Origin of the sequence: Paenibacillus sp. GD4, assembly GCF_030846225.1 — a bacterium.
Taxonomy (GTDB): Bacteria; Bacillota; Bacilli; order Paenibacillales; family NBRC-103111; genus Paenibacillus_G; species Paenibacillus_G silviterrae.
The window spans coordinates 4,855,111-4,911,839 of the sequence record NZ_JAVCYK010000001.1 but is presented as its reverse complement, the minus strand read 5'-3'; the positions used below and the strand labels follow the sequence as shown (position 1 = coordinate 4,911,839).

The following is a 56,729-nucleotide window of genomic DNA, read 5'->3' as shown; positions in this document are numbered from 1 at the left end:
AATTTGTACGAAGGTTCTTAATTGAGCTGAAAAATATGTCGTCAAGTAACGGGCAAAATTCTCATGAATTCGAGTTAGGCTTCGAATATGGTCCTTAGAGAATCGAACCGCCCTCTTAAAATCGTAAGCCCTGACCTTCTTTTGCGTTTCTTCTTTTTTGAGCTCCTCGGCATCCATCTCACCGGAAGACAATGCGGCAAGCAGAGCGTCAATCTCATTCTGCGAGAGAACATCAACCATTAGCGTCACCTCCTCTGTGCTATATCATGGAGAATGCCCGTTTCTATTGAAGCACTTTATCCGTAATATAAATTTGATTTAATTTCCCTTCCTGAAGTAAAGGATTCATTTTATTCATAAGGACAGAGGTCAGAGTATCAAAGCTTTTTCCGCCGCTTGCTTCTTCCGCAGTCATGTCAGCCAAGGTTTGAATAATAATGGCCTTCATTTTGAAATCCAGCTTTTCGAACTCTTCCTTTGCCTTCTTATTTTCAAGTTCAAAGGCGAAGCTTACTTTAATGAATTTAGCATTGCCGGCTAAATTCGTAGTAATATCCTTAATGATAACTGTATTTTCTTTAATTTGATCCGGTGTCAGTTTCTTGGCCTGCTTTACTTGACTTGCAGAGCTTTGAGCAGCATTCTCAGGGGAATCGTTACTTTTAATCATATAGTTCCACAGAACAAAGGCTGCCGTCAATATCAATGTAATAGCAATTAGAATCGCAACCAGCATAATGAAAATCTTATTCTTTAACAACTTACGACCCCTCCGAATTCAAGCTCTTAAAAGTACCCGCTACAAGTCCAATCGATTGACAATAGCTTTGAATCAGTTGTACTGCTTCTTCTGTGCTCTCAAGGACCATAATTTTTTTTCCGGTAATTAACGTCACCATCGTATCCGGTGTTTCTTCGATGGATTCGATAAGCAAAGCATTTATCACCAGCTTTTTGCCGTTCAATCGGGTTAAAGTAACCATCCCATACCTCCACTTAGCTTGAATGGAGGGGGAGGGCTCCTCCCCCTTTTAAAAATTCATACTATACTATTATTGCTTCAGATTAACAACCTCTTGCAGCACTTGGTCAGAAGTTGTAATAATGCGGGAATTCGCCTGGAAGCCGCGCTGTGCAACAATCATCTCTGTGAATTCTGCGGTTAAATCAACATTAGACATCTCCAACTGGCCTGAAATGATGGCTCCAGTTCCGAGCGTAGCATCATTGGCCTGACTATAATTGGAGGATACAGGCGCATTCGCCACATCGTTCGAGTTCGGTGTTTGACGATAGAGGTTGCCGCCGATTTTCTCAAGACCGGCTGGGTTCGCTACTTTGACAACGGAAATAAACGTTCCCGTATTGTTCGTTGCCCCTGTATCATCAACGGTAATGATTTCACCCGAAGTGGAAATCGAGAATGCCGTCACCGTACCAAAAGCCTTCAGATCGATAGGAGCCCCATCCGTGCTCATAACAAACATCCCGTCTGCAGTTACAAGCTGCTGGTTAGCGTCGACCGTAAAGTTACCCGCTCTTGTCAGAAAAGGCTCTGTAGCAGCCGGGTCACTTTTTACTGCGAAGAAGCCGTCCCCATCAATACGAAGATCTGTTACTACGTTCGTTGTCATGGCACTACCGGGCGTATGAATCGTATCGATTGCTGCAATGGATACACCAAGACCGATTTGCTTGGCGTTAACACCTCCTCGTACTGTATCCTCCGACGGAGAAGCACCTGCGACCGTTTGACTTAAAATATCCTTAAACATAACACGGCCTGCTTTAAAGCCTACAGTGTTTACGTTAGCGATATTATTACCGATAACATCCAATTTCGTTTGAAAGCCGCGCATACCGGATACGCCGGAATAAAGTGATCTTAGCATTCGATTCAATTCCTCCTAATTGGGATCTAGATGGCTGCTTCAATCGATCCGCAGCCGTAAGGGCCTCCGATTCGGTCCAGCCCCTTGCTTTACGTGATCACCATAGCACTGTCGATCTGCGTAAATACATTATCTTTCATGGAGTCGCCGTCCATAGCCGTGACAATCGTCCTATTCTTGATGTTGACAATAAAGGCTGTGTCCCCTAGGAGCATCAACGAATCCTTTGCACCCTTCTTGGCGGCCTTATCAATAGCATGATTGATTTTGGCCAGCTGCTCCGGCTTAAGCTCAATCCCCCGCTGGCGTATTCTCTCTTCCGCATGATGACTGACACGAACGAATTGATTTTGCAGGATCTGATCAAATGTGCTGGACCCCTTAGCGGGTGTTACAGGCTGACGCGTCCGTGCAGGTGGAACGGCATTGGGATAAAGCTGTCCAATGGATATTCGTTCCGTCATGGAGTTTCCTCCGGATTCGTAATTTTACTGATTCGATCGAGAGATATTTCCTGACCGTTAATTACAGCCAGCTGCTCCCCATTTCTTACCTTGATAGCCTCCACCAAGCCGGAGCTCGCAACCTCTTGACCTTTATCGTTCTTCAAAGACCAAGTAACGTTCTTCCCGATAAGACTGGAAGCAAAGCCTAATGATTGCCGCATAAATTTTAACTCATTAGCCATATTAGTCAACTGCTCGACGGAGGTAAACTGCGCCATCTGCGCGATAAATTCTTTATCTTGAAGCGGCTGCATTGGGTCTTGATTCTTCAGCTGTGTGATGAGAATTTTCAAGAATTCATCTTTACCCAATTTATTCTTGTCCCCGGACCCCGCCCGTTGAACATTTTCCTGTGAATAATAAGGCCATACATTCCGTGTACCGATATTTGTATCCGCCATTCCTTCACCTCCCGGTAAGCACCAGCATCGAAGCTGAAGTTTTACGCCGAGTAATCAATTACGCCGGTTCCCGTAAGAGCAGCTCTTGTCTTTTGAATATCCGCTCCGTCCGTCCCTTCGACTTCCAAAGAATCCAAATTCTTATTACCGGATTTCGACTGTTTGCCCGATTGTCCGGGCTGCTGCTGCCTTTGCTCTTGAAACATCCCAGATTGAAAGCTTTGGCTTTGAGATACCTCAATTTTTTCTACCTGTATGCCTTGATTCTGCAAGCTCGACCGAAGCTGTGCCATCTGATTCTCCAGCATTTCCTTACCGGCTGCATTATCAGCTATAAAATGAGCGGTCAGCTGTCCATGCTGCATCGAAAGCTTCACTTCTACATGACCGAGGTGCTGAGGGTACAAGGAAAGCTTAGCTTCCGTAAAGCCCTCTGATGAGGTCTGAATCGAGAAGGAGCTAACGACAAACCTTGTCATATCGTCCGTGAAAGTAGCCGCAGGCATTTGAACATAAGCCGGTTTGGCTGTAGCGCCGGCTGTCTGCTGATGCTTTAAGAATTCATGCATAGGGATTGGTTCTGCCATTTCCGTCTCTGCAGATACCGTCTCTAGCGGTTCAAAAAGCTGATCATGCTGCTCGGCAGGGATATCTACTGCAAATTTGGGTGTGACCGTTTTAGCAGCTAAATACTCCAGCTTTTGAATCGAGCTCGTTGCGACTTGAATCACGTTTTTGCTGTGCATTTCGTCCGAGTTCTCTTGCGACAAGCCAGCATCTTCATGCTGCTGCAAACCGAACACGACGGCAGGAAGCTCCTTCATCACTTGCTTCAAATCCCCGTTTGACAGTCCAGAAGCTGTATGTAGCAGCTGCTTAACGTCATTAAGTAATTGAATGGCTTCGGATTTTGTCAAACTTTTCGTTTCTGTTAAATGGTCAGTCGTGCCCTTACCTTGATCAAGAGGTACGAAAAGTAATGGGTTTACTGCCTCCATCGACTCGTCAGTTGTAAGCGATACATCGGAAATGCCATCCATCGCAGTCTCATCTTCAGGAAGCTCTGTCAGTGTGACCTGAGCCTGCTGAAATGTTAGAAAGTAGGATTGCACCTCAGCGAGCCATGCTTGCAGACCGGGATCTTTCAACAGCTCGTCCGTAAGATCGGAATCGGACTGATCTAGCAGCTTAATTAATCCGTCAAGCTGTGATTCCGTCATCTCCTTTGCCTGCTCCTCCGGCAATTGCTGCATATTCAATAATGGCATCAGCAATTGAAGCAACGCCGACACTCCGGCAGAAGAAGCCTGGTCCTGACCGGCAGAAGGATTGGCTGTTGTCATAACCGTGCTAAGGGCTGAAGAGAAATTTGCGCCGTTCGCCGCGACACCCGTAGCTTGAGCTGAAGAGTTCGCAGAGCCGGATGTAGCTTGAATTGTCATTTGTCCTTGAATCTCCATGTTTTGTTTTCACCTCCTTCCAATGACTTATTGAGCGAGCCTGGCTGAAATAATTGCCGCTGTATCCTTAGACTGCTCCGAAAGGGCCGTTAAGATTTTGGAGCGTCCGGCAACATCCATTGAGCTTAGAATGGATATTACCTTTTCAGGCGTCGTTTTTTGCATTTCTAGGAGAACGGTCGCTGCGCTTTTGGGTGTCATATTAGCAAAGGTCGCGCCCAAGTCATCCTTCGTCAGGTTATTCGACTGACTGCTTGCTGCTGGCGTCACATTCACTCTCTCTTGAAGAGCAGCGATTTGCTTATCACGCACAGTAGTTTGATCCTTGAGGAGGATTGAAGCCTCAGCGGCCTTCTTCGCATCCATCTTCTCGAGTATTTTCACCCGTTCGTCTGTCTTCATCATGCTAAGTACAAGCACCATCTCGCGAGTCGTCAGGTTTTCCATGATCGGCGCCGCTTTACTCGGAGTCATCTTGGCATACATCGCCGCCAACTGCTGAATTTGATTCGTATACTCGTCTTCCGATTGCGTCTTTACCTTCGCCTGCTCTTCCAGGCCGCTATTCTTTAATTGGAGATCCTTAATTAATTGATCACGCTGCTGCAGTAATGCCTCTGCTTTCTTCAGATCGGCATCCTTCGCCTGCAGTTGTGCGGTCAGCCCTGCGACTTTGTCCTCCGGTGCTGCCGGTGCAGTTGTGGTATCTGCTTTTCCCTCGGCGGTAGTGCTCTTGGTGCTGGCATCGGATGGTTTATCCTTAGGATCAGGAATAATGCTGCTTACTACCGGAAGCTTATTAGCTGTTCTAAGGACGTTGTTCATAATATCGTAGTCGAAAATCGTCAACAATACGCCGAGCAGCACCGCGGTAAATACAAAAGGGATGAGGAACCATATGAGAAACCGTTCCATGGCACCGTAAGATGTGGAATTTTCCGTATCGACGTTCGCCATACCCTCACCTCCTGCTTGTTCATGACTTAAGATAATCTTCGAAACCGATTGGTCGCCATCTCATCCATTTGCTCCTGCTCTTTCTTGAGCATGGTAGCGGTAAAACGGGTAAATGCTTGTTCCTTCGCCTTAGTCCATACCTTTTCTTCGAGCATTTTATCCGTCAGATGCTCCTGCTTAAGCTGAACCTGCGATTGTGCCTTCTGAACATCCTGATGCTTCGCATGAATGCATTGGTCCATATGCTCCAAATAGCCTTGCATCAGCTTGAGCTCCGATATGGTCGTTCGTGATTCGGATGCGCGCAGCAGTTCTTCCGACAGCTTGTCTTTGGCTTGCTGAAGCTCGCTCAATGAGCTTTGCTCCCGTCTAAGCCTTCCCATAGCTTCAGAAAGAACCCATTCCGCTTGTGTCTTTTCATTCGTTTTCAGGTCTACTATTTTCTGGAAGGTATAATGAAAACGCACGCTTCATCCTCATCCCCTGTAAAATTCTTGAATTAAACGCTGCTGCGCTTCTTCGTAAGTCAGCTTCTCATGCACGCGCTGCTTGGTGTACTCCCAAATCGATTGAATGTAATCAATCGACATATCAATATCAGGGTTCGATCCTTTTTGGTACGCCCCGATATTAATGAGATCTTCCGAATCTTTATAAACAGACATCAGTCGTTTAAGATTCTCGGCAGCAAGCTGCTGCTCCACCGGTACAATTTCCTTCATAACACGGCTGACGCTGGCCAAAACGTCGATTGCCGGAAAATGACCTTTGTTGGCTATATTCCGGTTCAGTACGATATGCCCGTCCAATATCCCCCGCACCGCATCTGCAATCGGTTCGTTCATATCGTCTCCATCCACCAGGACTGTGTAAAATGCGGTAATTGAACCTTTTGGTCCGTTACCCGAACGTTCCAATAGCTTAGGCAGTGTAGCGAACACGGAAGGCGTATAGCCTCTAGTAGCAGGCGGCTCGCCAACCGCTAAGCCGACTTCCCGCTGAGCCATGGCATATCGAGTGACCGAATCCATCATCAGCATGACGTTAAGTCCGCGATCACGAAAATATTCAGCAATACTGGTTGCAATTAGAGCTCCCTTGATTCTAATTAAGGCAGGCTGGTCGGATGTCGCTACGATAACAACGGAACGAGCTAACCCTTCGGGACCCAAGTCACGCTCAATGAAATCGAGAACCTCTCTCCCCCGCTCACCGATAAGGGCGATGACATTAACATCCGCTGAAGTATTTCTTGCAATCATGCCCATCAGCGTACTCTTACCGACACCGGATCCGGCAAAAATACCGACCCGCTGGCCTTTGCCTATGGTTAAAAGTCCGTCAATACATCGGACACCGACGCTAATCGGCTCCAACACGCGTGGCCTTTTCAACGGATTACTCGGCGAATTGTTCGTCGAATACTGGCTCATCCTAGATGGAAGAAAGGTCCCGTCCAAGGGTTGTCCGAGCCCGTCCAGAACTTTGCCTAGCAGCTCGTGACCTACTTGAACCGTGAGCGGTTTGCCTGTACCGACAACATCACAGCCCGGCCCTATTGAATCCAATTCACCAAGGGGCATGAGAATGACCTTGTTGTTCTTGAAGCCGACAACTTCCGCCTTCAGTGGTTGACTGGACTTGAATGGGTAGATGTAGCATACATCACCGATGCTGGCATCCGGCCCTTCGGATTCTACGGTCAATCCAATAACCTGTGTTACTTTGCCGTTAACTCGAATCGGGTCTACCTGCCGCAATTGCTCCAAAAATTTGGCTGCGCTCGGCACCTGATTCATGCTCATCCCTCGTTTCGATTAGCTAGCTGTCTGAGTGCCGACTTTATTTCCTTCAGCTGTGTATCGATTCTCGCATCAATACTGCCGAAGGACGAGCGAACGACACAACCGTGATCCGTTACCGACGGGTCAGGAATAATCTGGAGCTCCGCTTGGGAATCGATATGAAGCAGCAGCTCTTCTCTCGCATCCTGGATGTAAGTAAAGTGGGCCGCTGATACACACAAGGTAATGATTCCTTTTTCCCGGCGCCGGGCAAGTACGCCTTGGATCAGCTCGATAACCCAGCCGGATTCGATAGTCAGCTGATGGCCGATGATCTTCTCCGCAATGGCTGTGCTTAGATCAATTAAGAACGGTTCCGCTTCTTGAATGATCTGCTGCTTGAGTACATAGGACTGCTCTAATACTTGGGCCGCCTCTTGAAGCATGCCTTGATATTGCTCGCGAATTTGTTCTTCAGCTTGACGCAGCCCGTCTTCATAGCCTTGCTGAAACCCGTCTTGCCTTGCTTGAGCGAATAAGTCTTGATCCTGAGTTCTACGATCGCTCCACCATTGTTCAATTTCTGCTTGAGCCTGCTCCTTAACGGCAGCAGCCTCCTCCATTGCTAGTCGTACCTGTTCTTCAGCAAACGATTCGGCATCCTGCAAAATTTGATTTTTCAGTTCATTCGCTTCATTGATCTGCTGTTGGTATTCTTCCGACGTCCCGTCCTCAATAGATTCTTCCTCCGGCATGACAAAGGCAGGGCTCGGGGGCGCCTCGACGATCTTCGTGTCTTCTAATGAAACGTATTGAAAATACTTGATGACATTAGACAACGATATCATCTCCTCCGCCGCGGGCGATGATGATTTCACCGGATTCTTCCAAACGACGAATAGTAGCTACGATACGGGTTTGTGCTTCTTCTACATCTCTCAAGCGTACCGGGCCCATAAATTCCATTTCTTCCCGGAATGATTCAGCCATCCGCTTGGACATGTTCTTGAAGATCGCTTCGCGAACCTCTTCGCTCGCTACCTTCAGAGCAAGCTGCAGATCGGCATTCTCGATATCCCGAATAATCCGCTGAATCGAACGATTATCAATGTTAACAATGTCTTCGAAGACAAACATTCTCTTCTTGATCTCTTCCGCAAGCTCCGGATCCTGAATTTCAAGGGAATCCAGAATGGTGCGCTCTGTCCCGCGGTCAACACCGTTCAAAATTTGAACGATGGAGGTAATACCTCCGGCATTCGTATAATCTTGCGTCACCGTTGAGGACAGCTTTTGTTCAAGCACCCGTTCTACTTGACTGATCACCTCAGGCGATGTGCTGTCCATCAGGGCAATACGTTTCGCTACGTCAGCTTGCTTGTCCTGAGGCAGCGATGACAAAATGATGGAAGCTTGCTCGGGCTGAAGGTAAGCGAGCACTAAAGCGATTGTCTGCGAATTTTCATTCTGTATAAAGTTTAAAATTTGCGCCGGATCCGCTTTACGAGCAAAGTCAAAAGGGCGAACCTGAAGGGTGGCCGTCAGACGGTTAATAATATCAAGCGCCTTCTGCGAACCGAGGGCTTTCTCCAGAATGTCCTTTGCGTACGAAATGCCGCCTTGCGATATGAATTCCTGCGCCAAACAAATTTGATGGAATTCAGCCATGATGGCTTCCTTCTCAGAGTTATCCACCTTACGGACATTCGCTATCTCCAGCGTTAGCTGCTCAATCTCCTCATCCCGCAAGTGCTTGAAGATTTGTGCGGATACCTCCGGACCTAAGCTGATAAGCAGAATAGCGGCCTTCTGACGACCGGATAATCCGGATTGCAGCACTTTAGCCAAGCGAGCTCACCCCTATTCCTCTACTAACCAAGTACGCAGCAGATTGACGAATTCCTCCGGCTTTCGCTTGGCGAGCTGTTCCAGCTGTTTACGTACTTGATTTTCGTTATTCACATTATCGATATCAATGGTTGGGAACTCAACCTTCGGCGCTTCGGAAGCGGCCAGCATTTCTTCCTCGAGCTCCTCCGCGCGCTGTTTGCGGCGGCGAACCATCCAGAATGCGCCACCGGCAAGCAAGGCCAGTGCCAAACCGCCCAATGCCCCGTAAAGCAGCATCTGATTTGTGCTTGTCGCTTGATTTTCTGCTGTTCGAGCAAACGTATGCGGGAAAACGGTAACTTTTTTGGCAATGTCATCGTCTGTAGGTGCAGGACGGTTATCGGCCAATGCCGCACGAACCACGTTAACGAGGATTTGACGAACGGCTTCCGTCGTTTCCGGCGTAAGCGACGCAGGATCCGCAGGATTCGGTGGTTCAATACCTACATTAATGGTTAAATCTCTTACAACCCATGGTGTAAGCTCAATTTCGTTCTTGATGCGGTTCACTTCCAGGTTGACGGTCCGGCTCAGCTCTTCGGAATTCGATTTCCCGGTGTTGCTAGCGCCGGGATAGCCCGGTACATCCGTTTGACCGGTACCAGGAACGCCTCCAGTTTGACCGCCTCCATCGCTTGAATAGTTTTTGGAAATTTCCTGCAGCGATATTTCCAATCCTTTTTGATCGACTTGATTTGGAGCCGTAACAAGCTGCTCGGTCTTTCTTGTCTGATCAAAATTTATCGTAGAGAATACACTTACAATAACTTTGTCCCTGCCGAGAATGGTACCGAGCATTTGCTGTACGTTCCGCTGAACATCCAAGCGGAATTGATTGTTGATGTCAAAATGCTCTTTTGCGCGGTTGCCAGAAGTAATCGATGCGCCGCCTTTCGAATATTCGAGCGGGTCGCCATTCTGATCGGTAATCGTAATGTTCTCAATCGGCAAATCGGTTCTGCTGTGTGATACCAGTCGGTACATCGAATCAATTTTCGCTTGATCCAGCTGATAGCCCGGTTTCAGGTTGACGACGACCGAGGCCGAAGCTTTAGGCTGGTCACCGCTTCGGAGAAATAAGCTTTTCTCCGGCAGGCTGATTAATACCTTGGAGCTGTTTACTGCACTGTTGGCGTTGATCAGCTGTTGAAGCTCGCCTTGTACAGCATTTACGTATTTTACATCGAACTCGCGGTCCGTCGTTCCGAAAGTGCTGCTTTCGTTAAAAGCTCCGAATCCGACATTACCCGATTTATTCAAGCCCTGCGACTCGACTGCCAGCTTAACGCTAGCCACCTCGCTGCGAGGCACCCCGATGCTCTTGCCGTCTTCACTTAGCTGGTAAGGAATTTTGGCCCCGTCCAGATAGCCCTTAATTGCCGCTGCATCGCCTGGCTGTAAATTTGTATAAGCTAGTGCGTATTCCGTCTTCGAAAAATTATAGCTAATCACACCCACGGTTAGAAGCAATATGACAATTGTGGCTGCGAACGTAATTTTTTGCGCTTTGCTAAACTGACTCCAGTACTGTTTCACCCGGTTCCAATACTGGACAACATTCTCGTTCACTATTTCACCCCATCCGATCGACTGAAGCTAAGATTCATTCAAGTTAGACCTGCATTCTCATAATTTCCTGATAGGCTTCGATCATCTTGTTGCGTACCTGAACCGTTAGCTGCAGTCCAAGGGATGCTTTTTCTGAAGTGAGCACCACTTGGTGCACGTCGGAAATCTCGCCCCTTACAAATTTCTGATTAACGTCATCAACAGCCTGTTGCTGCTCATTCAAGTTCGTAATAGCCTCATTCAAAAAACGCCCGAATTGCTCCGAAACCTCTGCCGGACTTGCCGTCTTAGGCTGCACCGAGGCTACCGTCTTCAGCGGCTGCATGCTTACCTTGTCAATCATTTAAAACTTGCCCCTCTCAATCTTGTCTATTATCTTCCAATTTCCAGAGCCTTAGTAATCAGACTCTTGGAAGCATTCAACGCCGTAACGTTAGCTTCATAAGAACGGGTAGCTGAAATCATATCGACCATTTCCTTAAGCACATCCACATTCGGCAGCATTACAAAGCCATTCTCATCCGCATCGGGATGCGTCGGATTGTAGACCTGCTTAAAGGGAGAAGTATCTTCTATCACCCTGGTGACTCGAACACCTTCTCCTGCTCCGCCGTTCTGCGCATTCTGCAGTGCCTGAGCGAATGTCTGCTGCTTAGGCTCGAGAGTAACGAGCTTTCTTTGGTAAGGAACCCACTTCCCATTGACAAGCTGTGCTCTTGTCGAATCCGCATTGGCGATATTGGAAGATATGACATCCATACGAAACCGCTGCGCCGTTAATGCGGAAGAGCTGATATCAAATCCATTGGTCAATCTCATCTATTATCAACCCCTCCCATCGATTACGGTTCTCAGTTTCTTTAGTTCGCCGTTAACCTGCTGTACCATTACGTTATATCGAAGCTGGTTTTTGGCCATCAGCGACATCTCGTAATCAATGTCCACGTTGTTTAAATTGTTGTTGATAGCCGTACTATTGTCCTGAATCACCTGAGGCATCGGCCGAGCCGGCTTTCCAATCTCGAAGTGCCTCGGATCCGTTCGATATCCTTGAACGGAAGGTCCCTGAAGCTCCTGTTGAAGAAGTTCCTCGAACTTCACCTCTGACCTTTTAAAGTAAGGCGTGTCGATATTTGCGACATTATCTGCAATTACCTTCTGACGCAGAGTTGCAGCATCCAATGAACGTTCCAGCATATCAAATCCTGGCTTATTAAATACATACATGATGGATATCCTACTTTCGTATAGATATGTAAGATAGATATTCAACAAGCTATGCAGAATATCCTCCTTCGTTCGACATTTTCGCTGAAAAAAAATATAACAACGCTGGCATATTATGTAGTTACGTGGAACTATTCCTATATTGGAGAATGTCGACAAATAATACAATAAGAAAAAAGCCCTATATTTTTGAAATATAGGACTACTTCTTAAAAATTTTTGGTTAATTTTCATTATTTCACGCTTTGAATTCCTTGGAGCAGCTGATCGTTCAGAACGCGAATATAAGTTCCCTTCATACCGAGTGAACGGGTTTCTATGACTCCGGCGCTTTCCAGCTTCCGCAGCGCGTTCACTATCACGGAGCGGGTTATGCCAACACGATCTGCAATTTTACTGGCAACCAATAGACCTTCCATGCCATCCAATTGCTCGAAAATATGCTCAACCGCCTCCAGCTCGCTGAATGAAAGCGAACCCACAGCGACCTGCACCACCGCCTTGCCGCGGGCTTCGATTTCGATCTGCTCTGCCTTCTCCCTCAAAATTTCCATCGCTACGACAGTGGAGCCATACTCCGCCAGGACCAGATCGTCATCAATGAAATCGTTCCCTGATTTTGTTAAAATGAGTGTGCCAAGACGCTCGCCGCCCCCAATGATCGGCACAATCGTTATATGAAAGCCTTCTTCGGATCCATGCTCGCCAAACACATCAAACTCGCTTCCCGCCTCAAGATTAGAAGACGTTTCTTCCACCTTGAGGAGGAGCTGGTTATAGTCCGCCGGAAATCGATTTTCCTGAAGGTGCGGGTTTGGCTCAGGCTCGAAGGCCGATTCCCGGGAACGTGCGCTCCCGAGAATTTTCCCTTTGCGGCTCACTACATAAATATCCGCAGCAAGGATATCGCTTAGCACTGCGGCCATATCCATAAAGCTGACGGGATTGCCTGCTTCCTTCTGCAGCAGCTTGTTTAACCTTCTTGTCTTCATTAATAATGTCATGGCGGAAGCCCCCCGGTTTCGTAAACATGGAAAACGACCGGTTAAGAAAAGCCTTTATCGAAGCCCTTTCAAACAAGTTTCAGAGTGTCTGCGAGGATGCTTTTCTTGAAATCCCAGTAACATTCATCCGGTGCTACAAAATGTATTGACTCAAATCGCGATTTTGCACAATGTCCGACAGCTTCTCCCGAACATATTCCGGAGTAATGACGATTTGCTCCAGCGTGATCTCGGGCGCCTCAAAGGAGAGATCCTCGAGCAGCTTTTCCAGAATCGTGTGAAGGCGGCGTGCGCCGATATTATCCGTATTTTGATTGACCTCAGCGGCAATCTTGGCGATTTCCTCGATGGCTGCATCGGAGAATTCCACTTCAATGCCCTCGGTTTCCAGTAATGCGGTATATTGCTTGGTTAAAGCGTTCTGCGGCTCTTTGAGGATAAGTATAAAGTCCTGCTGGGATAAGCTGCTGAGCTCGACCCGAATCGGGAAGCGCCCTTGGAGCTCCGGTATTAAATCGGACGGCTTGGCAATGTGGAATGCGCCTGCGGCAACGAACAAGATATAGTCCGTTTTTACCGGACCGTATTTTGTCATGATGGTAGAGCCCTCAACGATAGGCAAAATGTCGCGCTGTACGCCTTCACGAGATACGTCCGGTCCGCCGCCTCTGCCGGAGCTGGCAATTTTGTCGATCTCATCGATGAAAATGATCCCGAGCTGCTCGGCACGCTTCACTGCCTCCTGAATTACCTCGTCCATATCCAGCAGCTTCTGAGCCTCTTCCTGCGTCAGCACCTTACGCGCTTCCTTGATCGGCAGCTTACGCTTTTTGGTTTTTTTCGGAAGCAGCGATCCGAACAGCTCCTGCATATTCATGCCGGCTTGTTCGTTTCCTTGACCGGCCAGCATATCAAGCATCGAAGGGGAGCTGTCCTCTACCTCAATTTCAATTACCTGATTCTCCAGCTCGCCTCGCTGCAGCTGTGCCTTCATTTCTTGCTTGCGGGCCGTAATATAAGAATCGGACGGCTGATCTGCCGGCTCCTGCTGCTGATTGCCTGCGTTGCCGAACAGCATCTCGAATGGGTTCTTTTGCCCGCGTTGCTTGGATGGGGTCGGCACAAGAATATCCACAATCCGCTCATTGGCCAGCTGCTCAGCGCGATCCTTTACCTTCTCCGCCTTCTCAGCCTTCACCATACGAATGGCGGTTTCCACCAAGTCTCGCACCATGGATTCCACATCCCGGCCAACGTAACCAACCTCGGTAAACTTGGTTGCCTCTACTTTAATGAAAGGAGCATTGACCAGCTTCGCTAATCTGCGCGCGATTTCCGTCTTGCCGACACCCGTAGGTCCGATCATTAATATATTTTTTGGAACGATCTCATCACGGATTGATTCGTCCAGCAGACTACGGCGGTATCGGTTACGCAGTGCAACCGCTACTGATTTCTTCGCTTTCTTCTGTCCGACAATGTACTTATCAAGCTCGGCAACGATTTCCCTAGGGGTGAGTGATACCTGCTTCAACACGCATAACCTCCCTTATTCGATCTCTTCGACAATGATGTTATGGTTCGTAAACACACAAATCTCGGCAGCCATGGTCAGTGCAGCATGAGCGATTTCCCTCGCAGACATTTGTGGAGCGTAGCGGTGTAAAGCACGTCCAGCGGCCAAAGCGAAGCTGCCACCGGATCCGATCGCCAATATCCCGTCATCCGGCTCGATAATTTCACCGTTTCCTGAGATTAACAGCAAATTGTGCTGATCCATCACGATCATCATAGCCTCAAGCCGACGCAGTACCCGGTCGGAGCGCCAATCCTTGGCCAGCTCCACTGCGGAACGCTGAAGATTGCCCTGATGCTCCTCCAGCTTGGACTCGAATTTCTCAAAAAGTGTGATGGCGTCAGCCACGGAGCCTGCGAAACCGGCAACCACTTTGCCGCGATATAAGCGTCGCACCTTTTTGGCTTGACTCTTCATCACCATACTGTTCCCAAAGGTTACTTGCCCGTCTCCGGCAATGGCCCCTTTGCCTTCATGCCGAATGGCGAATATGGTCGTAGCGTGAAAGGTTTGTTCCATAGCCTCTTCCTCCTCCATTCATGACGAAAACTAAGCCTGCTATCTGCTTAGTTCCCGAAGGTTTAAGCTCTTGGGTGAGCCCGGTTATAGACGGATTGCAGCTGATCTCTTGTCACATGAGTATAGATCTGGGTAGTCGATACATTCACATGGCCCAGAAGCTCCTGAACGATCCGAAGATCGGCCCCGGCTTCCAGCATATGGGTGGCGAATGTATGACGAAGCGTATGCGGACTGATCGAACGGGCGCCGGCCATCGTTTGGATATATTTATCAACAATTCTCCGGACGCTGCGGTCCGTCAATCTCGTTCCGGTATAATTTACGAACAAGGCTTGCTCCGACACATCCTTGCAAAGCTTGGAACGACCTTCCTCTATATACCGCTTCAAAGATCGTAAGGACATTTCCCCCAATGGCACATAACGCTCCTTAGTGCCCTTTCCCATGACTAGCGCAATCCCATTATGTATATCGACGGACCTCAAATTAAGACCTGTCAGTTCACTTACACGTATGCCCGATGCATACAACGTTTCAAATATGGCTTGATCCCTCATCCCGAGCGGATCGGTAATGTCCGGAGCCTTAAGCAGCTGCTCCACTTCTTCAAGATACATAAATTTGGGTAGTCGTTTGTCAAGCTTTGGGGTTTTGATATAAAGAAACGGACTTGTCTCTATGTAGCCTTCCCTGACAAGATATAAATAGAAGGAACGCAGAGCGGATATTTTTCTGGAGACACTTCGTTTTGCATAATCGTTTGCCATAAGCGAGGCCAAGTAGGAACGGACCGTTAAATAAGAAACAGCAGCAAAATCATCGATTTGTTGCTGACCCAAATAATCGGCGAACTGCTGGATATCATTAGCATAGTTTTGCAGAGTAAGCGACGAGCTGCTCTTCTCAACAGACATGTATCGAAGATAGCCATCGACCCAATGATCATTCTTCACCGGCTGTCCCCCTTCAAGGCTTTGCAATAGTTCGCTTAGGCTAACCATACAAAGCCTTTCTCATCGTACCATAGGGACGAATTTATTTACAAGTTAAATTGTATTGATTTTGAGAAAAATTCTGAATTTTCTCAATTGCGCGCATTGCGATTTTTTCATTCTTAAGCTTTTTGTTCTTGATCTTCTCGTCAAGCGGCGGAAACAACCCGAAATTGGCATTCATCGGTTGGAAATGCTTAAAGTCCGCGGTCGTAATATAATTCGCCATACTGCCCAAGGTTGTATCCGGAGGGAACAAGACCAGTTCCTCCCCTTTAGCAAACCGCGCAGCGTTCATACCGGCAATCAGACCGGAGGCTGCGGATTCGACATAGCCTTCTACACCCGTCATCTGCCCAGCGAAGAACAAATTGTCTCTTCCTTGAAACTGATAGGTCGGACGAAGGAGCTTGGGGGAATTAATGAAGGTATTGCGGTGCATAACGCCGAACCGTACGAATTCCGCATTCTCTAAGCCCGGAATCAAGGAAAATACGCGCTTCTGCTCTCCCCACTTCAGATGGGTTTGAAAGCCTACCAGATTGTACAGCGTGCCCGCTGCATTATCCTGTCGCAATTGAACTACAGCATACGGTAAGGTACCTGTGTGCGGATTGACAAGTCCTACAGGCTTCATCGGACCGAATAATGCCGTCTGCTTGCCTCGCTTCATCATGACCTCGATCGGCATACAGCCTTCGAAGTAGATCTCCTTCTCGAACTCCTTCATCGGAGCCGCTTCGGCCGAAATGATCGCTTCATAAAAGACATTAAATTCTTCTTCGGTCATCGGACAGTTCAGATAAGCTGCCTCGCCTTTGTCATAACGTGATGCGAGGTATACCTTGTCCATATCGATCGAGTCCTTCTCTACAATCGGCGCTGCAGCATCATAGAAGTAAAGATAATCCTCGCCCGTTAATTCCTGCAGATGCTTAGACAGCGCAGGTGAGGTGAGCGGCCCGGTAGCAACGACTGTAATTCCGTCAGGAAGCGATTCCAGCTCCTCGTTGCGCACCTCGATCAACGGATGATTTCTCAGAATGGATGTTACCTCTCCCGAAAAACCGTCCCGATCCACCGCCAAAGCACCACCAGCAGGCACCGCATGCTTATCCGCCGCTCGCATAATCAGCGAATTGAGCATCCGCATCTCTTCCTTTAACACGCCCACGGCATTCGTGAGTCCGTTTGCACGCAGCGAGTTGCTGCAGACCAGCTCAGCGAACTTGTCCGAAATATGGGCCGGCGTCTTCTTCTCAGGACGCATTTCATATAAAACGACCGGAACCCCTTGGCTGGCAATTTGCCAGGCGGCTTCGCTGCCAGCCAAACCGGCTCCGATGACTGTAACCTTTGGTGTATCTGTCAAGATGCGCACTCCCTATGCTTAAGTTTACTCCTCGATCGACTCCAGATCGTCGTCTTTGGCTTCTTCTTTATAATCACACTGGACGCATTGGATGAATGTGCCCGATTTATTCCGCTTCTCCACCGCCAGCGCTCCGCACTTCGGACACGGCTTCTCCGCCGGTTTATCCCAGGATACGAATTCACAGCCTGGATACTTGTCACAGCCATAGAAGATGCGTCCTTTTTTGCTTCGTCGCTCGATGATTTTCCCTTCCTTGCAGGTCGGGCAGGACACGCCGATATCTTTGACGATCGGCCTCGTATTTCGACAGTCCGGAAACCCGGAGCAGGCTAGAAACTTGCCGAAGCGACCCATCTTATATACAAAATGGCTTCCGCACTTCTCGCAAATTTCGTCCGATACCTCATCCTGGATTTCGATCTTCTCCATCTCTTCTTCCGCGACCTCAAGCCGTTTCTCGAACGATTGATAGAACGAATCAAGCACCTTAACCCAGTCTTGGCTGCCTTCCTCAATATGGTCGAGCTCCTCCTCCATCTGAGCCGTAAATTCTACGTCCAGAATTTCAGGGAAAAATTCGATCATTTGCTGGATGACCAGCTCGCCAAGCTCGGTAGGAACGAACTTCTTCTCCTCAATCGCTACATAGCCGCGCTTTTGGATCGTTTCGAGTGTGGGAGCATACGTACTCGGGCGCCCGATTCCCATCTCTTCCAGCGCTTTTACCAGACGTGCCTCGGTATATCTCGGAGGAGGCTGAGTAAAATGCTGCTTCGGATCAATCGTTTTCGTTTTTACCTTATCGCCTTGTTTTAGAGGAGGCAAAAACTTCTCGTCATCCGTCGTTTCATCGTCACTGCCTTCAACATAGACCTTCATAAAACCGTGGAACTTCACCTTCGAACCGACTGCACGGAAGGTCGTTGTCGCCGCGGCAATATCCACCGTCATCGTATCCAAAATAGCCGAAGCCATCTGACTTGCTAGAAATCGTTCCCATATCAGCTTGTACAGACGGAATTGATCTCGGCTTAAGTACTCCTTGATCTGGTCAGGCTCCCGCAGCACTGAGCTGGGACGAATGGCTTCATGCGCATCCTGTGCGTTGGCATTTTTCTTTACATATTGCCGCGGCGTCTCGGGATAAAAATTGCTGCCGAATTTGCCTACGATATAATCTTTGGCTTCTTCTTGAGCAACCGGCGAAATTCGTGTCGAATCCGTACGCATGTACGTGATTAAACCTACGGTTCCCTCACTGCCGAGATCAATCCCCTCGTACAGCTGCTGAGCGACGGACATCGTCTTGGCGGCCCGGAAATTGAGCTTTCGCGCCGCTTCCTGCTGCATGGAGCTTGTGATGAACGGCGGCGATGGATTACGCAGACGCTCCTTCTCTCTCACTTCATTCACGACGAAATCGGCCTTAGCAATGGCAGCCAGTATTTCATTGACCTCAGCTTGGTTCGAAAGCTCCTTCTTCTCCCCGCTGAGACTATGAAACTTGGCTTCAAATTCCGTTGTGCCGGCGATCAGCTTTGCCGTGATCGTCCAATATTCTTCTGGCACGAACGCGTTAATCTCATTCTCGCGATCGTAAATGAGCTTTACGGCGACCGATTGCACTCGGCCTGCGGACAATCCCTTCTTTACCTTTTTCCAAAGCAGCGGACTGATCTTGTAGCCTACCAGCCGATCAAGGATCCGGCGAGCCTGCTGAGCGTTTACCAAGTCGAGGTTAATCTTTCGCGGTGTTTTGAATGCATCCTTCACCGCTTGCTTCGTAATTTCGTTAAATACGACACGGCAAGGCTCCGTATCTGAAACATCCAAATAATGCGCCAAATGCCAAGCAATCGCTTCCCCTTCGCGATCAGGGTCAGCCGCCAGATAAATTTTTTTTACTTTTTTGCTGGCATCCTTCAGCTCTTTGAGAACAGAGCCCTTACCGCGGATAGTGATATACTTCGGCTCGAAGTTTTTCTTTATTTCGACCCCAATTTGACTTTTCGGCAAATCCCGGATATGCCCCATGGAGGCTTTGACGATATATTTGCTGCCCAAGTATTTGCTGATCGTTTTGGCTTTTGCGGGTGACTCCACAATGACTAACGAATCGGCCATAGTCGTCCTTCCCCCTTCAACAAGTATGAATATGTATAATCATCATCAAGGTATTGTGTAGACTGAACCTGGGAGCTCGACGATACGTTTTTTCAATTGTAAATTTAACAGAACTGAATGCAAAAGTCCAAAGGTAAATTGACTTTGCAGCAGCAGCTCGTCGATATGACAGGATCGAAAGGTGAGAATGTCGATTATTTTTTGCTCCTGGTTCGTCAACGGTTCCAGCTGTCGATTACGATTAATGTATGCCGATTCATCCAAGGATATCCGGTGTGCATATTCCTCCACAATGTCCTTCACACAGGTGACCAGCTTGGCACCCTGCTTCAAGAGAGCTAATGTGCCTTGACTTTTGGGTGAAGTAATCGGCCCGGGGACGGCGAACACATCTCTCGATTCCTCCAGTGCCTGATCCATGGTAATTAATGAGCCGCTTTTTAGGGCAGCCTCTACTACGACGACTCCCAAGCTTAGGCCGGCAATGATTCGGTTGCGCTGTGGAAATAATCCCGGGCGCGGCTTTGTGCCGAACGGATACTCGGATACAATGAGCCCTTGAGCTCCTACTCGTTCAAACAAACGTTTGTTTTCCTGTGGGTAAATCTGATCGATCCCGCAGCCTAACACACCGATCGTGCTTCCTCGCTGTCTTAATGCCCCTTCATGCGAAGCGCTGTCAATCCCCCGGGCAAGACCGCTTACGACACATAAACCGGCAGCAGATAGGGCTTCAGCCAAGTCTTCCGCCGTTCTCTTGCCATAGGCGGTAGGTGTACGCGTGCCCACCATTCCGATACAAGGCAGCTGCAGATAGTCTGGCTCGCCTTTGTAGTAAAGCACCCACGGCGGCTGTGACGTATGCTTCAGCAGGACCGGGTAATTATCGTCCCACAGGGTAAGCACGCCTATGCCTCGATCCTCATATTCCTGCAGGAGCCGAGCATATTTCTTATCGTCTAATGACTGCAGGAGGTGCGTAAGCTGAGCTGCCTTTTTCTGCGAAAATCCCGTCAATTCAAAGTCCTGCTCATTCCATTCCAGCACTTCCGTCAGTTCCGGATGAATGGTAAGGAGCTGCTGAATCGTCTTCCAGCCGATTCCTTCGGTCTCATGTAAAGCGATTAGAATACTGCGGTTATCCATATTAGTATATATCCTCCTTTGTCAAGAAACAACTTTGTCCCTTCGCGCCAGAAAAACAAAAAGCCTCTCCACTCGCCGCTTGGCGAAATAGAGAGGCTTCTTGCCCATCTCATTGCATATTTGCTCTATATAATAGAAGCAATTATTTTTTAGTGATGCACTTTTCCAGTAACCCCTTCTCTTCGAGCACGCTCACAAGAGTAGAGCCCATTTCGGAAGGTGTAGGAGCTACTTTAATGCCGCAACGCTCCATTGTAGCGACTTTCTCAGCCGCTGTACCTTTACCGCCGGAAATGATGGCGCCCGCATGACCCATACGCTTTCCTGGAGGCGCCGTTTGACCGCCGATGAAGCCGACAACCGGCTTCTTCATGTTCGCTGCGATCCATTCTGCCGCTTCTTCTTCGGCCGTTCCGCCGATTTCACCGATCATGATCACCGCATAGGTATCAGGATCTTCGTTGAACAGCTTCAGAATATCGATAAACTCGGAGCCCTTCACCGGGTCTCCGCCGATACCTACTGCGGAGGATTGGCCGATACCGCGGGTGGACAGCTGATGAACGGCTTCATAAGTCAATGTTCCGCTTCGGGATACAACACCAACATGACCAGGCGTGTGGATATAGCCCGGCATGATACCGATTTTGCATTCGCCCGGTGTGATCACGCCAGGGCAGTTCGGCCCGATCAGACGGGAGCTTTTGCCTTCCATATAACGGGAAACCTTCACCATATCAAGTACAGGAATACCCTCTGTGATACAGATGATCAGCTCGATCTCTGCATCTACAGCTTCCATAATCGCATCCGCTGCAAAAGCCGGCGGAACATAAATAACGGAAGCCGTTGCACCCGTAGCTTTCTTCGCGTCAGCAACGGTATTGAAAACAGGAAGGGACTTAACTTCACCGTTCTCAAGCGTAATATCAATGTTCGTACCGCCCTTGCCCGGAGTTACGCCGCCAACCATTTGAGTGCCGTAGTCGAGGCCGCCCTTGGTGTGGAACATACCTACAGAGCCGGTGATCCCTTGCGTGATAACCTTTGTATTTTTATTTACCAAGATACTCATTTGTATAGTTCACATCCCCTGATATTAGTCGTATTACTTCACGAGAGCGACGATCTTCTGTGCACCGTCAGCCATGGAATCCGCAGCGACAATGTTCAAGCCGGATTCGTTCAGGATTTTTTTGCCGAGCTCCACGTTTGTACCTTCCAAACGAACAACCAGCGGACGATCCAGACCGATTTGCTTCGCAGCTTCAACAACACCGTTCGCAATAACATCGCACTTCATGATGCCTCCGAAGATGTTAACGAAAATACCTTTTACGTTCGCATCGGACAAAATGATTTTGAACGCTTCGGTAACCTTTTCTGTCGTCGCACCGCCCCCTACATCAAGGAAGTTTGCCGGTTCGCCGCCGTAATATTTGATAATATCCATAGTTGCCATCGCAAGTCCTGCGCCGTTAACCATACAGCCGATGTTGCCATCGAGTGCGATGTAGCTCAGGTCGAATTTGGATGCTTCGATTTCCTTCTCATCTTCTTCATCCAGGTCGCGCAGCTCAAGAATGTCCTTATGACGGAACAATGCGTTGGAGTCGAAGTTCAGCTTCGCATCCAATGCCATTACGTTGCCGTCGCCGGTTACTACGAGCGGGTTGATCTCAGCGATGGAACAATCCTTTTCAACAAAAGCGGTGTAAAGAGCCATCATGAACTTCACAGCCTTGTTGACCAGCTCGTTAGGGATGTTGATTGCATAAGCAAGCTTACGTGCTTGGAACGCTTGCAGACCGATCGCAGGATCGATCACTTCTTTGAAGATTTTCTCAGGCGTATGGTGCGCCACTTCTTCAATTTCCGTACCGCCCTCTTCGGAAGCCATCATAACCACGCGTCCGGTGCCGCGATCCACGACAACGCCCACGTAGTACTCTTTCTTAATATCGCAGCCCTGCTCGATCAGCAGACGCTTTACTTCTTTACCTTCCGGACCCGTTTGGTGAGTCACGAGAACCTTACCCAGGATTTCGCCGGCATATGTACGTACTTCATCAAGGCTTTTCGCAACCTTAACGCCGCCTGCCTTACCGCGACCCCCGGCATGGATCTGTGCTTTTACGACGACAACCGGCGTTCCCAGTGCCTTCGCCGCTTCAACCGCTTCATCCACGGAAAAAGCTACTTTACCTTCCGGTACGGCTACTCCGTACTGCTTCAGTACTGCTTTGCCTTGGTACTCATGGATATTCATTGAGCAAAATCCTCCTATCAGTTATAGCTTGCTATATGGATCCGATGCCGGCCATGCTGGACGGAATCGTTCGCAAACAGGCGATGCGGCGTGTATAAAGGAACCGGCAATACCGTCCTTCATAGCTTGAGCTAGGGTTGTCCAGAAGATACCCTTTTTCTGCCTTCACCTCAAAACCTTTACCATTGTAACACTTTTTATCGACGGTTTCCTCATCTTTTCGGCAGGAAGTTTTTAAATTCTTATTAATCTTTTTTATTCACCTGAAAAAAAATGCGTATCTTACATGCAAAACAGATGTCAAAACAAAAGCGCATTTCTCCCCTGCAAGGAAAATATGCGCTGTCGTATAAGGTTGTGTCGCTTGTTATTGATACGAAATTGGCTGCGTCGGGGTCATCACCCGAGGCTCGCGTTCCGCCTGTTTAATGAACCTCATCTCATTGCCGGTAAAGCTGCAAACCTGACATTGTATGGTGGGCTCGGCCTCCGGCAGCTCATCCGGTTCTCCGACCTCCTGCACGGCCCCTGTAACGGCGTCCTTCAGAAAGCGTCTCGAAAAGCTGGAAATCATACTGAATTTGACCCGGTTGGACCGGCAATTCGGACAAAAGTACGGTTTTTCCTGCATAATCTTCTCACCTCATTCTTAGGCTTTCCTGTAATCACGATGAATATCCACAAACATCCGGCTCATTCCATGTATTGCCAAAAGCAGTATCCAGCATGTAAAATGAAGTTATCTTATACGATCAACGGCGATAAGGAAGCACCTTTGCCTAGGACCAGATTATCCGGGGGGAAGGTGTTTTTTGTTATGTACGGAAAAGTAATCAGCGCTTGCTTGCACGGAGTAGACGGGAAACTGGTCGAGGTAGAGGTCGACCTCAGCAATGGTTTGCCTGTAATGAATATCGTCGGACTACCGGACAGCGCCATTAAAGAATCCATGGAAAGAGTGCGTGCCGCTGTTAAAAATTGCGGGTTTACGTTTCCCCTCCAACGGATCACGGTGAATCTCGCTCCGGCAGACGTTCGGAAGGAAGGAGCCTCCTTCGACCTGGCCATTGCGCTGGGGCTTTTGATCACGAGCGGACAGCTTCCGGAAGAGGATTGGAAGGATACTATGGTCTTGGGAGAGCTGGCGTTAGACGGATCCATCCGACCTGTGCCGGGTGTTCTCTCCATGCTCGCCACAGGGCTGGACTTCGGGGTCAAGCGAGTCCTCGTACCGGCTCCGAATGCCGAGGAAGCCGGATTTGTAGAGGGTATGGAGATCCGAGCCATTTCTCATCTTGCAGAGTTAAAGGGGGGGATTACAGGGAATTCGATTAATGTGGTTAATAATTCACCGCATTTATCTTCATCATTCGCGAATCCATTGTCCGACTCCGGTTCAGTTGAGGATTATGCCGATGTATGCGGTCAGCTTCATGTGAAGCGTGCACTCATGATTTGCGCTGCCGGCATGCACAACCTTCTCATATTGTGTATCATTGTCCAGCTTTGGCGAAGACAAAAAATAGTGTCGGTTGTTAGCCGACTGTATTATTACCGTCCAGTCTCGATTTTTGACAACTCATCGAAAACGCCAAGCTCAAACGTCAATACCGCTTCCCGTCGCGATGAATTGCGGTTGTCTTTCTTCGTTACAAACTCAACGATTTTATCCGTAACGACGAACCGCGTTATTAATTTCAAGATTTCTTCGCGGGAATAGTCGTCTTTAACGTGCAAAGCTTCGATTTGACGAATACGGTCTTCAAGCCGCGCAATCTCGTCGTAAATTCCTTCATTCGTCAGGGATAACGATTCAATTTCCATCACCAACGCATTTCTGCGCTCGTCGATTTCGGCTTTCAGCTCGTCAAACAAAGCTTCCTTAATTTGACCCTTTACAGCAAGACGCGTAAGGTTCGCTACTTCAACGTCGACTTCGGCAAGTTCGGCGTTTTTGGCTTCCAGAAGTTCGAGAGTTGGCGTATCAATGCGCTTCAATAACTCTTCGATTTGGTTACGAAGCTTCATTATATGTTTGTCCTTTTGGCGAGCAAATACCGCTATCAGTCCGTTAGTCCGTAGGTCGTCGAGATATTCGATAATGTCTGACTCGTTAATATTCTTTGCGTCACATGCCTTCGTTCCTTTATGCTTCTTTAAGGTGCAATTATAAAAGGCACGTCCCTTGTCAATATTCCGCGTATACGCTGCCCCACATTTACCACAAAAGATTTTTCCAGCGAAGTCAGACGTTCCCTTGTAGATTCCTTTTTGATTAATATGGTTGACCTTAGATGCCCGCGCATTATTTACCCTATCGAATAACTCTTTTGTAATTATGGCGGGAACACGACCTTCATGTACGAGCCAATCGCTACTATCTTTAACTACTGGCGTCTTCTTGCTAAATACAGACCCCGTATCATATTTATTGCGAACTAAAACGCCAATGTACTTTTCTTGTGATAACATACGCTTAATTGCAGACGGAACAAACGACTTCCCTTGGCGTGACTTAATGCCATTTTCGTCCAAGTAATTAAGGATACGGCGTATACCTAAGCCTTCGGCGTACATTTCAAAAATCTTGCGAACAACCTTAGCTTCTTCTTCAATTACTGTTAATTCGTTTGATTCACGATGGTATTTATAGCCATAAATTCTATCGTTCGTAAATATCACGCCTTTCCTTGCGCCTTCCTTATGTCCAAAGCTAACCTTCGCCGACTTATCGATTGATTCCTGCTGTGAAAAGTTCAAAAACATATTAAGCATAAATTCCTTTGATATATCGTCAAAAATAAGGTTAATGTCCAAGAAGTGCACGTACACGCCCTTCTTTAATAACTCCCGCAAAATATCTATTACCAAAACGTTACGGGCAAAACGGCTTGTATTCTTTACGAAGATTCGGTTAAACAATGGCTTACGCGGGCTGGCGGTGAAAACCGATTTCTTACTGTTAAGTACCGTTTCGTCAAGTCCTGCGTCATATAGCATACGCTTAAATTCTTCGCGGCGGTTCAAACTCGTACCGGAAATACCTTGGTCTGCGTAAATCTTGTATAAAGTAAATTCCTTGCTTTTAGAAATTTCACGTTCAAAGAACGCCTTTTGATTCGTAAAGCTAGTTTGCTGTTCTTCGCTACCGGTACTGACCCGGCAATAAGCAACAGCTTTAATTTTTCCCTTTCGAGGCGCCCCGGCGCTCTTTACTTCATCAGATACATTGTCGATTGAATACATTACCGAAGACATACGGTTTTCTCCTTCCCTGTTAAATGAACATAAGCGTGATAATGTTACCACAATATTATGATAACATTGTCACGCCTAATTTGTCATTATTTACAAGGGTGTTCTACCGAAGAATTAATCCGATGCTACATTGTTTTCGATAATCTCACTTGTTCCATCAGTGTAACGAATTAATATATATCGGCAATCGACCGTTTTAATTTCGTACTGCAATTTGATTTCCTTCGGCGACTTTATTGTGGTATTCATTTTCTATTCCCCCGACGTTGAATTTTCGTGGTCTTATGTCGTGGGGGATTTCGTCAATGTGACACCCTAAAACAGAAAAGACGCTATTCACCTTTGATTGGCTTCGTTTATAATCTAAATATTCAGACGGTCCAGTAAGACGGCTTTATCTGATGGACGCTAGAATTCCAAATCAATCATGAGACGAGGATTGTTTCAATGGCGAAGCCACTTCAGAAGGAAGAAATATATGAACGTTGGGAGAAAGAACTCGAAGCAACAAAAGATTTGCCCTTTGCACACGTTGATAAATACAGGAATCTAATTCTACTCCTACAAACAAATGAAATCCTATTAGCTGATATAAGAGGTCGAAAGACGAAAAAGTTCAATCAATTACAAATGATAAGCCGATTTATAACGGCACATTCCTATCAACTTGGTGCGGGAGCATACCATCTAACGAAAGCGGGATTCGGTAGCCCTGCCCTAGTGTTAGGACGTTCAATTCTTGAATCACTTATTGACTTGTCTTACTTATGGTTATGTAAAGAAATTAACGGTGACGACGTAGAAAGGAACGCTTGGGTCGATTACTACAAAGTAACAAGACATTCTGTTTTAACTCATTCGGAGGTTTACAAGAAAAGAAGACAGTCGGCGGACTTACCTTATGAGGAACTTTTTAAAGAAAAAACGGTTGAAAAATTAAACAAAGATTTCTCTGACTTCAAAAGCGATTATCCTCATGCTGGAAGTAAGGTTAATTGGGCGAGAATTAGTTCATTATTAAAACGAGCCCAAGCGTTGGACGATACTGGAAAACTTCAAAAAGGATTTCCTGAGAAAAACATAACTGGATTCCCGAATTTTTCCTTTGAGGAAGAGTTTATTGGAATTTATAAGCATACCAGCGAATATGTTCATGGACAAAGTGGTTCTATGGAATCACTATGGGATACCGAGGGAAATTCAGGCTCAATCATTATTGGCGCAAGTGATGTAAACGTCGAAGTCGCAATCGGTTTAGTAGCAAATTACCTTCTTGTGTTCTCATATATCTTCGCACATATAAACAGACTTGATTTAACTTTCATTACGGATGAACTAAATCGCCATGGCTTTATCGTCCCGGCTCAAGAATAAAAAAAAATGGCGACCCCGGCGAAAGGGTCGCTTTTACTTCGCTTTTCTAATTGGAACAACGTTGCTTTCTTCGCCGATTTCGTTAAGCATACGCTCAAGCTCGGCGATTTCCTTTTGGATTTCTTCGTTCGAGCGATTATCAGGGCGTTCATCCCGCACCGTCTGGACGACTTCCGATTTATTGACGTTGATTCCCTGCATAGCAAGGTACATTTCGATGGCCTTTACATTTCCACGTTTCGCTGATTTCGCCAATGCCCCCAGGACGTCGGGCAATTCATCCGACATAAGCTCTAGCGTCCGTTCCCTAACGGCGTATCGAACTTCTTTCTTGTCGCGGATTCGGCGAAAGTGACGTTCCGAAAGGCCAAGGTCAGTGGCAAGTTCACGGTAAGTCCGACGACCTTTATTAGCCAGTAATTCAACCGCCCTTATTTCGATTTCGTTCAAGCCGTCCATATATTCACGCTTGTCTACATCGTGTCTGTCGCTCATTGGATTCACCTCCTCGTTGAGTTGTTTCTTGATGACGCATGTTTACTTTCACGATTGCGTATTTTGGACGAATAGCTCATGTCAAACGCTTCAATTTCTCGGTTTACCATTTCTAGCTTCGCTCGCAAAAGTCGACCTTCAAGTTCGAAGATTTTGCGTTCTTCGGGCGTCATACCGCTACGAAGACCCGATTTCGTGTTAGCTTTGACTTCGGCGTAAAGCTTGCGTTCAAGGATTTCGTCAGCACGTTGTTTCTGTCGAGCGTCAAGCTTAGAAACGTCGAAGCCATACAGTTCATTAAGAAAAGATAGGGTGTCATTAATTATAACGTCATTCATCATAACTCAACCCCTAAAGAACGCCGGGGGAGAACCCGACGCCTATTATTCCTTTGCCCAATCCGGTAAGTTACCTTTAATCGCTTGTTGAACGAGATACGCTGGAACCGCGACTGTTACGCTTGCTAATTGTCCTTCATCAACGTTACTCCAAGCGAAATCTTGCGTCAGGCTTGGCGTAATAAAAGAGCTGCGGCGGTAATTATTTGCATCCATACCGCTATCGCGAATCGCCTTAAACATTTCCAATAGGGCTGGTTGAGCTTGGTCTTCAATCTCTTTTAGCTTTGCAATTTCCCGAAGAAGTTCGGCTCTTTTCCCGTGGATAACACTCATTTGAGCGTCAAAGACCGCCTTATGTTCCGCACGTTCAGCGTCAGCTTCAGCCACGAAATCATCAAGTAATGCCGCTAGCTTACTTTCCTTATACTTATCAGCGACGAAAAGGCGTTGTTCCATATCCACGATTGATTTTTTAAGCGCTTGAATCTCACCATCAATCGTTGCCGTCGATTCAAGTTCAGAAAGTAACGCTTCCCGTTCCGTTTGTTTGGCGATAAGCTGTTCCCTAGCGCTTATAAGTTCCTGTTCAAGCTGTGACTTCTTTGCGTCGCAAGTCAGCGCTTCCGTGATAAATGCATCTCTATTTGTACGAATAGCCATGTTCTATTGCCCCCTTGATATCTGTTTTTCGAATTGAAAAGTCATAAATACTTAAATACGCCGTTTAAGCGCCTTACAATTCGTTTGGTTTTAATCTCGTTTCGTTACTTGTGTCATTTTGCTTACCCTGCTCCATAAAGCCCTTCATGAGTATTGCAAGCGGATTCCCTTGCTGGATTAATAGCTCAAGCCTTGCTTCGGCTTCTTTCGTCTGGGATTCTAATGTCTCCGCAATTTCCTTTGTATCTTCGGCACCGTCTTTCTTATACCCCTCGATTAAGTCTTGCAATACTGATTTATTTACCATATTCATTTACCTCCTGCTCTTGTCGAGATAACCCCGACGTTTCGGTTCCTTTCCTGCTTTGCCCGGGTCAGCTCCAACAAAAGCGAATATCTCCATTTCGCGTTTCCTTTCTAGTCAATTCAATTCCGGACTTTCTTCAGCTTTAGCCGCTCGTTCCCCCGTAGTAGTTTCCCATTGAAGAAGGGCGCGGTCGAAATCTTCGGTGGTATTCCAAACATTAGAGGTCTTCCAGCGCTTTTCACCATCACGTACCACTCGTTTGTTGCGTATCATCTGGGCGACAATTTCACGAACCATAGTCCAAATTTCGTCTGTTGCAATGTCTTCGTGACTATTGATAAATCGGTCGGTTACGTCCCGGTATTTCATTTCTCGCGATATAGTCAATCATAACGCCCCCTAAATGGAAAAAGGACGCCCGAAGACGCCCCGTTATTGAATATATTTTTTCAAAGTAATTGGGATATTCCCCTCTTTCGCGTCTTGCACCATCCATTGAGGAACTGTCAACAATTTTAACGCCGTTATATCCTTACCGAAATATGCATAATTGTCGTTTGAATGAAATCGCCCACCAACAATAGAACCTGTGTCCGTTCCAATTACGTTTTCCCCGTTTTCTTCGGCAATGGTAAGATATTCGGAGTAAAGTGCAATAGCCTTATGGTTGATTTCATATAGTTTTTGAATTTCCATTAATAATGTCGCACGAAGTTTATGAATTACTTCGACTTGTTTTTCAATTTCCTTTTTAACTTCTTCTCGCTTCTCGTCAATATGACGCTTTACTGCCGGGACATGTGAAGCGAGGGCTTGACGTTTACCACGCTTTATAAGTTCCAAACGTTCCGCCAACTTTGCGATTAGTTTTGTCGCATCCTCGATTTGCTTTTCTTCTGCGCTGGTGTCTTCCAAGTTCATGGCCTTTTCTTCGATAATCGCACGAGTAGCCTTAATCGCATCGTTAATCGCCATAATCTCGCTTTCAAGGCGGTTAATTTCAGCGTCGAAACGGTTCTTAATTTCTTGGTAGGCTTCAACTTTGTTTGTTACCTTCGCTTTGATTTCGTCGATAAGCTTCACGATTAATACCCCCTTAATTTACCTTAACTTCAATTTTGCGCAAGTATAGCGCCAAATGAAATGTGATAACCCGTAACGCCTGAAATTGTTCTTCATTTACGCCGTAGATTTCGAACAGTTTGGCGCGTTGTTGCGCCGTTGGAATCGTTAGTCCATGTTCAATTCGATGAACGGTTGATTCAACGACATTTAGTGATATAGCGACCTTGGACATAGGAATTTTCAAATAGTTGCGAATGAAGCGAAACGTTTCATATTCAGACATCATCTATTTCACCCCTTTTCTCAAAAATAATCGTTGACTAAAGTCAAAAGAAAAAGCGCATTAAATAGCGCATTGGTATCTGTTGGCTACGCGCTCCCCCGGTCAAGGAACGCGTAGGCGATAAGCGGGACGATATTCAGTTTTTTCAGGGACAACGGTATAATCCGTTTCGCCCTTTACTGGAATAGTATTCCGTACCCCTTAATTACAAGGTCGTAAAAAAAATCTTTTTTGAACGTCTTGTAGAAAAGCCCCTTGGATTAACTATCCAATATCTACGCCCCATTGGGGTAGCTTGAAGTTTTCAATTTGGGGGTAACACTATGGCGTTTGCTGAATTGATATTTGACCAAGAAATAAAAGGATGGAAAGTAGCCGGAATCTATGATACACCGGTAAAGCTCAACAATTGGCGATATACCGTAATCGAACGCAAGGGAAAGGCGGTAAAGGAAGCATTAGCGCCTGATTCGTTCGAAAGCGTTGACGAACGACTACGCCGAAAGTATAGCGCCGCAAAGGTTGCGTTTATTTGGGCGGTTGAGCGAGCTTATGAAGACGGCGACCTATCCCTTATGTACGACCTGTTAAAGAATGAAATACGAAGCAAGGCCGAATATTATGAGCGCCGTTATTCTAGTAAGCGTATTAGTCGTCATGACTTCGAATCAGCGTTTATCGCGGAACTGGGGCGCCTAGGAAGCAGGGAACTAACTAATAGGGAATTTACGGTTTACGAAGCTTTGCAACGGGGCTATACAGCTCGTGCTATTGACGTAGTTAGGGCGGAAACTGGTCGCCGCGGGAACAAAATTGTTAGCGGTCAGAAGGCGTTTGAATCCGATTTGTTACCGTACAACGAAATTACAGAGAAGTCTTTACGTCAGGGGCGTAGCCTTGAAGACGAAGCGACCGACCGCGACCTTATTGACGCCATGCTGAACGAAAAGACGCTTACAGGCGACGAAAGGAAGCTATTCATGGCGTTGGTGAACGACCCTGACGCTTCCCTTCGAGAATTAGCGATGGTTTGCGGTTTTAGCGACCATAAGAAGACGAAGCGGACACTCGATGGCCTTCGTGGGAAGCTGGTGAAATACAATCCGTACACGTAATCAATCGCCGTAAAATTTTTTATAAATTTTTTTCTTCTGTGCCCCAAGAACGCCCCATAATGTCGAATTAACTTATGTATAACGCTTAGGGCGGTAATATATACGCTATACCCAAACGTAATTCCCCAACGTATAATCCCCGACCTTAACGATGTTCCCCCTTCGGTGAGAAATAAGGTACCCAAGGTAAAGTAAGATTTGAAATAGTGAGAAGCCGCGGCAATCTTTACGCCCCCTTAGGGGTCGCGGTTCGCCTTCGGCTCCCGGCAGCCTTTGGCGACCTCTTGTTATTCGTTATCGTATACCTCAACGTCCTCTAATTAACGATAAGACTTCCCGGCCTTCCTATTGTCAAAATTCCCGACGTTGCGATATTTACGAAGTAAATATTATATAAACATTGGTTCTTCTTAACTGATTCTTCTTTGTGTCCGTCACGTTTGACTTTAAGTGTCAACGACGTTTGACATTAGCATATTTGGCTGGGGCCTACAACAACAGTATTTTAATTTAATAAGGACATCTATACGACTAGTTTAGGCGCCAAGGAATATCCAAGACGCCTTAAAGGGGAACGAAGTGCCAGGGGAAGGTTTGTAGTATATTTTTGGTAAATTTTTTGCTATTTGTGACAGCATACATTGTTGTCCAACCTCGCTAAAGGGTGTAGCAATCTACGCACCCTTATTGTCTTCGTTACGGCTTTTCCGCGCGAACGGCGACGAACCAAACATATCCGATATAGCTTTATTTTGACGAAAGCCTCCATTTATCTCCAATCCCAATCTGAATAAAACAAAATCTACCTTCAAATACTAACTCTAAGCAAACTTGAGAAAAGGGGAACTTAAATGGAATCCGTGGATGTAAAACTGACTTCTGCTGAAATCGGGACTTTATGGAGTGAATATGTAAATGGAACCGCTATTGATGTTATAAATAGATATATGGTAACCATTATTGAGGATAAAAAAATTAACACATTATTTGTAGAAGCAATAACCACATACGACAAACAAAAACAGCAAATCACTAAGTTTCTTGAAGCAGAAGGTTTTCCTGTTCCCATTGGATTTAATGAGTCAGACTTAATAAATAAAGAATGCTCAAGGCTGTTTTCAGATAATTTCTGTTTACATTACCTACACGTCATGACCCTGCACGGTTTACTAGGACATATCACATCTCTTTCCGCTTCTGTGAGACAAGATTTACGGCAATTTTATGACAAATGCGATAGTGACGGAAAAAAAATGTATCACAAAACAGTTGAGTTATTATTAGAAAAAGGACTCTTTCAAAGAGACCCTTACTTTTATCCAGAGGAAAGCCCTGAATACGTATCGGAGCAAAAATTTCTAAAGGGCTTATTTGGAAATAAACGTCCCTTATCAGCTGTTGAAGTTATTAGCCTTTCATTTAATTTAAAAAAGAAAATCCTAGAGAAAACACTCTCCATTGCATTTAGCCAAGTAACCCAAAATGAAGAAGTGAGGGAATTTTTCAAGTCGACGCAAGAAAATTCAGATAACCAAATTCAAGCTTTGAGTAATATTTTAAGGGATGATAATTTACCTGTCCCTACGTCATGGGAAACCGAAATTACTACAGCAAAAGATTCACCATTCTCAGACAAATTAATGTTGTATCACTTTGGATTTTTAATGCAAGCTTCACAAGCTTATCATGGAGCAGGTCTTGCAACGGCGATGAGAACAGACCTTGTGGCTCAGTATGAAAAGATTATTTTAAAGAACCTTGCGGTCACAAAAGATTGGTTTGATTTAATGACGAAAAATGAGTGGTTAGAACAAGCGCCGCTAGCTCCAAACCGGAGATTGATTGCGAGTAGTGTATAAGGTGAATTTTAAAAATGGCGCCCTTCGGGCGCTTATTTTTTGTCTCTGCGTCACACCGAACGTTTCCGTCGCGACATAGTCCCCCGCAACGTCAACGACGCGGGCATGTGCGAACTTCATTTAGTCATGACAAATAACTCTTATGGATTGTCCTTTAATTTCATAAAAGTGTTTTGATTAGAAATAAAATCAGCAGTTAAGTAAATTGCGAATTGTATTGGGACTGAATAGTAATACTCCCAAGTTATCGGATTATATAATTTTGCCCAATCGAAAATTGGCTCTGCAACAAACGATGTTAATAACGCAAAAACTATTCCTTTCATTATAGGGCTTACGCTCGGCTTTGTTTGTAATAAAAACAAAACCGCTACTGGTTGTAAGGTTATATCCCAAGGAAAATAAGTAGGCAACAAGGGTACTACGTTAAATCTATAATGCCAAAAGCCCATTTGGTCACCCAATACGTCAAGTACTAACGATACTGTCATTACAAAAAATCCAGCGTAAAGAAGGCGGTTCGTGCTTGTTTTCTTTCTATACTTATACCAAAGTAACCAAGGAATTATACTCAATGCAATCCCTAAATACCACGTTGGACTGAATAAAACATACTCTTGCCAAATCTCAACTTTTCTATCTAGCAATTCTTCAATTTGATTATTATTTTGGTCAATCAGTCTAATATACTCTTCCTTCTCCAACCAAATTCCCCTCCCTCCCATTAACAAAATTAGGGTAACCATAATTTCCAATTTTAATTCCTGTTCCATTCGTAATCTTGTTCGGCCTTCTCAATTCCTTTGGATATAAATTCATCAATAGGAAAAGCTAAGTGAAAATGTTCGGGAGGTCTTAACCTTGGTACAAACGGAACATAATATTCGCTTAACTTCGGCCGAAATAGCTCATCTTTGGAGTAATTACATGGGCGACAGCATGGCTAATGTGTTCTAAGATATTTCCTTGCTAAAGTCGAAGACTTAGAAATTAAGGCGATATTGGAATATTCGTTACATCTAAGTAATCAACACTTACAAGTTATTTCCGACATCCTTGCTCATGAGGACATACCGATTCCACATGGATTTGACGATGAAGACGTTAATATCAACGCAAGACGGCTGTACTCAGATACATTTTTCCTTAATTACATGAAAGACACAGCGAAACAAGGCTTGGCGTTATACGCGGTAGCTTTAGCACTTAGCGCCCGGTCAGACGTTAGAGATTTTTTCTCGGAATGTCTTGCCTCTACAACAGAGCTATATAATAAAGTGGCTCATGTCATGCTGACAAAGGGCTTGTATATCCGTCCTCCGTATATACCGAACGCTGAATCGATTGAATACGTACACCATGAAGGCTTCTTAAACGGAATTTTTGGTGATAAACGACCACTTAACGCAATGGAAATTGCTCATTTATTCGCAAATATTCAAACAAATGCGCTAGGTAAAGCTCTCATATACGGATTTGCACAAACGGCAAATTCCGACGAAGTAAGGAAATATTTTCTTAGGGGAAAGGAAATCGCTCACAAGCAAATTGAAGTATTTTCTTCATATTTACGCGACGAAGACCTCCCTGCACCTATGACCTGGGATTCGGACGTACTGGATTCAACCGATGCACCTTTTTCAGATAAACTGATGTTGTTTCATATTTGCGGATTAAATGCGGCAGGAGTTTTGAACTACGGGACAGCTCTCTCCTTTTCGTTAAGAAGGGATTTAGCATCCGCATATGTCCGACTAACGGGGGAGATAGAAACTTTCGTTGATGATGGCGCGGAGCTTATGATTAAAAATGGTTGGATGGAAAAACCGCCCGGAACAGTAGACAGAAGAGTTTTGACAGCAAAAAAATGATTAAAGAACTCCCCCAGCGCTTTGTTATATTTTAGCCAATAAAATAAAAAGCTCCCCTTTATACGGGGGAGCTATAATTTATTCTGCTGATGGGATTTCTAAGAATCGTCGAAGGAATTCCTCACGAAGTAATTGCAAGAACTCTTCAGGAGCATCCACCTTAAACGCTTCTCTGTACGTCTCAATCAATTCTTCATCCTGAAGGCGCTTCATGTGGGTACGTCCTTTTCTTAAGGTGTAGTCGCGAATCAATGCTTCACTAAGCGACGATTTGTTCGTAAGTTGCGTCTTGCTTGCGTTCCATGCGTTCAAGTTGTGTTTTAACTCCGCCAAGCTGTTCCTTGATTTTGCTAAAGCTTCGGCCGATTGATTCAAAACGATTTTCGTAGAGTTGTTTGAGGATGGAAGAACTACTTAAACAGCTTGTGGAAGAAGTTCAGGGATTACGTCAAGTAATTAGAGAGGTGCGGGTCAACATAGTCAAGCGCTTTGACGATGTTGACCGTCGATTTCGAACGTTCGATGGGTGCTATGAGGGCGACCCTTTCTTACGATATGCTAGACTTTAATTATATACCGAAGCCTAGTAAGGGTAAACCACAATTTCATTTCACCTCTTGCGAATAAAATTCAAATGCCATCTCAAATAAATCATTCCCAAAGGGTAGACTGGTATTGAGTACCACCACTTCCACCCCTTGAAAATCAAATAGCCAGTTTCAGTTGCTACCCACTCGTACAAAGACGAAACAAATGTAACAACAATTAAAAATATAATAAAGTGAAGTGTTTTTTTCGGGATAAAATTCAGAAAAATTACCCCAATAGAAGGCGGTAAAGTTACTTGTAAAATGATGTCAGCAACCGTTATATCCGATTCAACGAAATCATACAAGTCCAGCGTTGCACCAAATAACAAGTCTGTAATAAGTGTAAGACATGCCATCCAGCCCCAAGTAATATAAATCTCCTGCTTGCTTAACCGCTTCGGCATAAACCAAATAATAAAAAGCGTTATCACTAATGTAATAAATCCAGTCCAATATCCCACCAAGGATTCACCTACCCAAAAAGAGCCATAACATTAATATGCCATTATTAAGGTAAATTAATACCCGTTACTCAAACTCAACTGCTTCCGCAGCCTTCGTCAGCTCCTTCATGGAAGGCGTCACGTATATACGGGTCGTCTCAATCGTAGCATGACCAAGCAGCTGTGCGACGACTTCAAGACGACCGCCCGTTTCGTCCGCGATATTCTTCCCGTAAGTATGGCGCAGGGAATGAACCGTAAAGTCGACGCCCGAAATTTCAGACAGCTTCTTGACGACGTGCTGTACGGCTCTCGGCGTTGTTTGGTCGCCGCGCTCGGTTACGAAGACATAGGACGATTGGGATTCCCGCATATCAAGGTACGTCTTTACCGCGGCCTGGGTCGACTTCCCGAACGGAACCTTGCGGTACTTAGCGCCCTTACCGTCCCGTACCGTCAGAAGCGAAGCGTTATAATCCAAGTCGTCAAGCTGCAAGTCGCAAAGCTCCGAAACGCGAAGCCCGCAGTTTACCAAGACCATGATGAGCGCCTTGTCCCGCGTCTTCTTCAATAGACCCGCGTGTGGCTGTGTTTCACAAGCGTAAAGGACGCGCCCGACTTCGTTCCGGTCGAGCCACTTGACGGTGTTTTGACGCTGAACCGGCTTCGTCTTCAAGTCAGCGGCAGGATTCGTTTCAATGACGCCTTCCTTCGCCAAGTATTCGAAGAATTTCCGGACGGCTATAATACGTCGGTTAGCGGTCGCTGGCGCTGCCCCCGAAGTTTTCAAAAATTGTGCGTATTTTTCAAGAGTATTTTTGGCGACCGCGGACACCCCGGCCCCCGGTATACCCCCCTTCGACGAAATGTCGTCCAGCCACGCCCCGAACAGCTTCAAGTCATGCGCGTAACCTTTGACGGTTGTTGCGCTCTTACCATCGGTCTTTAAAGCGTCAATGTACTTTTCGATTGCTTCGTTAATGCCCATATCAAACACCCCTTCGTTATTATACGACGAGTTAACATTAGTATTATACGACGAATTGCTTTTATTATACGACGAACTAGCATTATCGTCAATAAAACTCGTCGTTCAATACATATTGTGCGTCGTATTTTTGACGAAGGGGAAGCGGGGAAACAGCGATTATTCCCCGCCAAGCAAGCGTTCCAGCTCGGAGATTTCTTTCGCAATCGAATCGTTATCCCTTGTGTCTTCAATCACGAAAAGACGCCGACAATATGCCGACGCCTTTCCGTAGGAGGTGTTCTATATGCTTGCGTAGGAAACAGCGTAGCGGTCAAACGCCGTTCCCGTTAATATATGTCGTTAAGGCTTACGTGATTGTGACGCTAGTTTAAGAATCGCGTAATGTCCGCTTTACAGTTAGTTTCATCTGATGAAATATAGAGTATGGGAGTGAAATAACGCGAATGTTAAAGCATGGCGAGGATTAGCGTGAGTACTGCGATTTTGGATAAGTGGGACATAAAACGTGCCTATCGCGGTTATTTCAGCGTTACAGGCTCGTCAATCCGACGTCGGGTATACTTACTCCCCTTATATCTTACGCCTCTTATAAAGTCAAATACAACGCCTATGGAACGTTGTGTATCAGACCTTCATCATCTTCCTTACCTCGTTGAGGAATTAGTGCTTATTACAGCCCCAACTCGTTCGCTTCCATTTCGTTCTTTATTCTATCCTCTTTCATTTGCTCAATAGTGCGATAATCCCCCGGTAAGTAATAATTAATCGGCAAAACATTGAACTTTGGATATACAATGTCAAATTCGTTGTAGTCGTAGCGGGAAAACCAGCTTATGTCCGTCAATCTGTCGTCAGGCGGCGGTGAATCTATTGTCATAACGTAAACAAACGGAGGAAACGCAATCTCACTCATTACAATCGGTTTATATCCAACTTCCGTGAACCGACCAATTACCGTTATTCCGCTTGAACGCGCCCAATTACCATTCATAAAAGAACAATATATTCGAATTGAAGGTGGTAAATACTTTGTTTCTGGATTTAGTACAAATTTTTCAAGGTCAAAATGCTTTTGTCGAAACTCTGGGTGGACAACCGAAAAGAACATGGTAACGATTTGCTTGATTACTCGGAGTGGGAAAATTTTTATTGGGTAGTGCAAACTTAAACTGCCACCTGAAACTGCAAGTAACCTCATCCCCTCAAACGCCCAATCAGCAAAATCATCAGCGTACCAAGTCCCTGTCAAGTTGTTGCATTTCTCGCAAAGAGTATAGCCGCCAGCACCTTTTTGTTCTAACTTGTACCCATGAGTAGGTATTTCTTCTGGCCCCTTGTCGAAAATCTGCTCAAAACCAAATCTTTTTAACTTGGTATCGTTAAAGGCACTCTTTGGAGGAACGTGTTCAAAAGACAATTTGCCATATGAGCCGCATATGTGGCATTTACCATGTATTGCTTTCCTCGCTATGTCAATTCCTCCTATCGCCAACAAATCAAGTCCGTTACTCGCATATAAGCGGGAATGTAATTTTATTACAAAAAAGCGTCGGGATTAGCCGACACTTCTCTATTGAATCTTGCTTTTAATTTTACCACAATTTATCATTTTGTGGATTCGCAACATACATAAATATTCCCAATGCCGCGCCATATAAGACTTTTCTCTAGCTTGAGAATGTATCATAATATACTATTGATCGGTCCTCCCGGTACGGGCAAAACCATGCTGGCCAAACGACTTCCAACCATTCTCCCGCGGATGAATGATCATGAAGCCTTAGACGTCACGAAGATTTATAGCGCCTCCGGCAAATTTGCCGACCGCAGCCGGCTGATTCGGGAGCGTCCGTTTCGAATGCCTCATCACAGCATCTCAGCAGGCGGACTGATCGGCGGCGGCTCCATCCCCAAACCGGGTGAGGTCAGCCTCGCCCATCGCGGCGTCTTGTTTTTGGATGAGCTGCCGGAGTTTTCCCGCGTTGTGCTGGAGGTTCTCCGTCAGCCAATGGAGGATCGGCGTGTCACGATCGGAAGAGCGCGCGCCGTCTATACGTTTCCCGCTCACTTTTTGCTGGCGGCGTCGATGAATCCCTGCCCTTGCGGCTATTGGGGCGCTGAGACTGAGATTCATTCATGCACCTGCAGTCCGCTAAAGGTTGCGGGATATCGATCCAAAATCTCCGGTCCTCTGATGGATCGTATTGATCTGCACGTCGAAGTGCCGAGAATCGATTATTCTCAATTAAATCACGGAGAGCAGTTAAGTTCGGCGCAGATGCGGGAGCGGGTGGAAACGGCCCATCTGCTTCAGGAGGATCGATACCGAAACCGGGGGATCCTGTTTAACAGCGAGCTCAGCGGGAAGAGGCTGCGCGAAACGATTCAGCTGGACGTCGCTTCCTCTGCTTTGCTGGAACGAACGTTTGAACTACTGGGGCTTAGCGTACGAGCGTATGACCGGATATTGAAGGTGGCCCGGACGATCGCCGATTTGGAATGCAGTGAGAAGGTGGAGGAGGTTCATGTAGCTGAAGCGCTGCAGTACCGTACATTGGATAAAAAGTAAAACCGTTCAAGGATGAAATCATTAGAACTTATGCAAAAAAAGAAGAGGAAGCTCCTCTTCTTCAGAAGGCACATAAAATGTGATCCAGTTCTTTCAGGTTTCCGTAAGGATCCGTAATGACGGAGATCACATCAAAGCGTGTTTGTTCATTATAAAGACGGTGCTGGTGAAGATAGACCTGGGCTGTCTCCAGCACCTGCCGCTGTTTTTTGGCATCGATGGATTCCTGCGGCGTACCGAAGCGTAATGTCCGGCTGCGTGTACGTACTTCGATAAAGACGATAACACCGTCCACTTTGGCGACAATGTCAATTTCTCCCGAGCGAACCCTCCAGTTGCGTGCAAGAATGATAAAGTGCTTAGAGATTAAGTAAGCTTCGGCATGCTGCTCTCCTACAGCTCCCAATTGCTTGCGATTTAACGCCGTTTTTTGCTCTGTCATCGGTTTGGTTTCATCCCTTTGGCCCTCTGATCGGAACGATAGATGAAGCTTAATACCTCCGCCACCAAATGATACAGCTCGGGTGGAATCTCTTGATCCAGATCCAGCTTCGATAATACCTCGACTAAGGAAGCATCCTCTTGAACGGGAACGCCCCCTTCTTTTGCTTTTTGCAAAATGGCATCCGCCATATGCCCCTTTCCCTTAGCCACAACAGTGGGAGCCTTAGAGATATCCGGTGAATATTTCAAGGCTACTGCCTTTTTCATCGGGCTTGGCTGAGGGGTTTGGTTGTTCTTGCTCATAGGCGGATGTCCACCCCTTTATACGGCTTTTGGCCGTATACCGCTTGCAGCTGAGCCGCTGCCGAACCAGGCTTAATCGCTGCGGTACTGTTCTCATTCAGCTCCGACAGCCGTTCAGGATATGGGGTGCATTTCATAGATATGAACTGATAACCGATCGCGGAAAGACCGTTTGCAATCTCTTCCCGGTTGGCTTCCAGCAAATCCGCGAGAAATGGTTGGTCATTATGGACCTGCAGGCTTACGATTTTGTTCACTACCTGCACATCCACCATGGTGTCACCGAGTGATTTCATTTTCAAGTCGAATACCAGCCGGCAATTATCAGCATCCAAGCCGCCTCGACTGCCCTTACGGGATTGAATATGGATCGCTGCCGTTTGTTCACCATTCCCATTAATAAGGGGCACGAACATCGTCACATGTGAAAACATGGAAGAACGGTCGGTATTCAACAGCAGCTGCTGACCGGTTATTTGCTGCAGGGCCTGTTGCGCCGCTTCTTTCAAAGCCGGGGTTACATCGCTTGACTGCCCTAGTTGAAGCAGAAGTCCCTTCAGCGTATCGGCCGCCTTCGACTCTGTGGCTGAAGCGTTGCCTTGCATATGGAGCAGCTTGAGGGATTGATGCTCATGGTCAACACCGAGCGCTTTCATCATCCGGCCTAGCCACTGTCCAGGCTCGGCTGCTTCGGGCTGCTGCTGTTGCGTTGTGGTCAGTGGCTGCTCACCTGCTCCTGCTCCTGCGCTGCCGCTCGCTCCCGCTGCCGTCGCCGCTAACGCTCCTGCTCCCGCCGCCGTCGCCGCTACGCCCGCTTGCGCTCCCGCACCCGCGCCGCCGCTCGCTCCGCCGCCGTCGCCGCTACGCCCGCTTGCGCTCCCGCACCCGCGCCGCCGCTCGCTCCCGCCGCCGTCGCCGCCGCGCCCGCCTGCGCTCCTACGCCTGCGCCGCCGCTCGCTCCCGCCGCCGTCGCCGCTACGCCCGCTTGCGCTCCCGCACCCGCGCGCCGCTCGCTCCCGCCGCCGTCGCCGCGCGCCCGCCTGCGCTCCTGCTCCCGCGTCGCCGCTCGCTCCCGCCGTCGCCGCGCGCCCGACTGCGCTCCTGCTCCCGCGCCGCCGCTCGCTCCCGGCCGCCGTCGCCGCGCGCCCGCCTGCGCTCCCGCGCCCGCGCCGCGCGCTCGCTCCCGCCGCTCCGCTCGCCTGCGCTCCCGCGCCTGCGCGCCGCTCACTCCCGCCGCCGTCGCCGCCGCACCCGCCTGCGCTCCCGCGCCTGCGCGCCGCTCGCTCCCGCCGCCGTCGCCACTACGCTCGCCTGCGCTCCTGCTCCCGCGCGCCGCTCGCTCCCGCCGCCGTCGCCGCTACGCTCGCCTGCGCTCCTGCTCCCGCGCTGCCGCTCGCTCCCGCCGCTCCGCTCGCCTGCGCTCCCGCGCCTGCGCTGCCGCTCGCTCCCGCCGCCGTCGCCGCTACGCTCGCCTGCGCTCCTGCTCCCGCGCTGCCGCTCGCTCCCGCCGCCATCGCCGCTACGCCCGACTGCGCTCCCGCGCCCGCGTTCGTTCCTAGAGGCGTTTCTACCTCCGCTTGAGCTAATAACTGCGCTGAAGCAGCCCGGACTTGTTGTACGAGCGCTTTTACACCTTCTAGCAGCGCTCTGCTATCCGGAGTCATTGGCTTCCCGCCGCCAAGCTCCCGCTCAATCGCATCCTCCAGCCGGGTCAAGGTCTCGTGTATGGGTTGGCCTTGGATTGCCTGCTTGACCGACAACACCGCTTCCGGCGTTAAGGGCACCCCCTTCTGTATGGCTACTATGCCGGCAGGAAGCCAATCCTCCAAAGGAATCGATGCAGGCATTTGCCCGGCAAGCTGTACGAACGCTTGCACATTTTCCTTCGTCAGCGCTATTCCCGCCTGATGCAGCGCCTGGACGAGCTGCCGATTCGCAGGCGTATCGCTGATGGCCAGTGATTTAATGACATCCGGGAGAGATGAATCCGCAATCTGTACCCCTCCTGAAGATTCCAAGGGCTTCAAGTTCACTTGACCATTCGCAGATTCCGGCTGCACCTGAAGCATGGTGGATTGCCCCTGCTTCAAAGGCGTTTCCAGCTTCGCTCTTACTTGTACCCCCCCAATGTTCATCAGAGCCTCCTGCTCCGGTAAAACCTGAAGGACGACGCCGCGGACTACCTGTCCGGTTTTCAACTCCAACGACTTAGGCTCCGATGCTTGCACATCACCCATCATCCCGCGAAACAATCCGCCAATATTCATTGTTCCCCTCCCTATCCGAAAGAGAAAGCCGGCCTCTACCGACCGGCTTCTCACAAATCTCTTTATACTTTATATCGGCAGCTCTCGTCCAAACTTTCATATCTATCCTAAGATCATCCTAAAACAATTCCTGCTGCTCATATTCCGTTTCCGCAAGCAGCTTGCGAAGAAACATTTTTCGGTGAAGCGGCGTGGGGCCGAATTCCAAAATTCGCTCGCGATGCATTTTCGTTGCATACCCCTTATGTACTGCAATTCCGTATTCAGGATATTGTTTATCCCAATCCAGGCACATCCGGTCTCTCGTTACCTTAGCAACTATCGAAGCCGCTGCTATCGATTGACTTAAGGCGTCGCCATGAATGACCGCCAGCTGGCGAATCGGCAAATCCACCTTCTCTGCATCCACAAGCAAATAATCCGGGGACTGCGTCAGCTGTTCCACAGCTATTTTCATCGCAAGACGCGCCGCCTGCTTTATGTTGACACGCTCAATCGTTTGTACATCCATGATCCCTATACCAACAGCTACAGCCTCTCGCAGGACCACCTCATACAATTCGTCCCGTTTTTTTTCAGAAAGCTTCTTCGAATCGTTCACTTCATCTAGGATAAGACCCTCCGGCAAAATTACCGCAGCAGCCACTACATCGCCAAACAAACATCCCCGACCGACCTCGTCCACACCGGCCACCCATTTTCGCCCCTGCGCCCATAGGTCTCTTTCATATTCCAACAAGTCGTCCACCCGCTTTTCTGTCTTTCCATAGCCCTTCTCTTAAAAAATCATTATACCTCAGCTCTCCCGGCTTGCCCATAAAAAAATTACAGATCTGCTGGAAAGTCCTCCGTCAGCAGAGCGATACATTCCTGCCCTTCTAGATAAACTATGTATCCTATACTTAGCGGAAAAATCATCCTCCATCAGCAACGGCTCCCCGGGGATGCCTCGATTGCCTGTACTCCTCGTACTTCATGCAATTCGACACCCGGTATACTCCCCAATTTATGAGTGAGGAAGACTTCCTAACTTGTTATTAACTCCTCGATTAGCACCAACGCCAAAACCGATCTCCGAAAAGAATGTATTCCATGCTCACCGCCGGTGTCGGAGCTCCTAGCGCGTGACATAATGGAGCTTTCCTTCCCTCACCACCATTGTTGGCTAATTCAAACTAATCCGGTAAAAATGTTGAAACCTCAAAAAGGAATCATTCCGGCTGCCAACATATCGAGAAATAAACCATAGCCAATTGGCCTGGTTGAAGACTCTCTCCATAACTGTGGGCTTTGTTCCGGTAACGACTTTAGAGGAATTTTCCTCAAAATTATTTCAGAATTTGGTAGAAGCTCTAGCCAGGATGCTCTGCACATTATATAATGTAGATATAATAATGAAACTTTGTTTCGCTAGGTGAAATTAATTAAAAGGGTGATAAACATGTCGTTTTCGTTCGAAGGAATTGATCACATTCAGTTAGCTGCACCAGCCGGTGCTGAAGAAGCCGCGCGCGCTTTTTTTACCGGAATTCTCGGCTGGAAAGAGTTACCGAAGCCTGATAAACTACGCATTCGCGGAGGTGTCTGGTTTCAATGCGGAGTTCATCAAGTACACCTTAGCATTCAGAAGGACTTCGCACCTGCCGCCAAGGCCCACCCTGCTTTTCTCGTCCGGGACCTCAAAGCCCTTCGTTCGCATTTACTTTCCAATGACGTGCACGTGATCGATGATGAAATGCGTGAGGAAGAAGGCATCCTTCGTTTCTATGTGCAGGATCCGTTCGGCAATCGATTGGAGTTTATGGAATACTGCTAAGGCTCTTTATTTGCAGCCCCATAGAAATTTCCCTGCGTACACCCCCATGGTGTAAATAGTGGCAATCAAAATCACGTGTACAGCAATCCAGCCCCATTGCTTATAACGAAACCAAGCCGTATGTAACGGGCAGCGATCGGTCGAGGGGACAATTTTACCGCCAAGCCATTCAAAAATTAGATAGTAAAGTCACCATAGGGTATAGGAGTCCCATAGATCCCAACCGAACGTAAAGGTGAAAATATTCGTATATTGAATGAGCAGCATTTCAGAAACGATCGCCAGGTGAACAAGCACCCAATAAAATGGAATTTTCCAAGACCAGATCTTCGGACTATAGCGTACTCCGGCAACCACCGTAAATGGGATAAAAGTAAACATGACGAAAGCGGGTACAATCAGATGCCCATGCAGAGGGCGATCCGGGAAGGAATAAAAGCGAAGTACAATAAACAGGTAACATAAGCCTGTGCCTACGGCCCCGCTAATAAAGAATAACAGCCCGTAGCGGTGCCAGTTATTTCTTACTATCCAGTATCCGCCTAGAATCCCAATTAACGTTGGGATTATTATTAAAACGTACTCATATAGTGGGTATTTCATAAGCAGATCTTTCCTGATCATTAACTTTACCCTCATTCTTCCCTAGGCCGAAGCCGTTCTATCCAGCTTTCCTCCCTTGATCTTCGAAACAAAAAAGACCGCACGCCTTACCGGTATTACGTCACCGATAGGGAGTGAGGCCTTATTTCGTTTAACCATCTATTCGTTTACCCTTGGGGAACTGCCTCTTCTGCTTCCGCAGCAAGCATCGCAGGATCCTCGAGACTGACGCGTCCCAGCTTGCCAGCTCTCAGCTCCCTAAGAATCGTCAGAGACGCCTTCTCCAGATCGACTCTTCCGCCGCTCATAAGCGCGCCGCGCTTGCGGCCGATGTCCTCGATCAGTTGAACTACCTTCTCATTATCCTCGGTATCCTGCGGAACCTCCGCGATACCGAATCTTTCCTTCAGCGAATCGCCATACTTCTTGGCAATATAACGCATGGCGAATAAGGCGATTTCCTCCGGGTGCAAGATCTCTTCCTTAATGGCCCCTGTTGCCGCAAGTCGCATGCCGACCCGTTGATCCTCAAACTTCGGCCATAGAATCCCCGGCGTGTCCAGCAGCTCCATCTCTGTACCAACCTTGATCCACTGCTGCCCCTTCGTTACACCGGGACGATCTCCCGTAGCGGCGATTTTGCGTCCGGCCATTTTATTAATGAGAGTCGACTTGCCTACATTCGGAATGCCTACAATCAGTGCCCGAATGGCTCTTGGCTTGATGCCTTTGCGCAGCTGCGCTTCAATCTTGTCGGATAATAGCTCCCGGCTGCGGTTCAAAATCTCCTTGCTCGGGTTCCCCTGTGCAGCGTCGATCGGAAGCGCTTTTAACCCCTGCTCCGCAAAATAAGCAACCCACTGCCGTGTAATCTCCGGATCGGCCAGATCACTTTTGTTCAGAAGCACGAGCCGCGGTTTGTTCATTAAGATTTCGTCAATCATCGGGTTCCGGCTGGAAAGCGGGATTCTCGCATCCAGCAGCTCTATCGCCAGATCGATCAGCTTCAGCTTATCCTGAATTTGCCGCCGGGCCCGTGTCATGTGACCTGGAAACCATTGAATTGTCATAAGGTCACCTCGCTTGTTCTACATTTAATGGATCCACTTCAAATCCTTCATCGGCCAAAAAATAATATCCGCCCGGCCAACAATGCGGTCATATTCGATAAATCCGATATCCCGGCTGTCTGCGCTGTTGGAGCGATTGTCCCCCATGACGAACACGCTGCCCTCCGTTACCGTCTTCTCGGCAAAATTTCTCGTGTTATAGGGTATCCCTTTTTTCGCAGCATCATCCAATGCCTGCTTCAGCCACGGTTCATCCAGCTGCTGATTGTTTACAAACACCTTATCGCCTTCCACCCGAACCTTCTCGCCCGGCAGCGCAATGACACGCTTAATATAATCCTTGTCCTCTGTCGCATGAAAGACGATGACCTCGCCGCGCTGCGGCGCCCTGAAATCATATAAAATCTTGTTGACGATGAGCCGTTCGCTGGTATGAAAATTCGGTTCCATGGACGGACCTTCAACGATGAATGGAGAGAAGATGAAGGTACGGATGATGAACACCAATCCTCCGGCGATCAACAGCGCTTTGATCCATTCCCATGCTTCGCTTTTTACCGAGCTTGGTTTGCTTTCGTTTTCGACGGTTTGCTCTTGCTCCATATGTACGTGACTGTCCTTTCTACCATGGAATAGGGGTATATAGAAAGCGAAAAGGAGCTTGAAAATCAAGCCCCTGTCGTTTCTTATCGAATCTCTTGAATTCTAGCTGCTTTACCGCGCAGACCGCGAAGATAGTAGAGCTTCGCGCGACGGACTTTACCACGGCGAGCCACTTCAATCTTATCGATCTTCGGGGAATTGATTGGGAACGTTCTTTCTACGCCAACACCGTAAGAAATTTTTCTTACTGTGAACGTTTCGCTGATACCGCCGCCGCGGCGCTTAATTACAACACCTTCGAACAGCTGGATACGCTCGCGAGAACCCTCGATAACCTTAACATGCACCTTCAGCGTGTCGCCTGGGCGAAAGCTAGGAATATCCTGACGCAATTGTTCCTTCGTAATCTCCTGGATCAAATTCATGTATGACTCCCTCCTTCCACACAGGTGTTCATGCCGCTCCTAAGTTGTATCAATCTATCGATGCTACGCGCAGAGGACCACCGTATTAAGCAAAAATGCAACAACGCTTTATATCATAACACAATGCCAAGCCTAGTTCAACAGGGAAAGGGAGGTTTTGGAGTAAAAACATTTTACTTTTTACGTTTCTCCGGGGAAGGCTTACTTCTCGCCTTCTTCTTCCTGTCGAATCTCCTGTAGAAACCGTTCATCCTTCTTCGACAACGGGAAACTTTCGAGCAGATCCGGCCGCTTCTTCCAGGTTCTGCGAAGCGACTCTTTACGCCGCCAATCGGCCACATTCGCGTGGTGACCGGACAGCAGAATCTCCGGTACCTCCCAATCGCGAAACTTCACCGGGCGGGTATAGTGAGGGTATTCCAGCAGTCCGGTGCTGAAGGAATCCGTAACCGCCGACGTCTCGTTACCGAGCACACCAGGCAGCAAACGCACTACACTATCGATTACAACCATTGCAGGCAGCTCTCCTCCGGTCAGCACATAATCGCCGATCGATAGCTCGTCGGTCACCAGATGCTCTCGTATGCGCTCATCGTAGCCCTCGTAGTGCCCGCAGATGAAGAGTAAGTGCTCTTCCCCCGACAGCCGTTCCGCGACCTTCTGAGTGAAGGGCTCACCTTGGGGACACATCAGAATGACTCTAGGCTTACGAGTATAGCCCTTGGTAATATCCTCTACGGCGGTGAAGATCGGTTCCGGCTTCAGCACCATGCCTCCGCCGCCTCCATAGGGATAATCATCCACCGTATTATGCTTATTATTCGCATAATCCCGAAAATTGGTCGTATTGAGACTAACCAGACCCTTCTCTTGCGCCTTTCCCAGGATACTGGAGTGAAATACACCCTCGAACATGGCCGGAAATAACGTCAGTACATCGATCCGCATCAATCCAGCAGCCCTTCGATTATGTGAACGGTGACAAGCTTCTGCTCTACATCGACATCCAGTACGACCTCATCGATGTAAGGCAGCAGCAGCTCCTTGCCGGATTTCGGCTTCACTACCCAGACATCATTAGCCCCAGGGGATAAAATCTCGGTAATGGTTCCGAGCTCCTGACCTTCATCCGTCACGACTTTACAACCGAGGATCTCATGATGGTAAAATTCATCCTCTTCGAGATCGCCGAGGTACTTTTCCTCCACCTTAAGAAGCCAGCCTTTGTATTTTTCCACTTCATTGATGTTGGTAAAGCCTTGGAACAGGACCACATACATTCCCTTATGGTACCGGGACGAGGCAACCGTTACGGGAATGCGGATATTTTTCTCTTCCTCCACGAACAGGAGCTGACTGCCTTTCGCAAAGCGCTCCTCGGGAAAATCGGTTTGCGGGACGATTTTCAGCTCCCCGCGTATGCCGTGCGTATTCACAATCTTACCAACCGTATACAGCTTTTCGCTCATGGAAACCTCCATTAATAGTAATCCCCCATGCAAAATGAAGCCTATGGATTATGTAAGGGGTGCCCCCTTTAAGAGACCCGTATATACACAAAAGAGTTAGGAGCATCTCCTAACTCTCATTGTTGACATTACGACACGATTTCAACCGAAACTCGTTTCGGTTCCTTCACTGCAGCGGATGTGACGACGGTACGAAGCGACTTCGCAATACGTCCTTGCTTGCCGATCACTTTACCGACGTCGTCGGGGTGAACGGACAGCTCGTACGTAATGCTGCGGTCGTCCTCCTTCGAGGTCACGCGTACTTCATCCGGATGATCCACCAACGCCTTGGCGATAACGGTTATAAGATCCTTCATTCGTACCTCCGAATTCACGTGCAGCCTTACGCTGCAGCGAGATTACTTCTGCAGCTTGGACTCGTGGAACTTAGTCATGATGCCGGCTTTGCTGAACAGACTGCGTACTGTGTCGGAAGCTTGAGCACCAGTTTGAAGCCATTTCAGTGCTTTCTCTTCGTCAATATTGACAATGGCTGGTTGAGCCACCGGATTGTAAGTACCGATCTCTTCGATAAAGCGGCCGTCACGCGGGGAACGGGAATCCGAAACCACCACACGGTAGAAAGGAGCTTTGTGAGCGCCCATACGCTTAAGACGAATGCGAGTTGCCATGATATTTTCACCTCCCAGATAGAGTAAAATGATTATGTGATGCCGGGATTAGAACGGGAATTTCCCGCCTTTCCCAAGCTTCTTCATTTGTTTCATCATCTTGTTGCCCTTCGGTCCCATCATGCTGGAGAACTGCTTCATCATTTTGCGCATGTCCTCGAACTGCTTGATGAACCGGTTGACGTCTTGAATCGAGTTGCCGCTGCCGGCAGCCAAGCGCTTGCGGCGACTAGGGTTGAGCAGCTCCGGATGGGCGCGCTCCTCCTTCGTCATGGACTTCACGATTGCCGCGACACGGCTCATCTGCTTGTCGTCCACCTTCACGTCCTTCATACCCTTGATCTTCCCTGCGCCAGGCAGCATGTCAAGAATTTGATCGAGCGGACCAAGCTTCTTTACCTGCTCCATCTGCTCGAGGAAATCGTCGAAGGTGAACTCGGCGTTGCGCATCTTGCGCTCCATCTCTTTCGCCTTGTCGGCATCGATGCTCGCCTGCGCCTTCTCGATCAGCGTGAGCATGTCGCCCATGCCGAGAATACGGGACGCCATCCGTTCGGGATGGAACGGCTCCAGCGCATCCATCTTCTCACCCATGGCAGCAAACTTGATCGGGCAGCCGGTGACCGCCTTAACCGATAACGCGGCACCGCCTCGGGTATCGCCGTCCAGCTTCGTGAGCACTACGCCCGTCAGCTCAAGCTGCTTGTGGAAGCTCTCCGCGACGTTAACTGCATCCTGACCTGTCATTGCATCAACGACCAGAAGGATTTCATTCGGATTGACCGCTTCGACGATCTGCTTCAGCTCGTCCATCAACGTTTCGTCGATGTGCAAACGGCCGGCCGTATCGATGATCAAGTAATCGTTGCCTTGATCCTTCGCCTGCTGCAGCGCCTTCTTTGCAATCTCCACAGGGCTTACATCCGTCCCCATGGCGAACACCGGTACCTTCAGCTGCTCTCCAAGCACTTGCAGCTGCTTAATCGCTGCGGGACGGTAAATATCTCCCGCCGCCAGGAGCGGTTTATGATTCTGCTGGGTGAGCATTTTGGCCAGCTTACCGACCGTTGTCGTTTTACCGGCACCTTGCAAGCCTGCCATCATGATGACGGTAGGCGGCTTATTAGCCTTTGCCAGCTTGCTTTGCGTTCCGCCCATGAGCTCGGTGAGCTCTTTATTCACGATGTCGACGACGACCATCGCCGGTGTGAAGCTTTGCAGCACCTCTTGGCCGATGGCGCGCTCCTTCACCTTTGCAATGAATTCCTTAACGACTTTGAAGTTAACGTCCGCTTCAAGAAGCGCGAGCCGTACTTCCCTCAGTGCCTCGTTTACATCGTCCTCCGTCAGCTTGCCTTTGCCTCTTAGCTTGCTAAATACATTTTGCAATCGGCTGGCTAGTCCTTCGAATGCCATGAACGCGTCACCACCTTCTGGAGGAATTTATATCATAGTTCGGATTCTTATTCAGTCAATCGTGCTCGATAAGCTTATTAATGAGCTCCTGCAAATGCCCGTGGTTCGGGTCTGCCGCCGCTCTAAGCTCGCTGAGCAATCGCTGGCGTTCTTCATGCCTTGCCAGCAGCTGCAGCTTGGATTCGTACTCCTCCAGCACCGCTTCGGCACGTTTAATATGCTCGTAAACGGCTTGCCGGCTGATGCCGAATTCCGCAGCAATCTCGCCAAGCGAGTAGTCATCGTGGAAATATGCCTTCATGAACTGCTGCTGCTTATCCGTAAGCAGCTTCTCATAGAAATCGAACAGCAGGTTAATGCGGTTCGCCTTCAGCAGCGCACTTTCTTCAGTCATGTGCTCCACCTCCGTTAAGGTAAAACACTTTACAGGAACAACAGAACCTATCATACTGAATTCCAGAGTGGATGTCAAGCTTTTATCCTTAACAGTCTTCAAACGGGATTTGCCTTAGTATTAAGGCTGTTCCTGGCCTTCCTTTGCTTCCTCTTCCTGAATCCATTTGCTGAAGAGGGCGTGAACGAATTGATCCGAATCGAACGGCTGCAGATCGTCCATTTTCTCGCCGAGGCCGACGAATTTCACCGGCAGCTTCAACTCCTGGCGAATCGCAACAACGATGCCGCCCTTCGCCGTTCCGTCAAGCTTCGTGAGAACCAGCCCGCTAAGACCTGACTTCTCGTCAAACAGCTTCGCCTGGGAAAGCGCATTTTGTCCCGTCGTCGCATCGAGCACCAGCAGCACCTCATGCGGGGCCTCCGGTACTTCGCGGCGAATGACGCGATAAATTTTGTTCAGCTCCTCCATCAGGTTGACCTTGTTCTGAAGCCGGCCCGCCGTATCGCAGAGCAGGACGTCCACCCCGCGCGATTTGGCCGCCTGTACGGCATCGAACATGACGGCCGCCGGGTCAGAGCCCGCCTGCTGCTTGATTACGTCTACGCCCGCACGCTTGCCCCACTCCTCCAGCTGTTCGATTGCTCCTGCCCGGAACGTATCTCCCGCAGCGAGCAGTACTTTTTTCCCTTGGGATTTCATATAGTGGGCCATCTTGCCGATGGTAGTCGTTTTTCCTACACCGTTGACACCAACGAATAAAATAATGGTAAGTCCGGAATCCGCCATCTTCAGAGAAGCGTTTTCTTCCCCCTTCAGCAGACCGATCAGCATCTCGGACAATACCGGCTGCAGCTCGCTCGGGCTTTCGATTTTGCGCTTGCGCACCTCGGATCGAAGGTTGTCCATCAGCTTCAGCACGGTATTCACACCGACGTCGGCCCCGATCAAAATTTCCTCCAGCTCCTCATAAAACTCCTCGTCAATCTTCTTTCGGCGGGAGAACAGGTCTTCTACGCGATCAACGAACACATCTCTCGTCTTCGTTAATCCTTCCTTGAACTTATTCGTGACCGCTTCCGCCTTGGTCGAAATGCTTTCCTTCAGCTTTTTAAAAAAATTCATCGGCACTATGCCCCTTTCTCCTATATGTGATTACGCCGTTTCCGACGCAATAATCGACTCATCCTCTTCAAGCCGGACGGATACCAGCTTCGATACGCCGCCCTCTTCCATCGTCACTCCATACAGAACATCCGCTTCCTCCATAGTTCCTTTACGGTGGGTCACGACGATAAACTGCGTTACCTCGGAAAACTCGCGCAAATACTCGGCAAAACGCGCTACGTTCGCCTCATCAAGCGCCGCCTCCACCTCGTCGAGCACGCAGAACGGGACCGGTTTGACGCGAATAATCGAGAACAGCAGCGCGATGGCCGTGAGCGCCCGCTCTCCCCCGGAGAGCAGCTGCAGGTTTTGCAGCTTTTTGCCCGGCGGCTGGGCCACGATCTCAATGCCCGTATCGAGCATATTCTCCGGCTCGGAAAGAATCAGGTCGGCCCGGCCGCCCCCGAACAGCTTCGAGAATACTACGACGAAATGTGAGCGAATCGCATCGAAAGTAGTCTTAAAGCGCTTCGACATTTCCTCGTCCATCTCCCGGATAACCTGGTACAATGCCGTCTTCGCTTCGATCAGATCGTCCTTTTGCTCCGTTAAGAACGTAAAGCGCTCGTTGACGCGCTGGAACTCCTCGATAGCCCCTAGGTTCACATCTCCCAATGCGGCAATATCTCGCTTCAGCTCGCGCACCTTGTTCTGCATCCCGAGCACATCCTCCGGCACCGGATAGCGCTGCTTCGCCAGCTCGAAGCTGAGCTCGTAATCCTCGGACAGCTTTTTCAGCAGGTTCTCGAGCTCCACATCAAGCCGGTTGACGCGAACCTCCGTTTGATGCATCTGCTCTTGGATCTGCTTCAGCTGATTGCGCTGCTCGCGAGTCTTATTCTCTTCCTGTTCGAGCTTCGCAAGCCATTCCGCTCGCTCCGCCCGCTTCAGGTCCAGCTGCTCCGCACAGTGCTGCTTTTTCAGCTTCAAATCGTTCAGCAGCTCGATCTGCAGCACCGTCTCCTGCTCATGCAGCTCCATATCGTGAACCAGCTGCTCCAGCATACGGCGGTTCATGTCCAGCTCCGATCGAAGCGTATCCAATTCCGCACGGAAACGGCGCTCCTGATCCTGGAGCAGCTGTTTCTCCTGCGACTGGGAGGCGACCTTGATCTTTAGGTCCGTAAGCTGCGTTTGCAGCTCTTCCTTCGCCGATTCGCTTGCTTTGCGCCGAATCTCTGCATCGCGAATCGCCTGTTGAAGAAGTGCCTCTTCCTGTTGAAGCTGCACGAGGGCCTGCTCCGCCTTGACTTTACGCGTCTCGAGATCCTTGCGCTCCCCTGTCAGTGACTCGTCATCGGCTCCATACAGCGCAAGCTGATCGGCTACCTGCCTCGCTTCCTTTTCCAGTGGCTCTAAGGAGGCACGGATCTGCTGCTCTTCAAGACGCAAGGTTTCCACCGATTGACGAAGCTCGTCCAGCTGATGCGAGGCTGCGGCCATGTCCTTTCGGACATGCTCTGCCTTTTTACGCAGCTCCTGCAGCTGCGTTTCATTGGTAATGATGTCCTGATCCATTTCCTCGATCTGGCGCTGGCGGCTGAGAAGGCTGGTCGTCTTCTTCTGCTGGCTGCCCCCGGTCATCGATCCGCCCGGGTTTACGACGTCGCCCTCCAGCGTCACCACTCGGAACCGGTACTGGACGCGTGCCGCAATCCGGTTTGCTACCTCGAGCGTAGCGGCTATGATGACATTACCGAGCATACTCCCGACGATTTGCCTATATGTCTCATCAAATTGTACAAGCTCGGCGGCAATCCCGATAAAGCCTTCCATTCCTTGCAGCTGACGCACCTCGTGCTCCGGAATGGAGCGTCCGCGAATGACATCCAGCGGCAGGAAGGTAGCACGGCCCAGCTGACGCTTTTTCAGGAACGCAATCGCGTCCCGTCCGTTCGCTTCGTTCTGAACGACGATGTTTTGAAGCGCCGCGCCAAGCGCCGTTTCTACCGCGACCTCAACGTTCGCCGGCACCTTCACCAGCTCGGCCACCGCGCCGTGAATGCCTCGCAGATCGCCGCGGTCCTTGGCCTTCAGTACCTCCTTGACGCCATGAGCGAAGCCGTCGTAATCGTTAGCCATCTCCCGCATCGTATCCCGGCGCGAGATAAGGGCGTCCAGCTTTTGCTCCCACTTGCGCACGGTCGACTGCACTTCCTCGGACAGCAGCTGCTTCTCCTTTAATAATTGGCTTACGTCCAAGTATTTGTTGCGGAGCTTGCCGATCTCATCCACTACCAGCCCAAGCCTCGTCTCCAGCTCCTTCTTCCGCTCGGCGATGCTGTCGCTTTGCTCCTGCCACTTGCGGCGTTCATCGCCGATCCGGTCCAGCCGTCTTGACAGCGTCTCCAGCTGCTGCTCCGCATACCTTGCTTCATTGCGGGCATTCGCCATGTCGTTGAGCCGCTCCAGAAGCTCCGACTTCAGGCGGTCCTCCTCTTCGCTGCTGATGCCTCCCGTCACTCCGAGCAGCCGGTCTTCTTCAGCTTTCAGCTTCGCTTGCGACTCATCCAGCTCCGCTGACAGGTTCCGTATCTTATCCTTAAAGCCGGCAATCTCCGCTTCCTTCTCCTGAAGCCTCTGCTCCTGTTGAGCAACGGTCAATTTGAGCTGCGACTCGTTGGAAGCAAAATTTTTCTTGCGTTCCTTTAATACCTCGCCATGGCCTTCGCACTTCTCGAAATCCTCGCTCAGCTGAAGCAGCTGCTCCTGCAGGGCTTCCGTCTCTTCTTCAAGCCGGCGCGATTCCCAGCGATGCTGCTCCAGCTGTGCGTCATGAGTGCTGACGAAGCCGGACAGCTCCAGCTCTTCCCGCCGAAGCCGGTCCAGCTTGGCATTAATTTCGGTCCATGAGGCGTAAATCTGCTCAATTTGATATACGTACATGGCGATCTCGCTGGACTTGAGCTGATCCTTCAGCTCCTTGTAGCGAATCGCCTTCTCCGATTGCTCGCGAAGCGGCTCGATCTGATCCTCCAGCTCGGAGACCAGGTCGTGGATCCGAAGCAGGTTTTGCTCGGTTTCCTGCAGCTTCTTCTCGGTTTCTTTTTTCCTCGATTTATATTTGACGATTCCCGACGCTTCTTCGAAGATGCCGCGGCGATCCTCCGATTTCGTACTGAGAATCTCTTCTATTCGCCCCTGTCCGATGATCGAGTACGCTTCCTTCCCGATCCCGGTGTCCATGAACAGCTCGGTAATATCCTTGAGCCGGCAGGACTGCTTGTTAATAAAATATTCGCTGTCTCCGCTGCGATGCACCCGTCTTGTCACGGTTACCTCTTGATAATCGAGCGGAAGCGAGTTGCTGGAGTTATCCAGCGTCAGCGATACTTCTCCGTAGTTGACCGCTTTGCGCGCGTCACTTCCGGCGAAGATAATATCTTCCATTTTGCCCCCGCGCAGAGATCGTGCGCTCTGCTCCCCGAGCACCCACCGGATCCCGTCGGAAATGTTGCTCTTGCCGCTGCCGTTCGGGCCTACGACGGCGGTAATGCCCTGAACAAACTCCAGCTCCGTCTTGTCGGCAAAGGACTTGAATCCGGCCAGCTCGATACGCTTCAAAAACATGGTCTCACCTCACACGCTATTGTAACACATTCTCCAGCGTTAGTAGATACCTGAGGTCTTCAGCATCTTACAAAAGAAGCGCCTGCTCCTACACTGGGAGTCCGGCGCCTCTGAAGAAGAGTATCTATTCACTTTGGCTGATGGACCTTAACCTTCAGCGTCTCTAACGCCTCTTTAGCCGCATGCTGCTCCGCTTCTTTCTTCGAACGGCCGGAGCCGCGTCCGAGAAGCTGCTCCTGAAGATATACCTCCGAAAGAAACTCTCTTTCATGCGCAGGTCCTCGTTCATCCACGATCTTGTACTCAATGCTTCCCAGACTGTGCTGTTGAACATGTTCCTGCAGCAATGTCTTATAGTCGGCCGTTAACAGCTTCCCTTGCCCCGGAAGGTTCGGGAACATGTGCTTCTTCAGGAACGATCGGACTGTTTCAAGCCCCTGATCCAGGTAGAGCGCACCGATAAACGATTCGAATACGTCCGCCAGCAAAGCGGGCCTTGTTCGTCCTCCTGTCAGCTCCTCGCCTTTGCCCAGCAGTACATAAGAACCGAAATCGAGCTGTTCGGCAAAGCCGACGAGCGAAGGCTCGCATAC

At 48.5% G+C, this 56,729-nt stretch carries 62 protein-coding genes and 3 pseudogenes (2 of these 65 only partly in view); 7 read left to right on the top strand and 58 right to left on the bottom strand.

Annotated features, from left to right (window positions below):
* The 26 genes from fliM to RAC89_RS23120 all read right to left on the bottom strand — a co-directional run.
* Positions 1 to 240, bottom strand: partial view of a flagellar motor switch protein FliM gene (gene fliM, locus RAC89_RS23245; RefSeq protein ID WP_284639056.1) — the 5' portion only. The gene continues 759 nt to the left of window position 1, outside the view; 240 of the gene's 999 nt are visible here — the first part of the coding sequence; the start codon lies at positions 238 to 240; its stop codon lies off the left edge, out of view.
* A 43-nt stretch (positions 241 to 283) separates the two neighbouring features.
* Positions 284 to 760, bottom strand: coding sequence for a flagellar basal body-associated FliL family protein (locus RAC89_RS23240; protein ID WP_284639055.1), 477 nt, complete (start codon positions 758 to 760; stop codon positions 284 to 286).
* A gap of 1 nt (position 761) precedes the next feature.
* Positions 762 to 983 carry a flagellar FlbD family protein gene (locus RAC89_RS23235; RefSeq protein WP_284639053.1) on the bottom strand — a complete coding sequence of 74 codons (222 nt, stop codon included), beginning with the start codon at positions 981 to 983 and terminating at the stop codon, positions 762 to 764.
* Between the two features lie 69 nt (positions 984 to 1,052).
* A complete protein-coding gene (locus RAC89_RS23230; RefSeq protein ID WP_306615974.1) occupies positions 1,053 to 1,892 on the bottom strand; it encodes a flagellar hook-basal body complex protein in 840 nt (279 codons plus the stop codon).
* Between the two features lie 89 nt (positions 1,893 to 1,981).
* Entirely contained in the window at positions 1,982 to 2,356 is a 375-nt protein-coding gene (locus tag RAC89_RS23225; protein ID WP_306615973.1) for a TIGR02530 family flagellar biosynthesis protein, read from the bottom strand.
* Entirely contained in the window at positions 2,353 to 2,799 is a 447-nt protein-coding gene (locus RAC89_RS23220) for a flagellar hook capping FlgD N-terminal domain-containing protein (RefSeq protein WP_306615972.1), read from the bottom strand. Before RAC89_RS23220 ends, RAC89_RS23225 begins: the two co-directional genes overlap by 4 nt.
* A 41-nt stretch (positions 2,800 to 2,840) precedes the next feature.
* Positions 2,841 to 4,259 carry a flagellar hook-length control protein FliK gene (locus RAC89_RS23215; RefSeq protein ID WP_306615971.1) on the bottom strand — a complete coding sequence of 473 codons (1,419 nt, stop codon included), beginning with the start codon at positions 4,257 to 4,259 and terminating at the stop codon, positions 2,841 to 2,843.
* A 27-nt stretch (positions 4,260 to 4,286) separates the two neighbouring features.
* Positions 4,287 to 5,216, bottom strand: coding sequence for a MotE family protein (locus RAC89_RS23210; RefSeq protein WP_306615970.1), 930 nt, complete (start codon positions 5,214 to 5,216; stop codon positions 4,287 to 4,289).
* Positions 5,217 to 5,242: 26 nt separating this feature from the next.
* Positions 5,243 to 5,683, bottom strand: coding sequence for a flagellar export protein FliJ (gene fliJ / locus RAC89_RS23205; RefSeq protein WP_306615969.1), 441 nt, complete (start codon positions 5,681 to 5,683; stop codon positions 5,243 to 5,245).
* A 9-nt stretch (positions 5,684 to 5,692) separates the two neighbouring features.
* Positions 5,693 to 7,015: a flagellar protein export ATPase FliI gene (gene fliI, locus RAC89_RS23200; protein ID WP_306615968.1), complete on the bottom strand. Its 1,323-nt coding sequence runs from the start codon at positions 7,013 to 7,015 to the stop codon at positions 5,693 to 5,695.
* 2 nt (positions 7,016 to 7,017) lie between these two features.
* A complete protein-coding gene (locus tag RAC89_RS23195) occupies positions 7,018 to 7,839 on the bottom strand; it encodes a FliH/SctL family protein (RefSeq protein WP_306615967.1) in 822 nt (273 codons plus the stop codon).
* Positions 7,832 to 8,848, bottom strand: a complete 1,017-nt coding sequence (fliG, locus tag RAC89_RS23190; RefSeq protein ID WP_284639035.1) for a flagellar motor switch protein FliG — start codon at positions 8,846 to 8,848, stop codon at positions 7,832 to 7,834. The genes RAC89_RS23195 and fliG overlap by 8 nt, the downstream gene beginning before the upstream one ends.
* A gap of 12 nt (positions 8,849 to 8,860) precedes the next feature.
* Positions 8,861 to 10,459 carry a flagellar basal-body MS-ring/collar protein FliF gene (gene fliF, locus RAC89_RS23185; RefSeq protein WP_306615966.1) on the bottom strand — a complete coding sequence of 533 codons (1,599 nt, stop codon included), beginning with the start codon at positions 10,457 to 10,459 and terminating at the stop codon, positions 8,861 to 8,863.
* A 43-nt stretch (positions 10,460 to 10,502) separates the two neighbouring features.
* Positions 10,503 to 10,802: a flagellar hook-basal body complex protein FliE gene (gene fliE / locus RAC89_RS23180; protein WP_284639031.1), complete on the bottom strand. Its 300-nt coding sequence runs from the start codon at positions 10,800 to 10,802 to the stop codon at positions 10,503 to 10,505.
* A 29-nt stretch (positions 10,803 to 10,831) separates the two neighbouring features.
* Positions 10,832 to 11,278: a flagellar basal body rod protein FlgC gene (gene flgC / locus RAC89_RS23175; protein ID WP_284639029.1), complete on the bottom strand. Its 447-nt coding sequence runs from the start codon at positions 11,276 to 11,278 to the stop codon at positions 10,832 to 10,834.
* Positions 11,279 to 11,284: 6 nt separating this feature from the next.
* Positions 11,285 to 11,686 carry a flagellar basal body rod protein FlgB gene (gene flgB, locus RAC89_RS23170; RefSeq protein WP_306615965.1) on the bottom strand — a complete coding sequence of 134 codons (402 nt, stop codon included), beginning with the start codon at positions 11,684 to 11,686 and terminating at the stop codon, positions 11,285 to 11,287.
* Between the two features lie 233 nt (positions 11,687 to 11,919).
* Positions 11,920 to 12,690, bottom strand: a complete 771-nt coding sequence (gene codY / locus RAC89_RS23165) for a GTP-sensing pleiotropic transcriptional regulator CodY (protein WP_306615964.1) — start codon at positions 12,688 to 12,690, stop codon at positions 11,920 to 11,922.
* A 133-nt stretch (positions 12,691 to 12,823) separates the two neighbouring features.
* Positions 12,824 to 14,224, bottom strand: coding sequence for an ATP-dependent protease ATPase subunit HslU (hslU, locus tag RAC89_RS23160; RefSeq protein ID WP_306615963.1), 1,401 nt, complete (start codon positions 14,222 to 14,224; stop codon positions 12,824 to 12,826).
* 15 nt (positions 14,225 to 14,239) lie between these two features.
* Positions 14,240 to 14,785 carry an ATP-dependent protease subunit HslV gene (gene hslV / locus RAC89_RS23155; protein ID WP_306615962.1) on the bottom strand — a complete coding sequence of 182 codons (546 nt, stop codon included), beginning with the start codon at positions 14,783 to 14,785 and terminating at the stop codon, positions 14,240 to 14,242.
* Positions 14,786 to 14,847: 62 nt separating this feature from the next.
* A complete protein-coding gene (gene xerC, locus RAC89_RS23150) occupies positions 14,848 to 15,741 on the bottom strand; it encodes a tyrosine recombinase XerC (RefSeq protein WP_306615961.1) in 894 nt (297 codons plus the stop codon).
* A gap of 82 nt (positions 15,742 to 15,823) precedes the next feature.
* Complete coding sequence (gene trmFO / locus RAC89_RS23145) at positions 15,824 to 17,152, bottom strand: FADH(2)-oxidizing methylenetetrahydrofolate--tRNA-(uracil(54)-C(5))-methyltransferase TrmFO (protein WP_306615960.1); 1,329 nt, start codon at positions 17,150 to 17,152, stop codon at positions 15,824 to 15,826.
* Positions 17,153 to 17,176: 24 nt separating this feature from the next.
* The gene (gene topA, locus RAC89_RS23140; protein WP_306615959.1) at positions 17,177 to 19,279 is read right to left on the bottom strand and encodes a type I DNA topoisomerase; all 2,103 of its coding nucleotides are present in this window, start codon (positions 19,277 to 19,279) and stop codon (positions 17,177 to 17,179) included.
* Between the two features lie 45 nt (positions 19,280 to 19,324).
* Positions 19,325 to 20,425, bottom strand: coding sequence for a DNA-processing protein DprA (gene dprA, locus RAC89_RS23135; RefSeq protein ID WP_306615958.1), 1,101 nt, complete (start codon positions 20,423 to 20,425; stop codon positions 19,325 to 19,327).
* A gap of 142 nt (positions 20,426 to 20,567) precedes the next feature.
* Complete coding sequence (gene sucD, locus RAC89_RS23130) at positions 20,568 to 21,500, bottom strand: succinate--CoA ligase subunit alpha (RefSeq protein ID WP_284639013.1); 933 nt, start codon at positions 21,498 to 21,500, stop codon at positions 20,568 to 20,570.
* A gap of 33 nt (positions 21,501 to 21,533) precedes the next feature.
* Entirely contained in the window at positions 21,534 to 22,694 is a 1,161-nt protein-coding gene (sucC, locus tag RAC89_RS23125; protein ID WP_306615957.1) for an ADP-forming succinate--CoA ligase subunit beta, read from the bottom strand.
* Between the two features lie 367 nt (positions 22,695 to 23,061).
* Positions 23,062 to 23,325: a hypothetical protein gene (locus tag RAC89_RS23120; protein ID WP_306615956.1), complete on the bottom strand. Its 264-nt coding sequence runs from the start codon at positions 23,323 to 23,325 to the stop codon at positions 23,062 to 23,064.
* A gap of 39 nt (positions 23,326 to 23,364) precedes the next feature.
* On the opposite strand from RAC89_RS23120, the pseudogene RAC89_RS23115 reads away from it, so the two are divergent.
* Positions 23,365 to 23,886: pseudogene (locus tag RAC89_RS23115) on the top strand (magnesium chelatase domain-containing protein); the annotation flags it as partial.
* Between the two features lie 359 nt (positions 23,887 to 24,245).
* On the opposite strand, the gene RAC89_RS23110 reads toward RAC89_RS23115, so the two are convergent.
* Entirely contained in the window at positions 24,246 to 25,952 is a 1,707-nt protein-coding gene (locus tag RAC89_RS23110) for a recombinase family protein (protein WP_306615955.1), read from the bottom strand.
* A gap of 114 nt (positions 25,953 to 26,066) precedes the next feature.
* The gene (locus RAC89_RS23105) at positions 26,067 to 26,201 is read right to left on the bottom strand and encodes a hypothetical protein (RefSeq protein WP_306615954.1); all 135 of its coding nucleotides are present in this window, start codon (positions 26,199 to 26,201) and stop codon (positions 26,067 to 26,069) included.
* 198 nt (positions 26,202 to 26,399) lie between these two features.
* On the opposite strand from RAC89_RS23105, the gene RAC89_RS23100 reads away from it, so the two are divergent.
* Complete coding sequence (locus RAC89_RS23100) at positions 26,400 to 27,326, top strand: DUF5677 domain-containing protein (RefSeq protein WP_306615953.1); 927 nt, start codon at positions 26,400 to 26,402, stop codon at positions 27,324 to 27,326.
* A gap of 33 nt (positions 27,327 to 27,359) precedes the next feature.
* Here the strand turns inward: RAC89_RS23100 and RAC89_RS23095 are convergent, their stop codons facing one another.
* The 7 genes from RAC89_RS23095 to RAC89_RS23065 form a co-directional block, all read right to left on the bottom strand.
* Positions 27,360 to 27,821, bottom strand: coding sequence for a phBC6A51 family helix-turn-helix protein (locus RAC89_RS23095; RefSeq protein ID WP_306615952.1), 462 nt, complete (start codon positions 27,819 to 27,821; stop codon positions 27,360 to 27,362).
* Between the two features lie 5 nt (positions 27,822 to 27,826).
* Entirely contained in the window at positions 27,827 to 28,162 is a 336-nt protein-coding gene (locus RAC89_RS23090; protein WP_306615951.1) for a hypothetical protein, read from the bottom strand.
* 42 nt (positions 28,163 to 28,204) lie between these two features.
* Positions 28,205 to 28,822 (bottom strand): hypothetical protein, encoded by a 618-nt coding sequence (locus RAC89_RS23085; protein WP_306615950.1) that lies wholly within the window; start codon positions 28,820 to 28,822, stop codon positions 28,205 to 28,207.
* Positions 28,823 to 28,895: 73 nt separating this feature from the next.
* A complete protein-coding gene (locus RAC89_RS23080; RefSeq protein WP_306615949.1) occupies positions 28,896 to 29,129 on the bottom strand; it encodes a hypothetical protein in 234 nt (77 codons plus the stop codon).
* A gap of 114 nt (positions 29,130 to 29,243) precedes the next feature.
* Positions 29,244 to 29,498, bottom strand: coding sequence for a hypothetical protein (locus RAC89_RS23075; protein ID WP_306615948.1), 255 nt, complete (start codon positions 29,496 to 29,498; stop codon positions 29,244 to 29,246).
* A 63-nt stretch (positions 29,499 to 29,561) separates the two neighbouring features.
* Entirely contained in the window at positions 29,562 to 30,212 is a 651-nt protein-coding gene (locus tag RAC89_RS23070; protein ID WP_306615947.1) for a hypothetical protein, read from the bottom strand.
* Positions 30,213 to 30,225: 13 nt separating this feature from the next.
* The gene (locus RAC89_RS23065; protein WP_306615946.1) at positions 30,226 to 30,480 is read right to left on the bottom strand and encodes a helix-turn-helix domain-containing protein; all 255 of its coding nucleotides are present in this window, start codon (positions 30,478 to 30,480) and stop codon (positions 30,226 to 30,228) included.
* 320 nt (positions 30,481 to 30,800) lie between these two features.
* Between RAC89_RS23065 and RAC89_RS23060 the strand changes: the two genes are divergently transcribed.
* Positions 30,801 to 31,592 carry a hypothetical protein gene (locus RAC89_RS23060; RefSeq protein ID WP_306615945.1) on the top strand — a complete coding sequence of 264 codons (792 nt, stop codon included), beginning with the start codon at positions 30,801 to 30,803 and terminating at the stop codon, positions 31,590 to 31,592.
* A gap of 851 nt (positions 31,593 to 32,443) precedes the next feature.
* A complete protein-coding gene (locus RAC89_RS23055; protein ID WP_306615944.1) occupies positions 32,444 to 33,451 on the top strand; it encodes a DUF3231 family protein in 1,008 nt (335 codons plus the stop codon).
* 140 nt (positions 33,452 to 33,591) lie between these two features.
* Here the strand turns inward: RAC89_RS23055 and RAC89_RS23050 are convergent, their stop codons facing one another.
* Positions 33,592 to 34,155 (bottom strand): CBO0543 family protein, encoded by a 564-nt coding sequence (locus RAC89_RS23050; RefSeq protein WP_306615943.1) that lies wholly within the window; start codon positions 34,153 to 34,155, stop codon positions 33,592 to 33,594.
* A gap of 297 nt (positions 34,156 to 34,452) precedes the next feature.
* Between RAC89_RS23050 and RAC89_RS23045 the strand changes: the two genes are divergently transcribed.
* Positions 34,453 to 35,322, top strand: a complete 870-nt coding sequence (locus RAC89_RS23045) for a DUF3231 family protein (RefSeq protein ID WP_306615942.1) — start codon at positions 34,453 to 34,455, stop codon at positions 35,320 to 35,322.
* 78 nt (positions 35,323 to 35,400) lie between these two features.
* Here RAC89_RS23045 and sda read toward each other — a convergent pair whose 3' ends face one another.
* The 4 genes from sda to RAC89_RS23025 all read right to left on the bottom strand — a co-directional run bounded on the left by sda (position 35,401) and on the right by RAC89_RS23025 (position 38,838).
* Entirely contained in the window at positions 35,401 to 35,634 is a 234-nt protein-coding gene (gene sda / locus RAC89_RS23040) for a sporulation histidine kinase inhibitor Sda (protein WP_306615941.1), read from the bottom strand.
* A gap of 298 nt (positions 35,635 to 35,932) precedes the next feature.
* A complete protein-coding gene (locus RAC89_RS23035; protein ID WP_306615940.1) occupies positions 35,933 to 36,373 on the bottom strand; it encodes a CBO0543 family protein in 441 nt (146 codons plus the stop codon).
* Positions 36,374 to 36,440: 67 nt separating this feature from the next.
* On the bottom strand, positions 36,441 to 37,343 hold the full coding sequence (locus tag RAC89_RS23030; protein WP_306615939.1) for a tyrosine-type recombinase/integrase: 903 nt from the start codon (positions 37,341 to 37,343) through the stop codon (positions 36,441 to 36,443).
* A 673-nt stretch (positions 37,344 to 38,016) separates the two neighbouring features.
* On the bottom strand, positions 38,017 to 38,838 hold the full coding sequence (locus RAC89_RS23025; protein WP_306615938.1) for a hypothetical protein: 822 nt from the start codon (positions 38,836 to 38,838) through the stop codon (positions 38,017 to 38,019).
* A 192-nt stretch (positions 38,839 to 39,030) separates the two neighbouring features.
* On the opposite strand from RAC89_RS23025, the pseudogene RAC89_RS23020 reads away from it, so the two are divergent.
* A pseudogene (locus RAC89_RS23020) lies at positions 39,031 to 39,915 on the top strand (YifB family Mg chelatase-like AAA ATPase); the annotation flags it as partial.
* Between the two features lie 61 nt (positions 39,916 to 39,976).
* Here the strand turns inward: RAC89_RS23020 and RAC89_RS23015 are convergent.
* The 5 genes and pseudogenes from RAC89_RS23015 to RAC89_RS22995 form a co-directional block, all read right to left on the bottom strand.
* Complete coding sequence (locus tag RAC89_RS23015) at positions 39,977 to 40,357, bottom strand: YraN family protein (RefSeq protein WP_306615937.1); 381 nt, start codon at positions 40,355 to 40,357, stop codon at positions 39,977 to 39,979.
* Complete coding sequence (locus tag RAC89_RS23010; RefSeq protein WP_306615936.1) at positions 40,354 to 40,662, bottom strand: EscU/YscU/HrcU family type III secretion system export apparatus switch protein; 309 nt, start codon at positions 40,660 to 40,662, stop codon at positions 40,354 to 40,356. The genes RAC89_RS23015 and RAC89_RS23010 overlap by 4 nt, the downstream gene beginning before the upstream one ends.
* Positions 40,659 to 41,321 carry a hypothetical protein gene (locus RAC89_RS23005; RefSeq protein ID WP_306615935.1) on the bottom strand — a complete coding sequence of 221 codons (663 nt, stop codon included), beginning with the start codon at positions 41,319 to 41,321 and terminating at the stop codon, positions 40,659 to 40,661. Before RAC89_RS23005 ends, RAC89_RS23010 begins: the two co-directional genes overlap by 4 nt.
* A gap of 642 nt (positions 41,322 to 41,963) precedes the next feature.
* Positions 41,964 to 42,929: a hypothetical protein gene (locus tag RAC89_RS23000; protein WP_306615934.1), complete on the bottom strand. Its 966-nt coding sequence runs from the start codon at positions 42,927 to 42,929 to the stop codon at positions 41,964 to 41,966.
* Between the two features lie 118 nt (positions 42,930 to 43,047).
* Positions 43,048 to 43,680, bottom strand: a pseudogene (locus tag RAC89_RS22995) (ribonuclease HII); the annotation flags it as partial.
* 690 nt (positions 43,681 to 44,370) lie between these two features.
* On the opposite strand from RAC89_RS22995, the gene RAC89_RS22990 reads away from it, so the two are divergent.
* Positions 44,371 to 44,745 carry a VOC family protein gene (locus tag RAC89_RS22990; RefSeq protein ID WP_306615933.1) on the top strand — a complete coding sequence of 125 codons (375 nt, stop codon included), beginning with the start codon at positions 44,371 to 44,373 and terminating at the stop codon, positions 44,743 to 44,745.
* A 189-nt stretch (positions 44,746 to 44,934) separates the two neighbouring features.
* Here RAC89_RS22990 and RAC89_RS22985 read toward each other — a convergent pair whose 3' ends face one another.
* From RAC89_RS22985 to rnc, 13 genes are all read right to left on the bottom strand, one after another.
* Positions 44,935 to 45,369 (bottom strand): CBO0543 family protein, encoded by a 435-nt coding sequence (locus tag RAC89_RS22985; protein ID WP_306615932.1) that lies wholly within the window; start codon positions 45,367 to 45,369, stop codon positions 44,935 to 44,937.
* 146 nt (positions 45,370 to 45,515) lie between these two features.
* Complete coding sequence (gene ylqF / locus RAC89_RS22980; protein WP_306615931.1) at positions 45,516 to 46,418, bottom strand: ribosome biogenesis GTPase YlqF; 903 nt, start codon at positions 46,416 to 46,418, stop codon at positions 45,516 to 45,518.
* Between the two features lie 24 nt (positions 46,419 to 46,442).
* Positions 46,443 to 47,021: a signal peptidase I gene (gene lepB / locus RAC89_RS22975; RefSeq protein WP_306615930.1), complete on the bottom strand. Its 579-nt coding sequence runs from the start codon at positions 47,019 to 47,021 to the stop codon at positions 46,443 to 46,445.
* Positions 47,022 to 47,104: 83 nt separating this feature from the next.
* Positions 47,105 to 47,446 carry a 50S ribosomal protein L19 gene (rplS, locus tag RAC89_RS22970; RefSeq protein ID WP_306615929.1) on the bottom strand — a complete coding sequence of 114 codons (342 nt, stop codon included), beginning with the start codon at positions 47,444 to 47,446 and terminating at the stop codon, positions 47,105 to 47,107.
* Between the two features lie 201 nt (positions 47,447 to 47,647).
* Positions 47,648 to 48,394, bottom strand: coding sequence for a tRNA (guanosine(37)-N1)-methyltransferase TrmD (trmD, locus tag RAC89_RS22965; RefSeq protein WP_306615928.1), 747 nt, complete (start codon positions 48,392 to 48,394; stop codon positions 47,648 to 47,650).
* Positions 48,394 to 48,915 (bottom strand): ribosome maturation factor RimM, encoded by a 522-nt coding sequence (rimM, locus tag RAC89_RS22960; protein ID WP_306615927.1) that lies wholly within the window; start codon positions 48,913 to 48,915, stop codon positions 48,394 to 48,396. Before rimM ends, trmD begins: the two co-directional genes overlap by 1 nt.
* A 128-nt stretch (positions 48,916 to 49,043) precedes the next feature.
* Positions 49,044 to 49,274, bottom strand: coding sequence for a KH domain-containing protein (locus RAC89_RS22955; protein ID WP_306615926.1), 231 nt, complete (start codon positions 49,272 to 49,274; stop codon positions 49,044 to 49,046).
* Positions 49,275 to 49,316: 42 nt separating this feature from the next.
* Entirely contained in the window at positions 49,317 to 49,589 is a 273-nt protein-coding gene (gene rpsP / locus RAC89_RS22950; RefSeq protein WP_159886997.1) for a 30S ribosomal protein S16, read from the bottom strand.
* 48 nt (positions 49,590 to 49,637) lie between these two features.
* Positions 49,638 to 51,005, bottom strand: coding sequence for a signal recognition particle protein (ffh, locus tag RAC89_RS22945; RefSeq protein WP_306615925.1), 1,368 nt, complete (start codon positions 51,003 to 51,005; stop codon positions 49,638 to 49,640).
* A 55-nt stretch (positions 51,006 to 51,060) separates the two neighbouring features.
* Positions 51,061 to 51,399, bottom strand: coding sequence for a putative DNA-binding protein (locus tag RAC89_RS22940; RefSeq protein WP_284638992.1), 339 nt, complete (start codon positions 51,397 to 51,399; stop codon positions 51,061 to 51,063).
* A 120-nt stretch (positions 51,400 to 51,519) separates the two neighbouring features.
* The gene (gene ftsY, locus RAC89_RS22935) at positions 51,520 to 52,524 is read right to left on the bottom strand and encodes a signal recognition particle-docking protein FtsY (protein ID WP_284638991.1); all 1,005 of its coding nucleotides are present in this window, start codon (positions 52,522 to 52,524) and stop codon (positions 51,520 to 51,522) included.
* 30 nt (positions 52,525 to 52,554) lie between these two features.
* Entirely contained in the window at positions 52,555 to 56,136 is a 3,582-nt protein-coding gene (gene smc / locus RAC89_RS22930; protein WP_306615924.1) for a chromosome segregation protein SMC, read from the bottom strand.
* A gap of 128 nt (positions 56,137 to 56,264) precedes the next feature.
* Positions 56,265 to 56,729 carry the 3' portion of a ribonuclease III gene (gene rnc, locus RAC89_RS22925; protein ID WP_306615923.1) on the bottom strand. 243 nt of this gene lie beyond the right edge of the window, so only the last 465 of its 708 coding nucleotides appear in the window; its start codon lies off the right edge, out of view; the stop codon is at positions 56,265 to 56,267.

Excerpts from the sequence above, each read along its gene's own strand:
- ffh (WP_306615925.1), bottom strand. The coding sequence starts at position 51,005 with ATGGCATTCGAAGGACTAGCCAGCCGATTGCAAAATGTATTTAGCAAG.
- RAC89_RS23100 (WP_306615953.1), top strand. The coding sequence starts at position 26,400 with ATGGCGAAGCCACTTCAGAAGGAAGAAATATATGAACGTTGGGAGAAA.
- RAC89_RS23065 (WP_306615946.1), bottom strand. The coding sequence starts at position 30,480 with ATGATGTCTGAATATGAAACGTTTCGCTTCATTCGCAACTATTTGAAA.
- RAC89_RS23055 (WP_306615944.1), top strand. The coding sequence starts at position 32,444 with ATGGAATCCGTGGATGTAAAACTGACTTCTGCTGAAATCGGGACTTTA.
- RAC89_RS23120 (WP_306615956.1), bottom strand. The coding sequence starts at position 23,325 with ATGCAGGAAAAACCGTACTTTTGTCCGAATTGCCGGTCCAACCGGGTC.
- RAC89_RS23105 (WP_306615954.1), bottom strand. The coding sequence starts at position 26,201 with ATGAATACCACAATAAAGTCGCCGAAGGAAATCAAATTGCAGTACGAA.
- fliE (WP_284639031.1), bottom strand. The coding sequence starts at position 10,802 with ATGATTGACAAGGTAAGCATGCAGCCGCTGAAGACGGTAGCCTCGGTG.
- sucC (WP_306615957.1), bottom strand. The coding sequence starts at position 22,694 with ATGAATATCCATGAGTACCAAGGCAAAGCAGTACTGAAGCAGTACGGA.
- sucD (WP_284639013.1), bottom strand. The coding sequence starts at position 21,500 with ATGAGTATCTTGGTAAATAAAAATACAAAGGTTATCACGCAAGGGATC.
- codY (WP_306615964.1), bottom strand. The coding sequence starts at position 12,690 with ATGACATTATTAATGAAGACAAGAAGGTTAAACAAGCTGCTGCAGAAG.
- RAC89_RS23230 (WP_306615974.1), bottom strand. The coding sequence starts at position 1,892 with ATGCTAAGATCACTTTATTCCGGCGTATCCGGTATGCGCGGCTTTCAA.
- RAC89_RS23005 (WP_306615935.1), bottom strand. The coding sequence starts at position 41,321 with ATGATGAAAGCGCTCGGTGTTGACCATGAGCATCAATCCCTCAAGCTG.
- RAC89_RS23220 (WP_306615972.1), bottom strand. The coding sequence starts at position 2,799 with ATGGCGGATACAAATATCGGTACACGGAATGTATGGCCTTATTATTCA.
- RAC89_RS23060 (WP_306615945.1), top strand. The coding sequence starts at position 30,801 with ATGGCGTTTGCTGAATTGATATTTGACCAAGAAATAAAAGGATGGAAA.
- RAC89_RS22985 (WP_306615932.1), bottom strand. The coding sequence starts at position 45,369 with ATGATCAGGAAAGATCTGCTTATGAAATACCCACTATATGAGTACGTT.
- RAC89_RS23215 (WP_306615971.1), bottom strand. The coding sequence starts at position 4,259 with ATGGAGATTCAAGGACAAATGACAATTCAAGCTACATCCGGCTCTGCG.
- RAC89_RS23030 (WP_306615939.1), bottom strand. The coding sequence starts at position 37,343 with ATGGGCATTAACGAAGCAATCGAAAAGTACATTGACGCTTTAAAGACC.
- RAC89_RS23080 (WP_306615949.1), bottom strand. The coding sequence starts at position 29,129 with ATGGTAAATAAATCAGTATTGCAAGACTTAATCGAGGGGTATAAGAAA.
- rimM (WP_306615927.1), bottom strand. The coding sequence starts at position 48,915 with ATGAGCGAAAAGCTGTATACGGTTGGTAAGATTGTGAATACGCACGGC.
- RAC89_RS23075 (WP_306615948.1), bottom strand. The coding sequence starts at position 29,498 with ATGAAATACCGGGACGTAACCGACCGATTTATCAATAGTCACGAAGAC.
- RAC89_RS23015 (WP_306615937.1), bottom strand. The coding sequence starts at position 40,357 with ATGACAGAGCAAAAAACGGCGTTAAATCGCAAGCAATTGGGAGCTGTA.
- smc (WP_306615924.1), bottom strand. The coding sequence starts at position 56,136 with ATGTTTTTGAAGCGTATCGAGCTGGCCGGATTCAAGTCCTTTGCCGAC.
- trmD (WP_306615928.1), bottom strand. The coding sequence starts at position 48,394 with ATGCGGATCGATGTACTGACGTTATTTCCGGCCATGTTCGAGGGTGTA.
- flgB (WP_306615965.1), bottom strand. The coding sequence starts at position 11,686 with ATGTATGTATTTAATAAGCCAGGATTTGATATGCTGGAACGTTCATTG.
- flgC (WP_284639029.1), bottom strand. The coding sequence starts at position 11,278 with ATGAGATTGACCAATGGATTTGATATCAGCTCTTCCGCATTAACGGCG.
- rplS (WP_306615929.1), bottom strand. The coding sequence starts at position 47,446 with ATGAATTTGATCCAGGAGATTACGAAGGAACAATTGCGTCAGGATATT.
- RAC89_RS23085 (WP_306615950.1), bottom strand. The coding sequence starts at position 28,822 with ATGGCTATTCGTACAAATAGAGATGCATTTATCACGGAAGCGCTGACT.
- RAC89_RS23225 (WP_306615973.1), bottom strand. The coding sequence starts at position 2,356 with ATGACGGAACGAATATCCATTGGACAGCTTTATCCCAATGCCGTTCCA.
- RAC89_RS22990 (WP_306615933.1), top strand. The coding sequence starts at position 44,371 with ATGTCGTTTTCGTTCGAAGGAATTGATCACATTCAGTTAGCTGCACCA.
- RAC89_RS23210 (WP_306615970.1), bottom strand. The coding sequence starts at position 5,216 with ATGGCGAACGTCGATACGGAAAATTCCACATCTTACGGTGCCATGGAA.
- RAC89_RS23010 (WP_306615936.1), bottom strand. The coding sequence starts at position 40,662 with ATGAGCAAGAACAACCAAACCCCTCAGCCAAGCCCGATGAAAAAGGCA.
- RAC89_RS23095 (WP_306615952.1), bottom strand. The coding sequence starts at position 27,821 with ATGAGCGACAGACACGATGTAGACAAGCGTGAATATATGGACGGCTTG.
- RAC89_RS22955 (WP_306615926.1), bottom strand. The coding sequence starts at position 49,274 with ATGAAGGATCTTATAACCGTTATCGCCAAGGCGTTGGTGGATCATCCG.
- RAC89_RS22940 (WP_284638992.1), bottom strand. The coding sequence starts at position 51,399 with ATGACTGAAGAAAGTGCGCTGCTGAAGGCGAACCGCATTAACCTGCTG.
- lepB (WP_306615930.1), bottom strand. The coding sequence starts at position 47,021 with ATGGAGCAAGAGCAAACCGTCGAAAACGAAAGCAAACCAAGCTCGGTA.
- ylqF (WP_306615931.1), bottom strand. The coding sequence starts at position 46,418 with ATGACAATTCAATGGTTTCCAGGTCACATGACACGGGCCCGGCGGCAA.
- ftsY (WP_284638991.1), bottom strand. The coding sequence starts at position 52,524 with ATGAATTTTTTTAAAAAGCTGAAGGAAAGCATTTCGACCAAGGCGGAA.
- RAC89_RS23110 (WP_306615955.1), bottom strand. The coding sequence starts at position 25,952 with ATGTCTTCGGTAATGTATTCAATCGACAATGTATCTGATGAAGTAAAG.
- fliI (WP_306615968.1), bottom strand. The coding sequence starts at position 7,015 with ATGAATCAGGTGCCGAGCGCAGCCAAATTTTTGGAGCAATTGCGGCAG.
- hslV (WP_306615962.1), bottom strand. The coding sequence starts at position 14,785 with ATGGAACAAACCTTTCACGCTACGACCATATTCGCCATTCGGCATGAA.
- RAC89_RS23235 (WP_284639053.1), bottom strand. The coding sequence starts at position 983 with ATGGTTACTTTAACCCGATTGAACGGCAAAAAGCTGGTGATAAATGCT.
- RAC89_RS23090 (WP_306615951.1), bottom strand. The coding sequence starts at position 28,162 with ATGATGAATGACGTTATAATTAATGACACCCTATCTTTTCTTAATGAA.
- RAC89_RS23000 (WP_306615934.1), bottom strand. The coding sequence starts at position 42,929 with ATGAATATTGGCGGATTGTTTCGCGGGATGATGGGTGATGTGCAAGCA.
- dprA (WP_306615958.1), bottom strand. The coding sequence starts at position 20,425 with ATGGATAACCGCAGTATTCTAATCGCTTTACATGAGACCGAAGGAATC.
- topA (WP_306615959.1), bottom strand. The coding sequence starts at position 19,279 with ATGGCCGATTCGTTAGTCATTGTGGAGTCACCCGCAAAAGCCAAAACG.
- rpsP (WP_159886997.1), bottom strand. The coding sequence starts at position 49,589 with ATGGCAACTCGCATTCGTCTTAAGCGTATGGGCGCTCACAAAGCTCCT.